This window comes from Streptomyces dysideae, from assembly GCF_001514305.1.
GTDB classification, from domain to species: domain Bacteria; phylum Actinomycetota; class Actinomycetes; order Streptomycetales; family Streptomycetaceae; genus Streptomyces; species Streptomyces dysideae.
The window spans coordinates 1-48,608 of the sequence record NZ_KQ949128.1; the positions used below are offsets into that span (position 1 = coordinate 1).

General features: G+C 69.5%; 41 protein-coding genes and 2 pseudogenes. 26 read left to right on the top strand and 17 right to left on the bottom strand.

Annotation, left to right across the window (positions count from 1 at the left end; genetic code table 11):
* Window positions 1-3: 3 nt before the first annotated feature.
* Entirely contained in the window at window positions 4-2,292 is a 2,289-nt protein-coding gene (gene glgX / locus AQJ91_RS44770; RefSeq protein WP_067034888.1) for a glycogen debranching protein GlgX, read from the bottom strand.
* Between the two features lie 152 nt (window positions 2,293-2,444).
* Here glgX and AQJ91_RS44775 point away from each other — a divergent pair, with 152 nt between their 5' ends.
* The 7 genes and pseudogenes from AQJ91_RS44775 to AQJ91_RS44805 all read left to right on the top strand — a co-directional run bounded on the left by AQJ91_RS44775 (window position 2,445) and on the right by AQJ91_RS44805 (window position 9,419).
* Window positions 2,445-3,656 carry a L,D-transpeptidase gene (locus AQJ91_RS44775; protein ID WP_067034890.1) on the top strand — a complete coding sequence of 404 codons (1,212 nt, stop codon included), beginning with the start codon at window positions 2,445-2,447 and terminating at the stop codon, window positions 3,654-3,656.
* A gap of 165 nt (window positions 3,657-3,821) precedes the next feature.
* A complete protein-coding gene (locus tag AQJ91_RS44780) occupies window positions 3,822-5,084 on the top strand; it encodes a L,D-transpeptidase (RefSeq protein WP_199848195.1) in 1,263 nt (420 codons plus the stop codon).
* Window positions 5,085-5,390: 306 nt separating this feature from the next.
* Window positions 5,391-6,158: an enoyl-CoA hydratase/isomerase family protein gene (locus AQJ91_RS44785; protein WP_067034893.1), complete on the top strand. Its 768-nt coding sequence runs from the start codon at window positions 5,391-5,393 to the stop codon at window positions 6,156-6,158.
* Between the two features lie 284 nt (window positions 6,159-6,442).
* Window positions 6,443-6,946: an ATP-binding protein gene (locus tag AQJ91_RS44790; RefSeq protein WP_067034896.1), complete on the top strand. Its 504-nt coding sequence runs from the start codon at window positions 6,443-6,445 to the stop codon at window positions 6,944-6,946.
* A 126-nt stretch (window positions 6,947-7,072) separates the two neighbouring features.
* Window positions 7,073-7,558: pseudogene (locus AQJ91_RS44795) on the top strand (polysaccharide deacetylase family protein).
* A complete protein-coding gene (locus tag AQJ91_RS44800; RefSeq protein WP_067034899.1) occupies window positions 7,558-8,736 on the top strand; it encodes a YncE family protein in 1,179 nt (392 codons plus the stop codon). The pseudogene AQJ91_RS44795 and the gene AQJ91_RS44800 overlap by 1 nt, the downstream one beginning before the upstream one ends.
* Before the next feature lie 77 nt (window positions 8,737-8,813).
* Window positions 8,814-9,419, top strand: coding sequence for an ADP-ribosyltransferase (locus tag AQJ91_RS44805; RefSeq protein WP_067034902.1), 606 nt, complete (start codon window positions 8,814-8,816; stop codon window positions 9,417-9,419).
* A gap of 9 nt (window positions 9,420-9,428) precedes the next feature.
* On the opposite strand, the pseudogene AQJ91_RS44810 reads toward AQJ91_RS44805, so the two are convergent.
* Window positions 9,429-10,153, bottom strand: a pseudogene (locus tag AQJ91_RS44810) (N-acetyltransferase family protein).
* Here AQJ91_RS44810 and AQJ91_RS44815 point away from each other — a divergent pair.
* The 5 genes from AQJ91_RS44815 to AQJ91_RS44835 all read left to right on the top strand — a co-directional run bounded on the left by AQJ91_RS44815 (window position 10,152) and on the right by AQJ91_RS44835 (window position 14,507).
* Entirely contained in the window at window positions 10,152-11,066 is a 915-nt protein-coding gene (locus tag AQJ91_RS44815; protein ID WP_067034905.1) for a helix-turn-helix domain-containing protein, read from the top strand. The pseudogene AQJ91_RS44810 and the gene AQJ91_RS44815 sit on opposite strands and share 2 nt — an antisense overlap.
* A gap of 47 nt (window positions 11,067-11,113) precedes the next feature.
* Complete coding sequence (locus AQJ91_RS44820; protein WP_067034908.1) at window positions 11,114-11,326, top strand: EF-hand domain-containing protein; 213 nt, start codon at window positions 11,114-11,116, stop codon at window positions 11,324-11,326.
* 49 nt (window positions 11,327-11,375) lie between these two features.
* Window positions 11,376-12,188 carry an NADPH-dependent F420 reductase gene (locus tag AQJ91_RS44825; protein WP_079085681.1) on the top strand — a complete coding sequence of 271 codons (813 nt, stop codon included), beginning with the start codon at window positions 11,376-11,378 and terminating at the stop codon, window positions 12,186-12,188.
* 109 nt (window positions 12,189-12,297) lie between these two features.
* On the top strand, window positions 12,298-13,503 hold the full coding sequence (locus AQJ91_RS44830) for an NAD(P)/FAD-dependent oxidoreductase (RefSeq protein ID WP_067034913.1): 1,206 nt from the start codon (window positions 12,298-12,300) through the stop codon (window positions 13,501-13,503).
* Between the two features lie 89 nt (window positions 13,504-13,592).
* On the top strand, window positions 13,593-14,507 hold the full coding sequence (locus AQJ91_RS44835) for an RNA polymerase sigma-70 factor (RefSeq protein ID WP_067034927.1): 915 nt from the start codon (window positions 13,593-13,595) through the stop codon (window positions 14,505-14,507).
* Window positions 14,508-14,528: 21 nt separating this feature from the next.
* Here the strand turns inward: AQJ91_RS44835 and AQJ91_RS44840 are convergent, their stop codons facing one another.
* Both AQJ91_RS44840 and AQJ91_RS44845 read right to left on the bottom strand, forming a co-directional pair.
* A complete protein-coding gene (locus AQJ91_RS44840; protein ID WP_067034930.1) occupies window positions 14,529-15,086 on the bottom strand; it encodes a GH25 family lysozyme in 558 nt (185 codons plus the stop codon).
* A gap of 221 nt (window positions 15,087-15,307) precedes the next feature.
* A complete protein-coding gene (locus tag AQJ91_RS44845) occupies window positions 15,308-16,270 on the bottom strand; it encodes an acyl-ACP desaturase (protein WP_107122712.1) in 963 nt (320 codons plus the stop codon).
* Window positions 16,271-16,713: 443 nt separating this feature from the next.
* Between AQJ91_RS44845 and AQJ91_RS58620 the strand changes: the two genes are divergently transcribed.
* Both AQJ91_RS58620 and AQJ91_RS44855 read left to right on the top strand, forming a co-directional pair.
* Complete coding sequence (locus tag AQJ91_RS58620) at window positions 16,714-17,031, top strand: hypothetical protein (protein WP_067034935.1); 318 nt, start codon at window positions 16,714-16,716, stop codon at window positions 17,029-17,031.
* A gap of 56 nt (window positions 17,032-17,087) precedes the next feature.
* Window positions 17,088-18,410, top strand: a complete 1,323-nt coding sequence (locus AQJ91_RS44855) for a globin domain-containing protein (protein WP_234383414.1) — start codon at window positions 17,088-17,090, stop codon at window positions 18,408-18,410.
* On the opposite strand, the gene AQJ91_RS51350 is transcribed toward AQJ91_RS44855, so the two are convergent.
* The 6 genes from AQJ91_RS51350 to AQJ91_RS44885 form a co-directional block, all read right to left on the bottom strand.
* Window positions 18,375-18,875 carry a serine hydrolase domain-containing protein gene (locus AQJ91_RS51350; RefSeq protein ID WP_407697050.1) on the bottom strand — a complete coding sequence of 167 codons (501 nt, stop codon included), beginning with the start codon at window positions 18,873-18,875 and terminating at the stop codon, window positions 18,375-18,377. The genes AQJ91_RS44855 and AQJ91_RS51350 overlap by 36 nt on opposite strands.
* Window positions 18,876-19,314: 439 nt before the next feature.
* The gene (locus AQJ91_RS44865; RefSeq protein ID WP_067034940.1) at window positions 19,315-22,671 is read right to left on the bottom strand and encodes an alpha-L-rhamnosidase-related protein; all 3,357 of its coding nucleotides are present in this window, start codon (window positions 22,669-22,671) and stop codon (window positions 19,315-19,317) included.
* Window positions 22,672-23,481: 810 nt separating this feature from the next.
* Window positions 23,482-24,183, bottom strand: a complete 702-nt coding sequence (locus AQJ91_RS44870; protein ID WP_067034942.1) for a FadR/GntR family transcriptional regulator — start codon at window positions 24,181-24,183, stop codon at window positions 23,482-23,484.
* Window positions 24,184-24,268: 85 nt separating this feature from the next.
* Entirely contained in the window at window positions 24,269-25,312 is a 1,044-nt protein-coding gene (locus AQJ91_RS44875) for an ABC transporter permease (protein ID WP_067034945.1), read from the bottom strand.
* A 2-nt stretch (window positions 25,313-25,314) separates the two neighbouring features.
* Window positions 25,315-26,928, bottom strand: coding sequence for a sugar ABC transporter ATP-binding protein (locus AQJ91_RS44880; protein ID WP_067034948.1), 1,614 nt, complete (start codon window positions 26,926-26,928; stop codon window positions 25,315-25,317).
* Between the two features lie 129 nt (window positions 26,929-27,057).
* Window positions 27,058-28,107: a sugar ABC transporter substrate-binding protein gene (locus tag AQJ91_RS44885; protein ID WP_067034951.1), complete on the bottom strand. Its 1,050-nt coding sequence runs from the start codon at window positions 28,105-28,107 to the stop codon at window positions 27,058-27,060.
* Window positions 28,108-28,958: 851 nt separating this feature from the next.
* On the opposite strand from AQJ91_RS44885, the gene AQJ91_RS44890 reads away from it, so the two are divergent.
* From AQJ91_RS44890 to AQJ91_RS44935, 10 genes are all read left to right on the top strand, one after another.
* Window positions 28,959-29,810 carry a fumarylacetoacetate hydrolase family protein gene (locus AQJ91_RS44890; RefSeq protein WP_067034954.1) on the top strand — a complete coding sequence of 284 codons (852 nt, stop codon included), beginning with the start codon at window positions 28,959-28,961 and terminating at the stop codon, window positions 29,808-29,810.
* A 14-nt stretch (window positions 29,811-29,824) separates the two neighbouring features.
* The gene (locus AQJ91_RS44895) at window positions 29,825-31,162 is read left to right on the top strand and encodes an L-fuconate dehydratase (protein WP_067035006.1); all 1,338 of its coding nucleotides are present in this window, start codon (window positions 29,825-29,827) and stop codon (window positions 31,160-31,162) included.
* The gene (locus AQJ91_RS44900) at window positions 31,159-31,917 is read left to right on the top strand and encodes an SDR family NAD(P)-dependent oxidoreductase (protein WP_067034957.1); all 759 of its coding nucleotides are present in this window, start codon (window positions 31,159-31,161) and stop codon (window positions 31,915-31,917) included. Before AQJ91_RS44895 ends, AQJ91_RS44900 begins: the two co-directional genes overlap by 4 nt.
* Window positions 31,914-32,942, top strand: coding sequence for an aldo/keto reductase (locus AQJ91_RS44905; protein ID WP_067034960.1), 1,029 nt, complete (start codon window positions 31,914-31,916; stop codon window positions 32,940-32,942). The genes AQJ91_RS44900 and AQJ91_RS44905 overlap by 4 nt, the downstream gene beginning before the upstream one ends.
* Entirely contained in the window at window positions 32,939-33,250 is a 312-nt protein-coding gene (locus AQJ91_RS44910; RefSeq protein ID WP_067034963.1) for an L-rhamnose mutarotase, read from the top strand. The genes AQJ91_RS44905 and AQJ91_RS44910 overlap by 4 nt, the downstream gene beginning before the upstream one ends.
* The gene (locus tag AQJ91_RS44915) at window positions 33,247-34,155 is read left to right on the top strand and encodes an amidohydrolase family protein (protein WP_067034966.1); all 909 of its coding nucleotides are present in this window, start codon (window positions 33,247-33,249) and stop codon (window positions 34,153-34,155) included. The genes AQJ91_RS44910 and AQJ91_RS44915 overlap by 4 nt, the downstream gene beginning before the upstream one ends.
* On the top strand, window positions 34,146-34,886 hold the full coding sequence (locus tag AQJ91_RS44920; RefSeq protein ID WP_067034968.1) for a (Fe-S)-binding protein: 741 nt from the start codon (window positions 34,146-34,148) through the stop codon (window positions 34,884-34,886). The genes AQJ91_RS44915 and AQJ91_RS44920 overlap by 10 nt, the downstream gene beginning before the upstream one ends.
* The gene (locus tag AQJ91_RS44925) at window positions 34,883-36,382 is read left to right on the top strand and encodes a LutB/LldF family L-lactate oxidation iron-sulfur protein (RefSeq protein ID WP_067034971.1); all 1,500 of its coding nucleotides are present in this window, start codon (window positions 34,883-34,885) and stop codon (window positions 36,380-36,382) included. The genes AQJ91_RS44920 and AQJ91_RS44925 overlap by 4 nt, the downstream gene beginning before the upstream one ends.
* Window positions 36,379-37,014 (top strand): LutC/YkgG family protein, encoded by a 636-nt coding sequence (locus AQJ91_RS44930; RefSeq protein ID WP_067034974.1) that lies wholly within the window; start codon window positions 36,379-36,381, stop codon window positions 37,012-37,014. The genes AQJ91_RS44925 and AQJ91_RS44930 overlap by 4 nt, the downstream gene beginning before the upstream one ends.
* 327 nt (window positions 37,015-37,341) lie before the next feature.
* Window positions 37,342-39,138 carry an alpha-L-fucosidase gene (locus AQJ91_RS44935; RefSeq protein WP_067034975.1) on the top strand — a complete coding sequence of 599 codons (1,797 nt, stop codon included), beginning with the start codon at window positions 37,342-37,344 and terminating at the stop codon, window positions 39,136-39,138.
* Here AQJ91_RS44935 and AQJ91_RS58810 read toward each other — a convergent pair.
* Together AQJ91_RS58810 and AQJ91_RS44945 are read right to left on the bottom strand one after the other, a co-directional pair.
* Window positions 39,077-40,087, bottom strand: coding sequence for an AbfB domain-containing protein (locus AQJ91_RS58810; RefSeq protein WP_067034978.1), 1,011 nt, complete (start codon window positions 40,085-40,087; stop codon window positions 39,077-39,079). The two genes, AQJ91_RS44935 and AQJ91_RS58810, sit on opposite strands and share 62 nt — an antisense overlap.
* A 50-nt stretch (window positions 40,088-40,137) precedes the next feature.
* Complete coding sequence (locus AQJ91_RS44945; RefSeq protein WP_067034982.1) at window positions 40,138-41,577, bottom strand: RICIN domain-containing protein; 1,440 nt, start codon at window positions 41,575-41,577, stop codon at window positions 40,138-40,140.
* Between the two features lie 358 nt (window positions 41,578-41,935).
* Between AQJ91_RS44945 and AQJ91_RS44950 the strand changes: the two genes are divergently transcribed.
* Window positions 41,936-44,278, top strand: coding sequence for an alpha-L-fucosidase (locus tag AQJ91_RS44950; protein WP_199848196.1), 2,343 nt, complete (start codon window positions 41,936-41,938; stop codon window positions 44,276-44,278).
* 160 nt (window positions 44,279-44,438) lie between these two features.
* Window positions 44,439-44,735 carry a hypothetical protein gene (locus AQJ91_RS56960; protein WP_234383415.1) on the top strand — a complete coding sequence of 99 codons (297 nt, stop codon included), beginning with the start codon at window positions 44,439-44,441 and terminating at the stop codon, window positions 44,733-44,735.
* 240 nt (window positions 44,736-44,975) lie between these two features.
* Here the strand turns inward: AQJ91_RS56960 and AQJ91_RS44955 are convergent, their stop codons facing one another.
* From AQJ91_RS44955 to AQJ91_RS44975, 5 genes are all read right to left on the bottom strand, one after another.
* Window positions 44,976-45,368: a type II toxin-antitoxin system VapC family toxin gene (locus AQJ91_RS44955; protein WP_067034984.1), complete on the bottom strand. Its 393-nt coding sequence runs from the start codon at window positions 45,366-45,368 to the stop codon at window positions 44,976-44,978.
* The gene (locus AQJ91_RS44960) at window positions 45,365-45,643 is read right to left on the bottom strand and encodes a hypothetical protein (RefSeq protein WP_067034988.1); all 279 of its coding nucleotides are present in this window, start codon (window positions 45,641-45,643) and stop codon (window positions 45,365-45,367) included. The genes AQJ91_RS44955 and AQJ91_RS44960 overlap by 4 nt, the downstream gene beginning before the upstream one ends.
* 400 nt (window positions 45,644-46,043) lie before the next feature.
* A complete protein-coding gene (locus AQJ91_RS44965) occupies window positions 46,044-46,259 on the bottom strand; it encodes a hypothetical protein (protein WP_067034991.1) in 216 nt (71 codons plus the stop codon).
* Window positions 46,259-46,873 carry a type IV toxin-antitoxin system AbiEi family antitoxin domain-containing protein gene (locus AQJ91_RS44970; RefSeq protein WP_067034994.1) on the bottom strand — a complete coding sequence of 205 codons (615 nt, stop codon included), beginning with the start codon at window positions 46,871-46,873 and terminating at the stop codon, window positions 46,259-46,261. Before AQJ91_RS44970 ends, AQJ91_RS44965 begins: the two co-directional genes overlap by 1 nt.
* Window positions 46,874-47,091: 218 nt before the next feature.
* Window positions 47,092-48,489, bottom strand: a complete 1,398-nt coding sequence (locus AQJ91_RS44975) for an L-serine ammonia-lyase (RefSeq protein WP_067034997.1) — start codon at window positions 48,487-48,489, stop codon at window positions 47,092-47,094.
* Between the last annotated feature and the right edge of the window lie 119 nt (window positions 48,490-48,608).

Genomic DNA, 48,608 nt, shown 5'->3' on the forward strand with positions numbered 1-48,608 from the left:
TCCTCATCGGGGTCGGTCAGATGGCGCCTTCCCGTCGGCACCACTGACCACCCGCAGCAACAGCACACACCGCGCCGCCACAGTCACCACCGCCCCCGCCCGATGCACCACCCCCGGCGCCTCCCCCTGCTCCTCCCGCGACGTGTCGACGACCACCTCGTACCCCTCCGCCCACGGCGGCCCCGGCAGCACAAAGCTCGCCGGCCGGTCCCCGGCATGCAGTACGGCGAGGAAGCTGTCGTCGACGATCGGCGCCCCCCACCCGTCCCGCCCCGGAATGTCCCGCCCGGACAGATACATACCGAGCGTCGCCGCCGGCGCGTACCAGTCCTGCTCCGTCATCTCCGTACCCCGCGCCGTGAACCACGCCAGATCCCGCAGCCCGTCCACCGAGTGCGCCCGCCCGGAGAAGAACGCCCGCCGCCGCAGCACCGGGTGTTGGTGGCGCAGGGCGATCAGGCGGGAGGTCAGGTCGAACAGCGCCTTCCAGCCCGGATCCTCCAGCAGTCCCCAGTCCACCCAGCTGATCTCGTTGTCCTGGCAGTACGCGTTGTTGTTGCCCCGCTGTGTCCGCCCCAGCTCGTCCCCGGCCACGAGCATCGGCACGCCCGTCGACAGCAACAGCGTCGTCAGCAGGTTCCTCAACTGCCGCCGCCGGAGCGCCCGTACCCGCTCCTCGTCGGTCTCCCCTTCGACCCCGCAGTTCCACGACCGGTTGTCGTCGGTGCCGTCCCGGTTGCCCTCGCCGTTCGCCTCGTTGTGCTTGCGCTCGTACGACACGAGGTCCCGCAGCGTGAAACCGTCGTGCGCCGTGACGAAGTTGACGGAGGCGTACGGGCGCCGCCCACCCCACGCATAGAGATCGCTGGACCCGGACAACCGGTACCCCAGATCCCGTACGTCCGGCAGCGCACCCCGCCAGAAGTCCCGTACGGCGTTCCGGTACCGGTCGTTCCACTCCGTCCACAGCGGCGGAAACGCCCCGACCTGATAGCCACCCGACCCGACGTCCCACGGCTCGGCGATCAGCTTCACCCGCCGCAGCACCGGATCCTGCGCGATCACCGCCAGGAACGGGGACAGCATGTCGACGTCGTGCATGGAGCGCGCCAGCGCCGCCGCCAGGTCGAAGCGGAAGCCGTCCACCCCCATCTCCGTCACCCAGTACCGCAAGGAGTCCGTGATCAGCCGCAGCACATGCGGCTGGACGACGTGCAGCGTGTTGCCGCAGCCCGTGTAGTCGGCGTAGCGGCGCGCGTCCGACTGCAACCGGTAGTACCCCCGGTTGTCGATGCCCTTCAGCGACAGCGTCGGGCCCAGCTCGCCCGCCTCCGCCGTGTGGTTGTAGACCACGTCGAGGATGACCTCGATCCCGGCCGCGTGCAGCGCCCGCACCATGCGCCTGAACTCGCCGACCTGCTGCCCCGTCGTACCGGAGGCGGCGTACGCGGCGTGCGGGGCGAAGTAGCCGATGGAGTTGTAGCCCCAGTAGTTGCGCAGGCCCTTGCGGAGGAGATGGTCCTCGTGCGCGAACTGCTGCACCGGCAGCAGCTCCACCGCCGTGACACCCAGCTTCACCAGGTGCTCGACGGCGGCCGGGTGCGCCAGCCCGGCGTAGGTCCCCCGCAGCTCCTCCGGAATCCCGGGGTGCAGCTGCGTGAAGCCGCGCACATGCACCTCGTAGATCACCGAGTCCGCCCACGGCGTCTTCGGGCGGCGGTCGTCCATCCATTCGTCGTCGATGGCGTCATCGTGGACCACGACGCCCTTCGGGACGTACGGAGCCGAGTCCCGGTCGTCGCGCACGGTGTCCGCGACCTGCTGCTGCGGCCAGTCGCGGACATGCCCGTACAACTCGGGTGGCAATCCAAAGGAGGCGTAGTCGCCGTCCACGGCGCGCGCGTACGGGTCGAGGAGCAGCTTCGCCGGGTTCCAGCGGCCGCCGGTCCACGGATCCCAGCGGCCGTGCACCCGGTAGCCGTAGCGCTGGCCCGGCATCACGCCCGGCACGAACCCGTGCCAGATCTCGTGCGTCAGCTCGGACAGCCGGGCCCTCGTCTCTTTCCCCTGTTCGTCGAAGAGGCACAGCTCGACCGCCTCCGCCCCGCCCGCCCACAGCGCGAAGTTGGTGCCCGCGACCCCGTCGGGCCCGACCCGGAACCGGGCACCCAGCGGCATCGGCGCACCCGGCCACACGGGCACGGCCGGTGGCTTGCGCGGTGCGCCGTTCACCGCGGCGGCGGGGCGCTCCTCTGCGGCGGCGACCGCCTCCTGCTCGGCTGCGCTGGACACCCTCAGCCTCCTACGGCTCGGTGACACGACCGCTAGAAGGGCGCACGATGTCCCGATCGCGGCTCCCCATCTCGTCGTCCTCCCCACTGTTCTGCCCAGAGCTTGGGTCGCACTCACGTTTCCCGGGGGCATGCCCGGTCGTTGGGAACCTCGTGAGGCATGCACAAGGGCGCGCACGGCGCGCGGGGGCCGCACTGGCCGCCGTACTGACATGGGCAGGACTGCTGGCCGGCTGTACTTCAGAGCCCGGCGGCGTCGGCGGACTCGGCAAACCCCCGGCGCCCGAGGACGCCATCCGGATCGTTCCCGACGACGGCGACAAGGCCGTACGGCCCGACGACAAGCTGCTGGTACGGGTGCCCAGTGGACGCTTGGAGTCGGTGAAGGTGGTCAAGTCCCAGGATGCGCAGGAGACCCCGGTGCGCGGGCACATCTCCGCCGACGGCCTGCGCTGGGAGCCCGACGACCACCGGCTCGCACTGGCCGCCCGGTACACGGTCGACGCCGTCGCCCTGGACGGGTACGGCAGGCGCTCCGCACGGCACACGACCTTCACCACGTACGTCCCCGAGGAACGGTTCATCGGCTACGTCAGCCCCGAGAACCGCTCCACCGTCGGCACCGGCATGATCGTCTCCCTGGAGTTCAACCGCGAGATCGAGAACCGCGCCGCCGTGGAACGCGCCGTCCACGTCACCGCCAGGCCGGCCGTGGAGATCCGCCCCCACTGGTTCGGCAAGGGCCGCCTCGACTTCCGCCCCGAGCACTACTGGAAGCCCGGCACCGAGGTGACGGTGACGCTGAGACTCCGCGATGTGGAAGGGGCGCCCGGCGTCTACGGCCTCCAGTACAAGACGTTCTCCTTCACCGTCGGCCGCCACCAGGTCTCCCTGGTCGACGCCGCCAGGCACACCATGGAGGTGCGGCGGGACGACCAGCTGCTCGCCACCGTGCCGATCACGGCGGGCGCCCCGAAGACGACGACGTACAACGGGAAGATGGTCGTCACCGAGATGCTGGAGATGACCCGCATGAACAGCCGCACGGTCGGCTTCGGCGGCGAGTACGACATCCCGGACGTCCCGCACGCCATGCGCCTCACCGACTCCGGCACCTTCCTGCACGGCAACTACTGGGCGCCGCACGCCTTCGGGAAGGCCAATGTCAGCCACGGGTGCGTGGGACTGAGGGATGTGAAGGGCGGCAGCTCGGACACCCCGGCGGGCTGGTTCTTCGACCGCAGCCTCATCGGCGACATCGTCGAGGTCGTCCACAGCAATGACAAAAAGATCGCTCCTGACAATGGCCTCGGAGGGTGGAATATGGGCTGGAAGGCATGGAAGACGGGTAGTGCAGTGAAGTAACGGGACAGGCCGGCGGGTTGACTCATCTGTCCGCCGAGGTCAGTCGGTACGGAACGGTGACAATCCGACGGCGCCGACGGCCCTGACCTTGTGGTTAATATGCGCCGGTGCGCGTGGAGACGCGCGGGGGTGCGGGTCCGACGAGGCCCGGCGAGGGGAGAGAACTTGAACGTGCGACCGATATCGGGGGCGTCGGTTGACGCACGCGGGCGGGGCCGCAAGGGACTGCCGGCGCTACTGCTCGGGGTGCTGCTGGTCGTCACCGCCTGTGGCGGAGGCGGCGGTTCGGACCCGGGGTCCGGCAACGCGAAGGGCAAGGAGGCCGGAGAATCCGCCGCCGCGGAGACCAGGCAGTCGCAGGCGGTCGTGACCATAGCCCCGAAGGACGGCGCCAAGTCCGTCGACACCAGCGGTGCCCTCAAGGTCAGTGCCGCGAAGGGCAAGCTGACCACCGTCGAGGTCAAGGACGCCAAGGGCGCGAAGATCGACGGGAAGATATCCGGGGACGGCGCCACCTGGACGCCGTCCACCCATCTGGCCGCGGCCACCAAGTACACGGTGCACGCGGTCGCGAAGGACTCCGAGGGCCGTGAGGCCGCCGAGGACTCCGGCTTCACCACCCTCACACCGCAGAACACCTTCATCGGCACCTTCACGCCCGAGGACGGCTCCAAGGTCGGCGTCGGGATGCCGTTCTCGATCCGCTTCACCCGGGGTATCACCAACCCCGAGGACGTCGAGAAGGCGATCACCATCAAGACCGAGCCGGCCGTCGAGGTCGCGGGCCACTGGTTCGGCAACGACCGCCTCGACTTCCGCCCCGAGAAGTACTGGAAGGCCGGCACCAAGGTGACGGTCGACCTCAACCTCGACGGCGTCGAAGGCCGCGACGGCGTCTACGGCAAGCAGGACAAGACCGTCGCCTTCACCATCGGCCGCAACCAGGTCTCCGTGGTCGACGTCAAGAAGCTCACGATGAAGGTCATGCAGGAGGGCAAGGTCGTCAAGACCATCCCGGTCACCACCGGCAAGCCCGGTATGGAGACCTGGAACGGCCAGATGGTCATCAGCGAGCGGCTCACCGTGACCCGTATGAACGGCGCGACGGTCGGCTACACCGACGCCGACGGCAAGGGCGAGTACGACATCAAGGACGTACCCCACGCCATGCGCCTGACCACCTCCGGCACCTTCATCCACGGCAACTACTGGGGCGGCGGCGCCTTCGGCAACTACAACGCCAGCCACGGCTGCATCGGCCTGCGCGACGTGCGCGGTGGCTACGACAGCGGCGTGCCGGCCGCGTGGTTCTTCAACCACTCGATGATCGGTGACGTGGTGGTCGTGAAGAACTCCAACGACGCGACGGTGGCGCCCGACAACGGGTTCAACGGCTGGAACATGCCGTGGGAGAAGTGGAAGGCGTGAGCGTTCGCCTTTGACGCACGGCACCGGGGCCGTGGTCGTTGATGCCCGTGTTGTGTCTGTCTGGGGGGCAACCCCCAGACCTCCGGCCGAGTGTGATCGACCGCACCCGACCTGTGGCCGTTAGTCCCCGTGTTGTGTCTGTCTGGGGGGCAACCCCCAGACCTCCGGCCGAGTGTGATCGACCGCACCCGACCCGTGGCCGTTAGTCCCCGTGCTGTGTCTGTCTGGGGGCAACCCCCAGACCCCCGGCCGAGTGTGATCGACCGCACCCGACCCGTGGCCGTTAGTCCCCGTTAACCTGCCTGCATGACCGTGAATCTCGAAGTCGCCGAGGGCGTCGGTACGATCCGCCTCGACCGCCCGCCCATGAACGCGCTGGACATCGCCACGCAGGACAGGCTCAAGGAGCTCGCCGAGGAGGCGGGCCGACGGGACGACGTGCGGGCGGTGGTGCTGTACGGCGGGGAGAAGGTGTTCGCGGCCGGCGCGGACATCAAGGAGATGCAGGCCATGGACCACGCCGCGATGGTCCTGCGGGCCCGCGCCCTCCAGGAGTCGTTCACGGCGGTGGCCCGCATCCCCAAGCCGGTGGTGGCGGCGGTGACGGGCTACGCCCTGGGGGGCGGATGCGAGTTGGCGCTGTGCGCGGACTACCGGATCGCCGGGGCCAACGCCAAACTGGGCCAGCCGGAGATCCTGCTCGGCCTGATCCCCGGCGCGGGCGGCACCCAGCGCCTGGCCCGCCTCATCGGCCCGTCGAAGGCGAAGGACCTGATCTTCACGGGCCGGATGGTCAAGGCGGACGAGGCGCAGACGCTCGGCCTGGTGGACCGTGTGGTGGCCCCCGAGGAGGTGTACGCGGAGGCGCACGCCTGGGCCGCGAAGCTGGCGCAGGGCCCGGCGATCGCGCTGCGCGCGGCGAAGGAGTCCGTCGACACCGGCCTGGAGACGGACATCGAGACGGGCCTGGCGGTGGAACGCGGATGGTTCGCGGGCCTGTTCGCGACGGAGGACCGGGAGCGGGGCATGCGAAGCTTCGTGGAGGAGGGCCCGGGCAAGGCGAAGTTCCTCTAAGTCGTCGGTGAAACTCCCCCGAACCACTTGCAATTGACACGGTGTCTGATCCGGGTCCCTCGATGGGGCGCTTTATGGGAGCCTTAAGGCAACCTTAAGCGTGTCTTGTCGAGGGAGCCTGTCGATTGCCCGCAGCTGAGCCTTCGTCGCAGGTTAGATGGGTTGTCGACGACCCTGAAATGCCACTGGCATATGTCAACCGGATTGCGCGGAATGAGAGCTTCAGGGGGGCGTATTCCGCAGGAACGGCCCCGGAGGGCGCCCCGGGCGGCCATGATGGGGGCATGGCGGGGCTGGAGGGTATCGAACAGCCGCGGGGACACAGCCGTGCGACCGCGGCGCGCTGGTCGCCGGCGGTCGAGGACGAACACGCGTTGAAGGCGCTGGAGTTGTTCGGTAACCCGACGGAGTCAGAGGTTCCGCTTCCGTCCCGCCCCGAGTCCGCCGCCACGGCCCGCCGACTGGCCCAGGTGGTCGTCCTCCGCCAGTGGGGCCTGACCCCCAAGATGACGGAAGACGCTGTCTTACTGGTCTCGGAGTTGGTCGGCAACGCCGTCCGCCATACCGGCGCCCGGGTCTTCGGCCTGCGCATGCGCCGCCGCCGCGGCTGGATCCGGGTGGAGGTCCGCGACCCGTCCCGCGGCCTGCCCTGTCTGCTGCCGGTCCAGGCGATGGACGTCAGCGGGAGGGGCCTGTTCCTGGTGGACAAGCTGTCCGACAGGTGGGGCGTCGACCTGCTGCCGCGCGGCAAGACGACATGGTTCGAGATGCGGGTGGCGGACCGCTGAACCCTTTTTCCCGACCGAGTCGGGTGGTGGGTGGACATAGGCCGGGGGTCCAGGGGGCGGATCCCCCTGGGACAGGACAAGCCGCAGATCGGTCCAATCGCCCTTTTTTACCCAACCGCCCCTTAAATGGGGCGCGTGACCCCGACCGACCGACGCAGGGCGCTACGCGCAGGAGCCGCACGTACCGCCGCGGCCACGCTCCCCACCGGCTGCGCCACGAACAGTGCCGTGGCACATCCCGAGGCCGGCCTCCACCCCCGCATCGCCCTCACCTTCCACGGCCAGGGCGACCCGGCCACCGCCCAAGCCCTCCTCACCGAGGCCGAACGCCACGGCGCCCACGTCACCGTCCTGGCCGTAGGCATCTGGCTGGACGCCCACCCGGCCCTGGCACACCGCATCCGCGACGCCGGCCACGACCTCGGCAACCACACCCACCGCCACCTCGACATCAACGCGATGCCCGAGGCGGACCCTCGCCGACGTACGCCACGGATCCATCGTGAGCCTGCACTTCGGCTACGCGGACACCGTCGCCGCCCTCCCCGCCGTACAGGAAGAACCGACCGTCGCGGACTGCGCGCGGTGACCACCACGGAGCTGTTCAGCTGATGCACCGCAACGCCCTCAAGAGCGCCCTCCTCGCCGGCGCCGTCCTCACCGCCCTCGCCGCCTGCGGTACGCAGACCAGGGACGAGGCCGCTGAATCACGCTCCACCCAGGCGCCCGTACCGTCGCCGCCCAGGAAGAAACCGGTCCAGGGCCTGCCCGGGATGCCACCGGTCCTCGACCCCAAGGACGTCTACGCCGCCGACCGCCCCAACCAACTCTCCCCGGTCGTCAAGGACTTCCCCTCCCGGGTCTACGTGCCCAACACCGAGTCCGACACGGTCTCCGTCATCGACCCGAAGACCTACGAGATCATCGAGACGATCGCGGTCGGCCGCCAGCCCCAGCATGTCGTCCCCTCCTGGGACATGAAGACCCTGTGGGTCAACAACAACCGCGGCCACACCCTCACGCCCATCAACCCGAAGACGGGCAAGGCGGGTAAGCCGGTCGAGGTGCATGACCCGTACAACCTCTACTTCACGCCCAACGGCAAGTACGCCGTCGTCATGGCCTCTCTCGACCGCGAACTCGTCTTCCGCGACCCGCACACCATGAAGCAGATCAAGACCGAGCCGGTCACCTGCTACGGCGTCAACCACGCCGACTTCTCCCTGGACGGCAGGTACTTCATCGTCTCCTGCGAGTTCAGCGGCGAGCTGCTCAAGGTCGACACCGAGAAGATGAAGGTCGTCGGGCAGCAGAAGCTCCCGTTCGACGGCGCGATGCCGCAGGACGTGAAGCTCTCCCCGGACGGCAAGAAGTTCTACATCGCGGACATGATGGCCAACGGCATGTGGGTCCTGGACGGTGACAAGTTCACCGAGCCGAAGCTCCTGCCCACCGGCAAGGGCTGCCACGGCCTCTACGTCAGCCGCGACTCCCGCGAGATGTACGTGTCCAACCGCGGCGAAGGCACCGTCTCGGTCTTCGACTTCACCCGGAACAAGCTCACCAAGAAGTGGCACCTCCCCGACGGCGCCAGCCCCGACATGGGCGGCGTCTCCGCGGACGGCAAGGTGCTGTGGCTGTCCGGGCGCTACGACGCCGAGGTGTACGCCATCGACACCCGCACCGGCAACCAGCTCGCCCGCATCCCCGTCGGCAGCGGCCCGCACGGCCTGGCCGTCTACCCGCAGCCGGGCCGCTACTCCCTCGGCCACACCGGCATCTTCCGCTGACGGACGGGAAGTTGGACACGCCGCCGATCGAGTGATGATCCCCAACCCGCCGCCGCGGAACCGGAAGTGTGCTCCCCATGATCACAACTCGTCTGCGGCGGCGGGCCGCTGCCACCGTCCTGTCCCTGGCCGCCGTCCTCACCACCTCGGCCGCCACGGCGCCCGCGAGCCCCGCGCCCGCCAAGGCCGCCGCCGCTCCCGACTGTCCCCGGTTCGACGACCCCGTCGAGGCCGCCGCCGACCCGCGCGTCGACGTCGACCGCATCACCCCCGAGCCGGCCTGGCGCACCACCTGCGGCACGCTCTACCGCAGTGACGGCCGCGGCCCGGAGACCGTCTTCGAACAGGGCTTCCATCCCAGGGACGTGATCAACGGCCAGTACGACATCGAGAAGTACGTCCTGGTCAACCAGCCTTCCCCGTACGTGTCCACGTCGTACGACCACGACCTGTACAAGACGTGGTGGAAGGCCGGCTACAACTACTACGTCGACGCCCCCGGCGGCGTCGACGTCAACAAGACCATCGGCGACACCCACAAGTGGGCCGACCAGGTCGAGGTCGCCTTCCCCGGCGGTATCGCGCGGCAGTACATCATCGGCGTCTGCCCGGTCGACAAGAAGACCAAGGTCGAGATCATGAGCGACTGCGAGAGCAACCCGTACTACGAGCCCTGGCACTGACGCCGGTCCCTACCGGGCCAGGAACAACGCCTCCGACCCCACCGGCGCATATCCGGCCGCCTGGAACGCCCGCAGACTGCGGGCGTTCCCCGCGGAAACCTGGGCCCACACCGCCTCGCCCCCGCCCAACTGCCGGGCCGCCGACGCGAGGGCCCGCCCCAGTCCCCGGTGCCGTACGCCGTCGTCCACCTCGACCGCGACCTCCAGCCGCCCGGCGACACCACGCCCCAGCACCAGCACACCGCCGTCCGCGGCCCACACCCGCACCTCGTCACGCCGCCTGCGGGAACTGACCACCCGGGGATGCCCGGGATCCTCGATCTCCCGCAGCGCCGGCGTCGGCCGGCCCGGCAGCGGGGAACCCACCGTCATCACGTCGATGGTGTCCGTCCCGCGCCCTGTACGGTCCGCGAAGGCCGCCAGGAACCGGGCGTTCATCGTCGCGGCGAGCGCGTCGCAGTCGATGGCGGCGAGCGTGTCGTACACCCTCCCCCAACTCTCGGCTTCGCTCGAGCCGGGGGGACCCCCATCGGATCCTCGTCCGTGAAGACGACCGAGTGCGCGGTGAACGCGAGGACGCCCGAGTCCCGGTGGGAGGGCTGGGGCACGACGGTCGTACGCCCGTCCGCCGGCGGGAAGACACCCTGCGCGGCCGCGTCCAGAATGTCCCGCAAGGTCCCCGTCACCGCGCTCCTTGAGTCTCCACCCACTGGAAGGCCCACACTCGCAGACATGATCGACGACGGCACCGGACTCTTCACCATCGGCGAGCTCGCCCGGGCCACCGGCCTGACCGTACGCACCATCCGCTACTGGTCGGACGAGGGCGTCCTGCACCCCGTGACGCGCTCCTCCGGCGGCTACCGGCTCTACGACGCCGAGTCCGTCGCCCGCCTGGAGCTGATCCGCACCCTGCGCGAACTGGGCCTCGGCCTGGACGACGTACGCAAGGTGCTGGCCGGTGAGGCGACGGTCGCGCAGGTCGCTGCCGCGCACGTGGCGGCGCTGGACGCGCAGATCCGGTCGCTGAAGGTGACCCGCGCGGTGCTGTCGACCGTGGCGCGACGCGGTTCGACCGCAGAGGAGATGACGTTGATGAACAAACTGGCACGGCTGTCGGCGGCCGAGCGGAGGCGGATCGTCGAGGATTTCATGGCGGAGATCTTCGAGGGGCTCGACACTGCGGATCCTGACATCCGCACCCGGCTGAGGTTCGCGGCCGCCAACCTGCCGGACGATCCCACCCCCGAGCAGGTGGACGCGTGGGTCGAACTCGCCGAGCTGATCCAGAACCCGGACTTCCGCGTGCTGATGCGCAGGGCGATCGAGTTCAACGCGGCAGACCGGGGTCCGGACGTCCCGGCGGGTACGTCCCTGTGGTTCATGAGCCGGCTGATCCAGCTTTCCGGCGAGGCGCTGCGGCAGGGCATCGCACCCGAGGCACCGGAGGCCGAGGAGGTGCTGGCCGGGCTGCTCGGCGACGCCGACCGGTCCGCCGTGCTCGAGCGCCTCGAGGCGGGCTCGAACCTGCAACTCGCCCGGTACCGCGAACTGTCGGCCATCCTGAACGGCCTCGAGCCCCAGCCGTCGTACGAGGGGGAGTTCGCCTGGGTGGTCGCCGCACTGCGCGCTCGGCTCGCCGGTTAATCTGACCTGCGTCAACACGACAGTACGTACGACGAAGGGGCGGACCGGTGCCGGACATCGAGGAAGCGCGCAAGCAGTTCGAGCGGATCGACACGGACGGGGACGGCGTCATCACCGCCGCCGAGTTCAAGACCGCCCTGGCCCAGGAGGGCGACTGGAACGTCACCGAGGCGGTCGCCGAGGTCATCATCAAGACCCGCGACCTCAACGGCGACAAGGTGCTGTCGTTCGACGAGTTCTGGACGTACCTGAGCAAGTGACGCGAGCGGAAGGGGTGCCCGGCCGACTGCGGACGGGCACCCCTTCGTCATGCGGGGCGCGCGGTGCGCAGGAAGGCCGCGAGCATGCCGGTCCTTCGAGGCGCACCCGAATGGCGGCGGGGCCGGAATAGCCAGCCGGCCCCCGGGGTTGGTGCTGCCCGGCAGGATCGGCAAAACCGAAGGGCAAGGCGAGTCAGGCATGAAGATCGGAATCATCGGCGCGGGCAACATCGGCGGCAACCTCACCCGGCGGCTCACCGCCCTCGGCCACGACGTCTCCGTCGCCAACTCCCGCGGCCCGCAGACGCTCACGGAACTGGCGGCGGAGACCGGCGCCACCCCCGTCAGGGTCGAGGAGGCCGCGCGCGGCGCCGAGGTCGTCGTGATCACCATCCCCCTGAAGGCGGTCCCGGACCTCCCGTCCGGCATCCTCGACGAGGCGGCGCCCGGCGTCGCGGTCATCGACACCGGCAACTACTACCCGCAGCAGCGGGACGGCAGGATCGCCGGCATCGAGGACGAGGGCCTCACCGAGAGCCGCTGGACGGAACGGCAGCTCGGGCACCCCGTGATCAAGGCCTTCAACGGCACGTACGCCATCGACATCCTGGACCGCCCGCGCCCCGCCGGCGCCCTCGACCGCATGGCCCTCCCGGTGGCCGGCGACGACGAGGCGGCGAAGCGGAAGGTACGGGACCTGATCGACGAGCTCGGCTTCGACACGGTCGACGCGGGTGGCCTCGACGACTCCTGGCGCCAGCAGCCGGACACGCCGGTGTACGGCCTGCGGGCGGGCGTGGCCGACGTGGCGAAGGCACTGGCCGAGGCGTCGCCGGAACGCAAGCCGGAGTTCCGGGGCTAGCGCCGGTCCGTCCCGCCCCACGCCTGTGGAGTGATCCGCGTCACCCGCTGTCACAGCGATCCGTCACGTGGTGTCTTGAGGGCGAACCCCTCGAAACGAAGGAGACACCATGACTGAGCACACCGATGTGGTCGTGATCGGCGGCGGATACTCCGGCGTCATGGCGGCCAACCGCCTGACGCAGCGCGACGACGTGACCGTGACGCTGATCAACCCGCGCCCCACCTTCGTCGAGCGGCTCCGCCTGCACCAGGTGGTGGGCGGGTCCCACGAAGCGGTCGTCGACTACCGGGAGGTCCTGGGCGAGCGCGTCCGGCTGGTGGTCGGCACCGTGACCCGGATCGACGCGGCCGGGCGCGGCGTGACGCTGGCGTCGGGGGGCAGGGTCGGCTACGACTACCTGATCTACGCGGTGGGCAGCGGCAGCACCGACGCGAGTGTGCCCGGAGCGGCCGAGTTCGCCTACCCGATCGCCACCTTCGAGGAGGCACAGCGGCTGCGGCCGGTCCTCGACGCCGCGCCCGCGTCGGCCGCGGTGACGGTGGTCGGAGCCGGTCCGGCCGGCATCGAGACCGCCGCCGAGCTGGCGGAGACGGGCCGCACCGTGACCCTGGTCTGCGGCGGGGTGCTCGGCCCGTACCTGCACCCTCGGGGCCGGCGCTCGGTCGCCGGGCGGCTCGCCGAACTCGGTGTGACCGTGCTCGAAGGCCCCGACACGAAGGTGACGGCGGTGACCCGCGATGCCGTGCGGCTCAGCGGCGGCCGCGAACTGCCGAGCCGGGTGACCATCTGGACCACCGGATTCAGCGTGCCCGACCTGGCCGTCCGCAGCGGGCTGAGCACCGACGCCCTCGGCCGCCTGCTCACCGACGAGACGCTGACCAGCGTGGACGACGTACGCATCGTCGCGGCCGGCGACTCGGCGGCACCCTCGGACCTGCCGTACCGGATGGGCTGCCAGTCCGCGATCCAGCTGGGCCCGCAGGCCGCCGAGACCGTGCTCAGCCGGATCGCGGGCAAGGAGCCAGCGACCGTCAGTGTGGGGTTCGCCGGCCAGTGCATCAGCCTCGGACGGCGCGCCGGCATCTTCCAGTTCGCCCACCGGAACGACACCGCGATACGCCTCTACCTCGGCGGCCGCCCGGGCGCGAAGCTCAAGGAGTTCGTGTGCAAGCACACCGTCAAGCAACTGGCGGACGAGGCGCGCAAGCCCGGTGCGCGCGCCTGGTGGATCAAGGACGACAAGCGCCGGCACCTGCTGGAGGCCAAGCGCGGCGAGGCACCGGCCACCGCCACCGCTGAACGGGCGGCCTAGCCGGCCATTCGTCCCCTGACACCCTGACACCCCGACAGCCCTCGCAGGGACAAGCGACCGAAGCGTTCCCCGGACCGGAGGACCCCGCCATGAACGACGGCAGCCCCGTCAGCGACCACAGCACTGACCAGGCGACCGACACCTTCGTCGCCCACCGCAACCTGCTCTTCACCGTCGCGTACGAGATGCTCGGCTCGGCGGCGGACGCCGAGGACGTCCTTCAGGAAACCTGGCTGCGCTGGATCAAGGTCGACCTGGCGCAGGTGCGCGACCACCGCGCCTACCTCGTCCGGATCACCACCCGGCAGGCGCTCAACCGGCTGCGCACCATGAAACGCCGCAAGGAGGCGTACGTCGGCTCCTGGCTGCCCGAGCCGATGCTCACCGCGCCGGACGTGGCCCAGGACGTCGAGCTCGCCGAGAGCGTGTCGATGGCGCTCATGCTGGTCCTCGAGACGCTGTCGCCGACCGAGCGCGCCGTCTTCGTGCTGCGCGAGGCCTTCGACGTCAGCTACGACGAGATCGCGGCCGCCGTCGACAAGACCCCCGCGGCCGTCCGCCAGATCGCCCACCGCGCCCGTCGGCACGTCGACGCCCGCCGCCCTCGCCAGGCGGTCTCACCGAGCGAGACCCGGGCGGCTCTGGAGTCGTTCCGGCGCGTCATCGAGACCGGGGACCTGCAGGGCCTGATCGACGTGCTCGCCCCCGACGTCGTCCTGGTCGGCGACGGCGGCGGCATCAAGCAGGCCGCACCGCGACCGGTCACCGGCGCCCAGAAGGTGGCCCGCTTCATGATCGGCGGCCTCGCCAAGAACGAACGCCCGCTCACCGTCACGCCCACCGTGGTCAACGGCAGCCCGGCACTCCTCGTACACCTGGACGGCGAACTCGACGGCGTCATGGCGATCAGCGTCGAGAACGCCCGCATCACCGGCCTCTACTACGTCCGCAACCCGGAGAAACTGACACGCGTCGAATCGGAGACCCCGCTGACCCTGCGATGAATACCGGCGGGACAGCGCGATTCACGCGTTCTCGGCCCACGCACGCAGCGCGGCCTTGCTGGGGAAGTCCGCGACGTTCTTGTCCAGCGGGTCGTCGGTGTACTGGTGGAAGCGCCACTTCGCCTTGATGCGGGGCTTGCCCGCGGTGACGTAGTCGGCGATCCAGAGGGCGTCGCCGGCGTACGACGTCGTGTCGATATTGAGCCAGTAATGCCTATTTGAGTAGAGAATGACCGGATTGTTCGGCCGCAGCTCCTTCAGCTTCCGGATGAACAGATCCTTCTGCGCGTTGCTCGCATGCGTCCCGTCACTCGTCGTCTCCCAGTCGACGGCGAGGATGTCACCCGCCTTCTCCGGGGCCTTCCCCACGAAGTACTTGGCCTGGGCGTCGAGGTTGCCCGGCCACAGGAAGTGGTAGAAGCCGACGACCAGACCGGCGTCGCGGGCGCGCTTCGTCTGGGCCGTGAGTCTGGGGTTGACGTACGAGCGGCCCTCCGTCGCCTTGATGAAGACGAAGGAGATGCCTTCCGTGTTGTAGGAGGAGGACTGGTACGCGCTTACGTCTATGCCGCGCAGCATGGGGGGACTCCCTGAAGTGCCGGTGGGGGGGAAGGAGTTGGGATTGGTTTTATACCCCACCTTGGCAGCTGCGATCCGTTCCTGACGTGGAACGACCCTGTCGCGGTCAGGACCCGAGTCGGCCCTGAGGCGGACGGCGGGTTTACTCGCCGGGGCCGGGCTGCTTGCCGACTTTCGGCCTGCAGCGCCGCGCCGCCTGGCCGGTGACGGACGCGACGCGCTCAGCCCTTCGCGGCCTCGCGCCGCGCCAGGATGGCGGTCCGGCGCTCGTCGAACCGGGTCGCCTGCGCGTCCAGTGAGCCGAGGAACTCGCCCAGCTCCTGCTGGGCCTTGAGGCCCTCGGGCCCGAGGCCGGAGATCTCCAGGACCTTGAGATGGCGCAGCACAGGCTGGAGAACGTCGTCGTGGTGGATACGCAGGTTGTAGACGCCGCCGAGGGCGATCTGCACGGCGGCGCGCTCGAAGCCCGGCATGCCGTGGCCGGGCATCCTGAAGCCGCTCAGCACGTCGGCGACGGCGCGCAACGCCTGGTCGGGGGCGAGTTCCAGGGCGGCCTTGAGCAGGTTGCGGTAGAAGACCATGTGCAGGTTCTCGTCGGTGGCGATCCTTGCCAGCAGGCGGTCGCAGACCGGGTCGCCCGAACTACGGCCGGTGTTGCGGTGCGAGATGCGGGTGGCCAGCTCCTGGAAGGCGACGTACGCCACGGTGTGGAGCGGCGAGTGCCGGTTGTCGGACACGAAGCCGGCGGACATGTGGGTCATGCGGACCCGCTCCAGTGCCGCCGGGTCCACCGCCCGGGACGCCACCAAATAGTCCCGCATCACCATGGAGTGCCGGGCCTCCTCCGCAGTCCACCGGTGCACCCAGGTGCCCCACGCACCGTCGCGCCCGAACAGGGTGGCTATCTCGTGGTGGTAACTCGGCAGGTTGTCCTCGGTGAGCAGGTTCACCACCATCGCGACCTTGCCCACCTCGGTCAGCGGAGACTGCTCCGGCGCCCAGGACTCACCGCCCAGGACCCCGTCGAAGTCCCGTCCTCGGCTCCACGGAACGTACTCGTGGGGCATCCACTCCTTGAACACGCCCAGGTGGCGGTTGAGTTCACGCTCGACCACCTCTTCCAGCGCGTGGAGGAGCTGTGTGTCCGTCCAGGTGGTGCGTCGGGCGGAGTGGGACGGGGGAATGGTGGCCACGGAGAAACCGGCCTCTCGCTGCGGGGACTGAACCTACGGTTCCGTAAGTTATGGGACCGTGCGGTGATTCCGCTGGGGCCGTCCGACCCTACTGGCGCGTACCGGATGCTCCGGCCCCGCTCCCGTCCGGGGAGATCGGGAGCCCGCAGAGGGCGGAGGCACCTGGCCGCCGCGCCAGGAAACCACCAGGCAGGACCGAGGCGACAGGGGCGAACGGCCCTGTCGGCCGGGGCCGGACGGCGACGGGGCCGCGGTGCAATACTGACGCGCCTTCCGGCTGCCGCTTCGGCGCTGCCGCTGTCGCGGCGGCCGGTCCGCCCTGCCGTCCGTGCCCGCCGCGCGTCATCGTCGGGCCTGCGCTCGGCCGACGGGGAAGGCATGTTCAGGTCTGTCCGACAGGAGCCGCACCCATGCGTCGACAGGAGCCGCCCCTCATGCCTCGTCCGCCGTATCCGCCTCGCCTTGCCGTGTACGCCGGCTGCGTCTGCGCCCTGGCCGCGGTCGCCGCGGTGGTGTCCTTCATCCGGGGCGGGTGGGTGGGGACCATCTGGGTCCTGCTGGCCGGGCTTGCCTCCAACATGGCCTGGTACTACGCGCGCCGGGGCGGGGGCACGGCCGGGAACGGAACCGGCACCCGGGCCGGGGACGGCCGCCGGAATGCCGGTGTGGGGCGCGGTGCCGCGCCCGTCGGCTGTGAGAGCGGCGGCGCGTGCGGCGTATGCGTGAAGACGACATCTAAGGATCCCCGCTGACGACCGCCGGGGACAGAAGGGCGATGCGGACGATGCGACAGGGGGAGACCCGGTTCTTGAACACCACCGGAAGCGACGCGTACGACGAGTACCACGCGCTCCTCGCGCGGCAGGACGCGATGCGGCTGCGCCGGCAGATGCTCTTCCCGGCGCGGCCGCCGTCCCCGACCGCCGTGCCCGCGCAGGTGGCCGGGTGCTCCTACGACGGGGGCGCCGACCAGCAGACGATCACCCGGTACCTGCCGCTGGTAACCCCCTTCAGCGACCTCATCGCGCACCTCTACGAGGCCATGTTCGAGGGGCATCCGTATCTGCGCGGTCTGTTCCCCGACTCGATGGAGTTTCAGCGGGTTCATCTGGAGCGGGCCTTCTGGTATCTGATCGAGCACCTGGACCGGCCGGACGAGGTGGCCGTCTTCTGCGCCCGGCTGGGCCGCGACCACCGCAAGCTGGGAGTGCGGCCCGTGCACTACGAGGTGTTCGAGGCGGCGCTCGCCGAGGCGCTGCGCCGGAGCGCGGGCGAGCGGTGGACCGAGGCGCTGGAGCAGGCGTGGCTGCGGATGCTGCGGTTCGCCGTCGCGGCCATGGTGGACGGCGCGGACGAAGCCCTGGCCGAGCCCGCGTACTGGAACGGGACGGTGACGGATCATCAGCTGCGCCGTCCGGATCTCGCCGTCCTCCGCGTTCGCACCGCCGAGCCGTATCCCTACCGGGCCGGGCAGTACGCGAGACTCCAGTCCCCGTTGCTGCCGCACACGTGGCGGCCGTACTCCCTCGCCTGCGCGCCCCGCCCGGATGGGGAGCTGGAGTTCCACATCCGCTGCACCGGTTCCGGCGGGGTGAGCGAGGCGCTGGTGGCGCACACCCGCGTCGGCGACCCGCTGCGCCTGGGACCCGCGCAGGGGTCCATGACACTGGACGACGGCCTGACGCGGGACGTGCTGATCGTGGCGGGCGGCACCGGATGGGCCACCGCCAAAGCACTGCTGGAGGAGCTGGCCCTGCGTCGTCCGCCCGGCGGCAGCACGCACCTGTTCCTCGCCGCTCGCACGCTGGACGACCTGTACGACACGGCCGCCCTGGCCGAGTCGGAGAGGGGCCGCCCGTGGCTGCGCGTCGTCCCGGTGATCGGCGAGGGCCCCGGAGCCGCCGAGGACGGCACGGTGGCCGACGCGGTGGCCCGGCACGGCGACTGGTCCCGGCACCACGCCTACGTGAGCGGCCCGCCCGCCATGGTCACCGCCATGGTGCGGCGGCTGACCGCCATGAACCTGCCCGCCGACCGGATCCGCCACGACCCGGTCGACGGCACCGTACTTCCTCCCTCACCCGGGTCTGTACGGTCAACGGTGGATCTTCGAACAGGAAGTAACACCTGATGGCAGACGTGACCGTCGCGGCGGTGCGGCAGGTGGGTCTCGTCCAGTGCGTCGCTGTCGATGACTTGCCGCCCCTCGAACCTGCCGTTGCCGAGCTACGGGCTGGTGCAGGTCCCCGGCGTGGTCGGGCAGCCCGCTGCGGTGCGAGAACAGGTCGGCGAGGGTGACCTGGCGGGTGACCCGGCGGTCCTTGAGGGCGAAGCCGGGACTGTGCTCGACGACAGGGTCGTCCCAGGCGACGGTCTTCTCACCCACGGCCGCGGCGACCACGGTCGATGTGACCGGCCTGGAGACCGAGACGAGCTGGAAGACGGTGTCGGGTCCGACCTGGCCCTCCGCGCCGGCCTTCCGTTCGCCGAAGCCCTTCAGATACAGCACCTCGTCGTCATGGACCACGCCGACGGCGACACCAGGCACACCGGTCCTGCGCATGGCGTCCCGCACGACTCCGTCGAGCCGGTCCACCCGCGGCGTCGGCCTTGGCCCGCGTGAGTCGCGGCGGCGGCTGGGCCGGCGGGACGATGGGCAGCTGCGGCGTCTGGGCGGCCGCCCTGTGGACGGCGGCGGAGGTGTCGGGACCCGTGCAGCCGCCGCCGGCCAGGGCCGCCACCAGGCCCAGGGCCGCAGCGGAGCGGAGACGCTGGGCGGGCGCCTAGTCAAGGCGAGACATGTCTTCCAGTGAAGGCCCTGCCCCGACGCCTGTCGCATTGGCGAGCCATTCGGGGGACCCGCCGCCTCGCGATCACGTGAGAGTGCCGCTCGCTCCCAGCAGGGCCCGAATCACCCCGACGGTCACGCCCGGCCAGGGCACGAGATCTGAGAGAGGCTCCGCCCTGGTAGTCGGGGCGGAGCCTCTATAGGTCATCGCTGTTCGCCAGGGGCGGGCCACTGTGGCTTTGGCGTGCTACTCGATGCCGATCTCGGCCAGCTGCAGGCGGAACTTGGCGGTCTCGTCGGAGGCCGGGGTGCCGAGTTTGGTTGCCGTCAGGCGGAGGTAGCGGCCGGTGGTGGAGGGGAGGGTGTAGGTCTGGGCGTCTCCGTTCGGGTTGGACTGACCGGTGACGGTGCGGGCGGTGGTGTAGGTGGTGGATCCCTCGGGGCGGGTCTGGAAGGTGAAGTCGACGGGGAAGCCCGCGGTGCCGCCCCCTGCTCCGCCGATGTCGGTGCGCGGATGGAGGGTGACGGAGCCGATGGGCCGGTCGGCGCCGAGGTCGATCTCGACCCATACGGGTGTGCCGCTGATGTTGGCGGAGGAGAAGTCGAGGCTGGTGAAGCCCTTGGCTCCGGCCACGCTGGTGAGGGTGCCGTCCAGGACCCGGGTCTTGCCCCAGTCGCCGTTCTCCAGCGCGTTGTTACTGGTGACGGTGGTCCCGGCGGGCGGGACGGTGACTTCGGCGAGCTGGAGGCGGTACTTGGTGGTCTCGTCGGAGGCGGGGGTGCCGAGCTTGGTGGCCTGGAGACGGATGTACCGGGCGGTGGTGGTCTTGAAGCCGTATGTCTGGACCTTGCCGTCGGGGTTGGCCTGCCCGGTGACCGAACGGACGGTGGTGTAGGTGCTCGATCCGTCGGAGCGGGTCTGGATGGTGAAGTCGACGGGGAAGCCCGCGGTGCCGCCCCCGGCGGCTGGTGTGTCGGTGCGGGGGAAGAGGTGTACAGCGTCGAGGGTGGTGTCGGCTCCGAGGTCGATCTCCACCCAGACGGGGTTCGCGCCGATGTCGGCGGAGGTGAACTCGTTACTGGTGTAGCCCTTCGCCCCGCTCACGCTCGTCAGCTTGCCGTCGGTGAGCCGGTCCTTGCCCCAGTTGCTGTTCTCCAGGCTGTTGTTGCTGGTGACACGGTGACCCAGGGCCAGGTTGTCGAGGCGGCCGGTGCCTGTCGCCGTGAACGTCCACGTGCCCGGCTGGACCTTGAAGTAGACGTACGAGGAATCCTTGCCGTCATAGCTCAGACCGCTGACGCTGCCGGTGGAGGAGCCGCCGGTGAAGACCGTGGTGCCGTTGGCCTTGATGACGGGCTGGGAGCCGCCGTAGGTGGGCACGCCCACCCGAGCGGTCGTTCCGCCCGGCGAGGTGAGCGTCAGGGTCACCTGGCTGCCGTCGCGTGTGATGCCGAAGCGGATCTCACCCCTGTTGGTCGGCGTCACCGTGTTGATCTTCGCCAGGCTGCCGGACTGCGGGATGACCTCGTACGTCTCCCAGCCGGGCTTGGTCGGGCGTACACCGGCGGCGTAGGCGGACAGCACGTACAGCGGGCCGCCGTTCCAGGCGTGGTTGTCAGTGCCGGCTGCCTTGTCCCAGAGCTCCCACAGGGTGTAGCAGGCGGGGTCGGCGACCTGGGCGGCGTAGCGGTTGCGCATCCGCTCCTCGGCGACGCCGGCCGCGCCCATCAGATACAGCGCCTCCAGGACGTAGAACTCCATGTAGGGGCTGGCGTTGAGGTGGGTGCGCAGCACCTCGGTGATCGCCGGGTAGTGGTTGGACGTGGCCAGGCCCGCGACCACCGCGAGAGCGTTGCCCCGGTCGTCGGTGTCGCCGTTGTAGCCGGGTGAGCGGTACTCGTTCTTCGTGGAGTTCCACAGCACGGCGTCGAAGTTGACCTTGATGCTGTTGCGCTTGGACTGCCATCCGGCGACGTCGCCGGTGTTGCCGCTGAGGGCCGCCAGTTTGGCGGCGGTGTCCAGGGCCAGGTAGTACCAGCAGTTGTCCAGGACCCGGGCGTCGATGTTGGTGCCCCAGTCCTCCCAGTCCCAGTCGCCCTGGCGGTGGGCCACCAGGCCGTTGCTGTCCAGGGTCCACAGGTCCAGGTACTTCTTCACCGCCGGGTAGGCGCCGGTGACGGCGGCCGCGTCGCCCGTGTAGAGGTAGTACGTCCAGAACGACCACACCGAGGCCAGCATCTGCACGGGCAGTTCGGCGGTCCAGGTGGTCGAGGGGATCGGGGAGTACAGCACCCCTCCGGACTCCTGCCAGGACGTCAGCTGGGCGATGGCCTTCTTGCCGAGTGCGTAGGACTTGGTGTCGAAGGTGTAGAAACCTTCCTTCAGCTGGTTGACCACGTCGCCCCACCACTGGGCGCGCTCGCGGGTGGGGCAGTCCATGTAGTTGTCCCGCATGTTGACGTACATCGTGCGGGCAGCCTTGGTCCACAGGGTGTCGAAGAAGGCGTCGTTGCTGGTGAACGACCCGTCGAAGTCGGTGTCGTAACCGCTCTCCCGGTACTTGAGATCCACGATCGTCACGTCGGCGGGGATGGTGTACCGCACGGCGGTCCCGCTCATCCAGCCCAACGACTCGAACTCCTGGACACCGCCGGTGCAGATGTAGGTGGAGCGGACGTTGTAGCCGCTGGCCGCGCCGACCAGGGCCAGGCCGTCGTCGTGGTGGTCGGTCTGGATACCGATGACGGCGCCGGCGGGGGCGTCCACCTTCAGGTACGGGGTGACCTGGATGTTGGACGGCAGTTTGGCCCAGATCGCCGTGGACCCCTGGCCGGTGGCCGGGAGTGAGGAAGCGTTGGTGTAGGACTTCAGGCCGGAGTACCGGAACTGCGGGATCGGCCGCTCGACGAGGCCGTTCCAGGGGGCGGCGCCGGCGGCGCCAAAGTCGGTGGGCGCGCTCCAGGAGCTGTCGTCGAAGCCGGCGGACTGCCAGTCGGCCACGGCGGTGGCGTCGCGGGCGTCGTAGTAGACGTTCGATTCCGGCAGCCGGAAGTTGGCCTGGGTGCCGCTGGTGTTGTGGGAGTAGCCCGGGTGGACCTTGTGCTTCCATCCGGTGTTGCTGACCACCCGGGTGGTGGTGGAGCCGGTCTCGATGTCCGACTGGAACAGCAGGCCGCCCTTGCCGCTGCTGCTGTGCGAGAAGCCCTCCTTGCCGAAGTACCACACCAGCAGCGCCACCGTGTTGGACCCGCTCTTCAGGTACGGGGCCAGGTCGATCTCGTCGTAGTACGTGTCCGTACGGTTCGGGCCGCGCTTGAGCTGGCCCTCGAAGACCACGAGGGTGCCGTTCACATACAGCCAGTACTTCGAGTCGGCCGCGATCTGCGTCACGGCCTTCGAGGGCGCGGAGTTCAGGGTGAACGATCTGCGGAATGCCACCCACTGGTTCGTCGTGCTGGACGGCGCCCAGATCCACTTCGCGGTCCACGAGACCGCCGCGGACGCCGTCGGCGCCAGCCCGGACAGCGTCAGGGAACCCAGAGTGGGGGTCAGGGCCACGGCTATGGCCGAGCGAAGGGCGGACCGGCGCGTTACATCGTGCATCGCGGGCTCCTAGGAGATGTGCGGGGACGACAGCAACGTCGGCAGCCCGGAGTCGAGAGGGATCGGAATTACAGACTCCGGGATGTTGAAACGTTTCAAGTAGATGTTTGCGGGCGTGATTTTCGTCCTGTTCGCAGAGCCATGTCAATGGTTGCGCAGTCGGCATTCTCCCGAGCGGCCCGAGCACGCAGGCTCCGCTGCCTTCGTCACCCGGCCCGCCACTGCGGGGTCTGCGGTCGCTGTCATGCTCACGCGGAAACCGCGACTCGTCGGCCGCTGACCGGCATGACGCGACGTCGCGCGGGAGCCGGTCCTGCCCCAACGGTACGGAGGCCGGGCCTCACCCCAGACCTCACTTGCACCTGATCATGGCACTCCAGAAAGACAGGAACGCATATGCCCGCGGTTCTTTCCCGGCTGGGTGGCACAGCTTCCAGCCGGGGCCTCGGTCTGTTCCTGGCTTGTGGCCGAATGCCGAATACGCCTGCCGCTACGACCCCTACGCGAACGTCCGGTGAGTCGGGCAGGAGTGCGAGTGGAGCGGGACGTAGGGCGCCGTGACACCACCGTCCAGCACCCGCCCCCGAGCGCTTGGTCCACCCCTCTACCAGAACATGCGCGTATGGAAAGCGAATCGGCGTCAGTCGGTCGGGTGCGGCTCCGTGAGTTCATGGCGCGAGCCCGAACCGGAGAAGGCACCGGTGTGACCGGATGTGAGGTGGCGCCGGTGTGGGGGCATGGCCCGCCGCCACCCGGTCGGTGCGTGGGAGGGGGAGACCGGATGGCGGCGGGGGCGACGGGAGCGCGAGGTCACTCGTCGATCGCTCGTATCGGGTCATCGGACAGACTGGTGGCCAGCCACTGCTCCACGGCCGTGATGTGGACGGTCGCCGCAGCGGCGGCGAGCAGGGCGTCGCGTGACTGAAGCGCGCTGAGGATCTGCTCGTGGTCCTCGTGGGCGCTCTTCAAGGCGTGACTGGTCTGGCTGCCGCGGACGATGCGGACACGCTGGGTGCGGGTGGAGAGCACTTGCAGCAGCATCGACAGCACGGGGTTGCCGACCGCTTCGACGATCCTGAGATGGAAGGCGATGTCGTGGGCGACGAACTCCTCCACGGTGGCGACGGTCCGGGACCGCTCGAGGATGTTGCGCAGTTCCTGGAGGTCCTCCGGCTTGAGCAGCGCGGCGGCCAGCCCCGTCGCCTGCGGCTCAAGCAGTCGTCGTACCTGGAGCAACTGCAGAGCCGTGTGGCCCTGGGAGACGTCGGCGGCGAAGGAGAGGCTCTCCAGTAGCAGATGGGGCTCCAGACTGGAGACGTACGTGCCGTCGCCCTGCCGGGTGATCAGGATGCGCATGGCCGTCAGCGCCCGGACTGCCTCCCGCAGGGAGTTCCGGGACAGGCCGAGCTGTCCGGCGAGGATCTCCTCCTTGGGCAGCCGGGAGCCGGGCGCGAGTTCACCGGCGACGATCATCGCCTTGATCTTGTCGATCGCCTCGTCCGTCAGTGCCACGAGCGTGCCTCTCTGAGTTGGGGATGGGCCGGGCGGTGGCTCCGCCGGGCCCGCTCGGGTCGGCGGAGCCGCTTGCGGTACGCGGTTATTCCTGCTTCTCGCCGGAGGCGAAGCGGGAGATGATCAGGGCGACGATGATGATGGCTCCGTTGAGGAACTGGTTCCACAGCGGAGGTACGCCCGCCAGCGTCATGACGTTCACGACCAGCTGGAGGGTGAGGACACCGGTCAGGGCACCGAACACGGAGCCCTTGCCGCCGTTGAGGCTGACCCCGCCGATGACGGTCGCCGCGAAGACTTGGAAGATCCAGCCGCTGCCCTGGGTGGCGGAGATGGAGCCGTAGTGGCCGCTGTAGAGGATGCCTGCGAACGCGGCGAGGACGCTGCCGAGGATGAGGACGATCCACACGATGCGGTCGACACGGATGCCGGCGGTGCGGGCCGCCTCCGGGTTGCCGCCGATCGCGTACAGCGCCCGGCCGTGCCGAAGCCAGGCCAGTGCACTGCCTCCGATGGCGAAGAGCAGCGCGCACACCCAGATGGCGGCGGGAACGCCCAGCCAGGACGCCTTGCCCAGGTAGGTGAAGGAGGAGGGCAACTCAACGATGGACTGGCCCTCGGAGAGGGCGACTTGCAGGCCGCGCAGCATGGTCAGGGCGCCGAGGGTGACGATGAATCCGTTGAGGCGCAGCTTGAGGATGAGGAAGCCGTTGACGGCGCCGATCAGCGCGCCGACCAGCAGACAGAGGGGGAACGCCATCCACTCGGGAAAGAGGCCGAGCCCGCTGAACCGGGCGCCGCTGGTCGGCAGGACGAGCCACACGGCGATGACGGGAGCCACGCCGATGGTGGACTCGAGCGACAGGTCCATCCGTCCGGCGATCAGGATGAAGGTCGTGGCGAGCACCAGCAGGCTGAGCTCGGTGGACTGCTGGGCCACGCCGATGAGGTTGTCGGCGGTCAGGAAGGCCGGCGAGACGATGAACCCGATCAGGCCGAGGACGAGGATCGCCGGGACCAGGGACAGTTCACGGAAGCGCCCGAGGTCGACCCGGCGACGCGTGGCGTCCGCGGCGGCCGGCTCAGCCGTGCTCACTGTGGGCTCGGTGAGATCTGTGGTGGCGGACATGACTACCTTCCGTGCTCGTCTGCGCCGGTTGAGGCGGGTACGGCGGATGCGGGGGACGCGGTGGCGGGGGCCGTGTCGCCGGTGACGCCCTCGATGGCGGCGACGACGGCTTCGTCCTTCCAGCCGTGGTCGAACTCGGCGACCACGCGCCCGTGGAACATGACGACGACCCGGTCACAGGCCTTCAGATCGTCCAGTTCGTCGGAGACGATCAGCGCGGCCTTGCCGCTGTCCGCGACCTGCCGGATGCGGCCAAGGAGGAACTCCTTGGACTTGACGTCCACCCCGTTGGTGGGGCGGATGGCCACCAGGACGTGGGGGTCGGTGGCCAGGGCGCGGGCGACGACGACCTTCTGCTGGTTGCCGCCGGAGAGGGCGGAGACCGGGGTGGCCGCTCCCGGGGTCTTGATGTCGAGGTCCCGGATCATGCGCCCCGCGAACGCCTTGGTACGGGCGGGCAGCACCGTGCCGAACGGACCGAGCTGGTCGGTCACGGTCAGCGTCGCGTTCTCCGCCACACTGCGGTTGTTCACCAGCCCCTGGAGGTGGCGGTCCTCGGGGACCAGACCGACTCCGACGGTGAGCGCGGACGGCACACTGCCGGTGCGGACGCTCCGGCCGCCGACCGTGATCCGGCCGTCCATGGCCCGGTGCAGACCGGCGACCGCCTCACCCACCTGCACATTGCCGCTGGCAGTGGCGCCGGCGAGCCCGACGACCTCGCCGGTGCGGACCGAGAGGGAGATGTCCTCGCAGACGCCGGGCAGTGTCAGGCCGTCGATCGCCAGCAGTTCCGTGGAAGGGGAACGCGAGGCCGAAGGACTATCGACGGCGGCGGTGACCGTGGAGGCCGACTCGCCGGTCATGGCTTCCACCAGCGCCTGGTGGCCGAGTTCGGCGACGGGCGCGGTCAGGATGTGGGCCGCGTCGCGGTAGACGGTGACGGTGGTGCAGAGGTCGTACACCTCTTGCAGATGGTGGGAGATGAAGAGGAAGGCGACGCCCTGCCGCTGGAGATCGTGAAGCTTGTCGTAGAGCCGGTTGATGCCGCGGGCGTCGAGCTTCGCGGTCGGCTCGTCGAGGATGATGAAGCGCGCGCCGAACGACAGCGCCCGCGCGATCTCTACGAACTGCCGCTGCTCGACGGTGAGGTCCTTGGCCCGCGCGGTCGGGTCGACGGCCACGCCGTACTCGCCGAGCAGTTCCTCGGCCCGTCGGCGCAGTTGCTTCCAGCGGATGGGCTGCACCACCCCGGCGCTCTGCCGGTTCAGAAAGAGGTTCTCGGCGACGGTGAGATCGCCGAGGATGGTGGACCGCTGGTAGACACAGGCGACGCGGGAGCGCCAGGCGTCGATGTCGCCGACGGCGGGTGCCCGTTCGCCGGAGAAGCGCAGGGTTCCGGTATCGGGTTGCTGGAGGCCGGTGAGGATGGACACGAGTGTCGACTTGCCGGCGCCGTTGCGGCCGACCAGGGCGTGCGCCTCGGCCGCGGCGATGGTGATACGGGCGTCGCGCAGCGCGACGGTCGCGCCGAATCGTTTGCTGATGCCGGTGGCCTCGGCCACAGGGGCCGGAGTGCCGGGGCCGGTCGCCGGGGCGGTCGCGGTGTCCGCCATGGTGGATACCGTCCTTCGTGTACGGAGGCTGGAGCCGAGGGGGGGGCGGGCGGGTACCCGCGTCGGCGGGGCGGGTGTCGGGGGACGGAGCCGTCCGTCCCCCGACGCGGCGGGCAGGAACGCCGGTCATCAGCCGATGTTGTTGCCCCACAGGGTCTTGTCGTCCACGTTGTCCTTGGTCACCAGGGGAGCCGGGAGCTGGTCCTCCAGGCCGTTGGGCAGCTTGATGATGGTGGAGTCGTGGTCGGTCGGGCCCGGCTTGAACGTCTTGCCCTCGGCTGCGGCCTGCGCGTAGTACAGCGCGTACTTGGCGTACAGGTCGGCGGGCTGGGAGATCGTGGCGTCGATCTGGCCCTTGCGGATGGCCTCGAACTCCTGCGGGATGCCGTCGTTGGAGACGATCGTGATGTGGCCCTTCTCACCCGCGGGCTTGAGCAGGCCCTTCTGTTCCAGCAGCGCCAGGGTCGGCTGCAGGAAGACACCGCCGGCCTGCATGTAGATGCCGTTCAGGTCGGGGTGCTGGGCGAGCAGGCTCTGCAGCTTGGCGGAGGCGACATCGCCCTTCCAGTCGGTGGGCAGCTCGAAGACCTTGATCTTCGGGAACTTCTCCTTCATGCAGGCGGCGAACGCCTCGGAGCGGTCACGTCCGTTGATGGAGTCCAGCGCTCCCTGGAACTCGGCGACCTTGCCCTTGCCGCCGAGCTGCTCGCCGAGGAACTCGCAGGCCTTGGTGCCGTACGCCCGGTTGTCGGCGCGCACGACCATGTAGACGTCGCCCTTGTCGGGTCGGGTGTCGACGCTGACCACCGGGATCTTCTTCGACGCGAGGGTGTCGAGGGTGGAGGCGATGGCGCCGGTGTCCTGGGGCGCCATGACGACGGACTTGGCCCCCGTGTTCTGGAACACCTGGACGTTGGCGACCAGTTTGGTGACGTCGTTCTGCGAGTTGCTGATCGGCAGAGCGTTGATGCCGTCGGTCTTGATGTCCTTCTCGATGTACTGCGCGTAGGAGTTCCAGAAGTCGGAGTCCGAACGAGGCAGGTCGATCCCGATGGCGGGCTTGTCACCGCCCGAGGCGACCGAGTCGGTGCTTTCGCGGTTGCACGCGGTGGCGAGGGCCAGTACCGCGAGGACGGCGGTGGCGGCTGCGGCGGTGGAGCGGGTGCGAGCGAACTTCATGGCCGTGTTCTCTCCTTAGCAAGGGCACAGGGGCGCAGGGCAACAATGGGAGGGCGTACCTGCCTGCGGGGAGGGGCGAGGTCGCCGGACGGGCAGCTGCCGATCCGGCGCGGAAAATGTGCGGATCGTGCCCTACGGGTCGGACGTGAGGGTCAGCCGGGGACCGAGGATGCGGAGGCGACGCGACCGCACGGATGCGAGCCGAACGGACGCCAATGAATGCTGCAAGCATTCCTCCGATGTATCTCGGACGTGAGGACGTTACGGCGACGTTGCCGACGTTGACAAGAGTTCGTCGCCAGAGATTTGTCGGACATCACGCCGTAGGGCGCCGAGGCGCCGTTCCGACCTCGGCGATCCGCGCTGCCACCCGCGCGACCTGCAGAGTCTCGGCCTTCGTGCACGACGGGTGATGCGCCGCGGCAGCTCACAATTCGGCAACGGGGCCGCCTGGCCCGATGGGGACGGAGACAGAAGCGGGCCCCGAGGGCCGTATCCCCCTCGGGGTGGCCGGTGGATGCCCTGCCGACCTTGCTCTCACCGGGGGAGGTGGTCCTGCAGCTCACATTTGATTCATCGGATGGCGGCTCGCGTGTTGACCTCGAGGCCATGCGTGGCCATGGTGAATCTGCCTCTCTGGGCGCTTGACTGGCAACGCCGACGAAATACATCCGAGGAATCCATTGTCAGGCACGGTCCTCGCATCTAAGGTCACTGTGCCGCCATACATCCGATGACTGCGATGCGCATGAGCAAAGCCCGCTGACAGGTCCGGCCCGGCGCACCGCAGGCGGCCCAGCCCTACGGCCGACCACCTCTCAGACGAAACCCGCATGGCAAGGGAGCCCCCAGTGAAACTGCTACGAGTCGGCGCCCCCGGTGAGGAGCGGCCCGCTGTCCTTACCGACGACGGCCGGCTGCTGGACCTGTCCTCCTTGACCCCGGACATCGACGGCGTCTTCCTCGCCTCCGGGGCAGTGGACCGGGCCCGCGTGGCTGTCACGGCGGGAGACCTGCCCGAGCTCGACCCGGACGGCCTGCGGGTCGGCGCACCCGTCACGCGCCCCGGCAAGGTCATCTGCGTCGGGCTGAACTACCGCGACCACGCCGCCGAGACGGGCGCGGCGATTCCCGCGCGCCCGGTGGTGTTCATGAAGGACCCGGCCACGGTCGTCGGCCCGTACGACGAGGTGCTGATCCCGCGGGGGTCGGTGAAGACCGACTGGGAGGTCGAACTCGCGGTCGTCATCGGACAGCGGGCCCGCTACCTCGACGGACCTCAGGCCGCACAGGCCGTGATCGCGGGCTACGCGATCAGCCATGACGTCTCGGAGCGCGAGTTCCAGCTGGAGTACTCCCCGCAGTGGGACCTGGGCAAGTCCTGCGAGACCTTCAACCCGCTCGGCCCCTGGCTGGTCACCGCCGACGAGGCCGGTGACCCGCATAACCTCGGCCTGCACCTGAGCGTGAACGGAGTGAAGCGGCAGGACGGCCACACCGGCGACATGATCTTCCCGGTCGACCACATCGTGTCGTATTTGAGCCAGTACATGGTCCTGGAACCGGGGGACGTGATCAACACCGGTACACCAGCGGGCGTGGCTCTGGGTCTTCCCGGCACTCCTTTCCTGCGCCCCGGCGACACCGTCGAGCTTTCTGTCGACGGCCTCGGCAGCCAGCGCCAGACCTTCGCCCAAGCGTGAAAGGCAGCACCACCTTGACTACAACCTCCGCCCGGATCACCGCCGTCGACACCTACGACGTCCGCTTCCCCACCTCGCGGGAACTTGACGGCTCCGACGCGATGAACCCGGATCCCGACTACTCCGCCGCCTATGTCGTGCTGCGCACCGACGCCGGCGACGGGCACGAGGGCCACGGCTTCACCTTCACCATCGGCCGCGGCAACGATGTCCAGGTCGCCGCCATCGACGCCCTGCGGCCTCACCTCGTGGGCCGCTCGGTTCAGGAGCTGTGCGCCGACCCCGGCTCGGTCAACCGCGACCTGATCGGGGACAGCCAGCTGCGCTGGCTCGGCCCCGAGAAGGGGGTGATGCACATGGCCATCGGCGCCGTGGTCAACGCCGTGTGGGATCTGGCCGCCAAGCGCGCGGGACAGCCGCTGTGGCGCCTGCTCGCCCACGCCGAACCCGAGTGGCTGGTCTCCCAGGTCGACTTCCGCTACATCGCCGACGCCCTCACCCCCGAGGACGCCCTCCACCTCCTGCGCGAGGGCCGGACGGGTCTCGCCGAGCGCGAGGCGATGCTGCTGGAACGCGGCTACCCCGGCTACACCACCTCACCGGGCTGGCTCGGCTACTCCGACGAGAAGCTCACCCGGCTGGCCAAGCAGGCCGTCGCCGACGGCTTCACCCAGATCAAGCTGAAGGTCGGCGCCGACCTCGCCGACGACCTCCGCCGTATGCGCACCGCCCGCGCCGCCGTAGGCGACGGCGTGCGCATCGCCATCGACGCCAACCAGCGCTGGAACATCGACGAGGCGATCGAGTGGACCCGGGCCCTCGCCGACTTCGACCCGTACTGGATCGAGGAACCCACCAGCCCCGACGACATCCTCGGCCACGCCGCCGTCCGCCGGGGCGTCGCCCCCGTGAAGGTCGCCACCGGCGAGCACGTGCAGAACCGTATCGTCTTCAAACAGCTCCTCCAGGCCGGCGCCATCGACGTCCTCCAGATCGACGCGGCCCGCGTCGGCGGCGTCAACGAGAACCTCGCGATCCTGCTGCTCGCCGCGAAGTTCGGCGTCCCGGTCTGCCCGCACGCCGGCGGCGTGGGCCTGTGCGAGCTGGTGCAGCACCTGTCGATGTTCGACTACCTGGCGCTGTCCGGTACCACCGAGAACCGCGTCATCGAGTTCGTCGACCACCTCCACGAGCACTTCACCGCGCCCGTGGTGATGCGCGACGGCCACTACACCGCGCCGCTGACCCCGGGCTTCTCCGCCACCATGCACCCCGAGTCCCTCACCGAATACCGTTACCCGGACGGCACCTTCTGGGCGGCCGACCTCGCTGGACGGGAGGAGGTGGCATGACCGGTCTGTCAGGGCTCAAGGCCGTCGTCACCGGGGGTGCGTCCGGCATCGGGCTGGCCACGGCCCGCGCACTGGCGGCGCAGGGCGCGGCGGTCGCCGTGCTCGACCTCGATCCGGGCGGCGTCAGCGAACCGCTGCTCGGCCTCCAGGCCGACGTCAGCGACGACGCCTCCGTGCGCGCCGCCGTGGAACAGGCCGCCGAGCGGCTCGGCGGCCTGGACATCCTCGTGAACAACGCGGGCATCGGCGCGGTGGGCACCATCGAGGACAACCCGGACGAGCAGTGGCACCGGGTGATGGACGTCAATGTCCTCGGCATCGTCCGCACTACGCGTGCCGCCCTGCCCCACCTGCGCCGCTCCGCGCACGCGGCGGTCGTCAACACGTGCTCGATCGGCGCCACCGCGGGCCTGCCTCAGCGCGCCGTGTACTGCGCCAGTAAGGGTGCGGTCCTCTCGCTGACTCTCGCCATGGCCGCCGACCACGTCCGCGAGGGCATCCGCGTCAACTGCGTCAACCCCGGGACCGCCGACACACCATGGGTCTCCCGGCTGCTGGACGCGGCCGACGATCCCGAGGCCGAGCGCGCGGCCCTCAAGGCCCGCCAGCCCCTGGGACGCCTGGTGACCGCCGACGAGGTGGCGGCCGCCATCGTCTACCTGGCGAGCCCGGCCGCGGCGTCCGTCACCGGCACCGCGCTCGCGGTGGACGGTGGCATGCAGGGATTGCGGCTGCGCCCGGTGGACCGGTCGTGAGGACCACCATGCTGGGCGGCAGCACGGTACCGGTCTCGGAACTGGCGCTGGGCTGTGCCGCCCTCGGCAACCTCTTCCACGCGGTCAGCGACGAGGCTGCCCACGCCACGGTGGAGGCGGCCTGGGACGCCGGCATCCGCACCTTCGACACCGCGCCCCACTACGGTCTCGGCCTGTCGGAACGGCGGCTCGGCGCCGCGCTGCGCGACCGCCCCCGGGAGACGTACACCCTCTCCACCAAGGTGGGCCGGCTTCTCGTGCCGGACCCGGAGGGCGGCGCCGACGACGACCTCGCCCACGGCTTCGCCGTCCCGGCCACCCACCGCCGCGTCTGGGACTTCAGCGCCGACGGAGTACTGCGCTCCCTGGAGGCCAGCCTGGAGCGTCTCGGCCTCGACCGCATCGACGTGGCCCTGCTGCACGACCCTGACGACCACGCCCACCAGGCGTTGCGCGAGGCGTATCCGGCGCTGGAGCGGCTGCGTGCCGAAGGTGTAATCGGAGCGATCGGCATCGGGATGAACCAGTCCGCCCTGCCCGCCCGGTTCCTGCGTGAGACAGACATCGACGTGGTACTGCTGGCCGGCCGCTACACCCTGCTGGAACAGGACTCGCTCGCCGAACTGCTCCCGGAGGCAGCCGCTCGTGGCCGGAGTGTCGTCATCGGCGGGGTGTTCAACTCCGGGCTGCTGACCGCCCCCCGGCCCGGCGCCACGTACGACTACGCACCCGCTCCGCAGCCGGTCCTCGACCGGGCGCTACGGCTCCTCGCGGTCTGCGAACGCCATGGTGTGCCGCTTCGTGCCGCCGCGCTGCGCTTCCCGTTCGGCCATTCCGCGGTCGCGAGCGTCCTGACCGGCGCGCGCTCCCCCCAGGAGGTGCGCGACACGGTGGAGCAGCTGCGGCGCCCGATTCCGGACACCCTGTGGGACGAGCTGCGCGCCGAGGGCCTGCTGGACCCGGACACCCCCGTCCCCGCAGCCACGCCGATCGGGGGAGCCATGCCGTCGAAGGAGCCGTCATGAAGGTCGCCCTGCACACCAAGGTCCGCGCCGACCGTATCAAGGAGTACGAGGCCGCGCACCGGGAGGTGCCCGAGGAACTCACCGCAGCCATCCGCGCCGCGGGCGTGAGCGAGTGGACGATCTGGCGCAGTGGTACGGACCTGTTCCATGTGCTGGAGGTCGAGGACTACCAGGCGATGATCGCCGAACTCGACAAGCTGCCCGTCAACATCGCCTGGCAGGCCCGGATGGCCGACCTGCTCGCCGTCGTCCACGACTACTCCGCGCAGGGCGCGGACGCCTCGCTGCCGGTGGTGTGGGAACTGTGACCGCAGCGGAGACCGAGCCCGGCATCGTGGACGCCCACCACCATGTGTGGGACCTGTCCGTCCGCGACCAGGACTGGATCAGCGGAGCCGAGCTCGCCCCGCTGCGACGCGACTTCACCCTCGCCGACCTGGCGCCGGAGGCCCGCGCGGCCGGTGTCACCGCCACCGTGCTGGTGCAGACGATCACCGTGCCGGACGAGACCCCGGAGTTCCTGGCCCTGGCCGCCGACAGCGACCTGGTCGCCGGGGTCGTCGGCTGGACCGACCTGACCGCCCCCGATGTCGCCGAGACCCTCGCGGAACTGCGCGCGGGCCCCGGCGGGGAGCACCTGGTGGGCATCCGTCACCAGGTGCAGGGCGAGCCGGACCCGCGCTGGCTCGTACGCCCCGAGGTGCTGCGCGGCCTTTCCGCGGTCGCCGAGGCGGGACTCGTCTACGACCTCGTGGTGAAGCCCCACCAACTCGCGGCGGCCGTCGAGGCCGCGGAGCGCCTGCCCGGCCTCACCTTCGTCCTCGACCACCTCGGCAAGCCGCCCATCGCGTCCGGCGAACTCGACCCCTGGGCCCAGCAGATCCGGCGCCTCGCCGCCCTCCGCAACACCGTCTGCAAACTTTCCGGCATGGTCACCGAAGCCGACTGGGGCTCCTGGACCGTCGCGGCCCTCGCGCCGTACGCCGACACCGTGCTCGACGCCTTCGGACCCGAACGGCTGATGTTCGGCTCCGACTGGCCCGTCTGCCGGCTCGCCGCCACGTACGCCGAAGTGATCGCCACCGAACGCGAGTTGACGGCCGGGCTCGGGCCGGCCGAGCGCCATGACGTCTTCACCGGCACGGCCGCGCGGACCTACGACCTGTCCGTCCCCGCACGGCCGGCCCCGCCTCAGGAAACCCCATGCGCATAGCCCTCTTCATCACCTGCTTCAACGACACGATGTTCCCCCGCACTGGTCGCGCGGTGACCGAACTGCTGGAGCGCCTCGGCCACACCGTGGAGTTCCCGCAGGCCCAGACCTGCTGCGGCCAGATGCACTTCAACACCGGGTACCGCCCCGAGACCCTGCCCATGGTCCGCCGCTTCGCCGAGGTCTTCGCAGGCTACGACGCCGTCGTCGCCCCCTCCGGGTCCTGCGCGGGCATGGTGCGCGACCACCACCGCGTGGTGGCAGCCCAGTACGGCGACGCCGCCCTCGCCGAGGCGGTCGAGCAGGTGGTGCCGACGGTGTACGAGCTGTCGGAGCTCCTGGTCGACGTCCTAGGCGTCACCGACGTCGGCGCCTATTTCCCCCACCGTGTCACCTACCACCCGACCTGCCACTCGCTGCGCATGCTGCGTGTCGGCGACCGGCCGCTCAGGCTGCTGCGCGCCGTGAAGGGCATCGACCTCGTCGAACTGCCCGACGCCGAGTCCTGCTGCGGCTTCGGCGGAACCTTCGCCCTGAAGAACGCAGAGGTCTCCAACGCGATGCTGGCCGACAAGATGCGCCATGTGCAGGACACCGGCGCCGAGATCCTGTGCGCGGGTGACAACTCATGCCTCACCCACATCGGCGGCGGCCTGTCCCGACTGCGTACCGGCGTCGGCACGATGCACCTGGCCGAGATCCTGGCCTCCACGGAAGGGGACGTGCGGTGAGCGGTGCCGACAACGTCGTATGGCTGGGCACCCCGGCCTTCCCCGAGGCTGCGAAGACCGCGCTCGCCGACACCCGGCTGCGGGCGAACCTGCGCCGCGCGACCGGCACCATCCGCGACAAGCGGCTGGCGGTCGCCGCCGAACTGGAGGACTGGGAAGAACTGCGGGAGGCAGCCGCGACGATCAAGCGTCGCACCCTCCGCCATCTCGACCACCATCTCCTGCGCCTGGAGAAGGCTGTGACCGCCGCGGGGGGAGTGGTCCACTGGGCGTCGGACGCCGCCGACGCCAACCGCATCGTGACTGCCCTGGTGAAGGCGACCGGCGAGGACGAGGTCGTCAAGGTCAAGTCGATGGCGACCCAGGAGATCGGCCTCAACGAGGCGCTCGCGGACGCGGGCATCCGTGCCTACGAGACCGATCTCGCGGAACTCATCGTGCAGTTGGGCGGCGACCGTCCCTCGCACATCCTCGTGCCCGCCATCCACCGGGGCCGCTCCGAGATCCGGGAGATCTTCCGCCGGGAGATGGGGGAGTGGGGCAGACCCGCCCCCGAGGACCTCACCGACGAGCCCCGCGACCTCGCCGAGGCGGCCCGGCTCCACCTGCGGGAGAAGTTCCTGCGGGCCAAGGTCGCCGTCTCCGGCGCCAACTTCGCTGCCGCCGACACCGGAACGGTGGCGGTGGTGGAGTCGGAGGGCAACGGGCGGATGTGCCTGACCCTGCCGGAGACCGTGATCACCGTCATGGGCATCGAGAAGGTCCTGCCGTCCTTCGCCGACCTGGACGTGTTCCTCCAGCTCCTGCCCCGCTCGTCGACCGGCGAGCGGATGAACCCCTACACCTCGCTGTGGACCGGCGTCACCGAGGGCGACGGCCCCCGGAACTTCCACCTGGTGCTGCTCGACAACGGCCGGACCGCGACCCTGGCCGACGAGGTGGGCCGCCAGGCCCTCGCCTGCATCCGCTGCTCGGCGTGCCTCAACGTCTGCCCGGTGTACGAGCGCACGGGGGGCCATGCCTACGGTTCGGTCTACCCCGGGCCGATCGGCGCCGTCCTGACTCCGCAGCTCGTCGGCATCGGGAACGCGGCCTCGCTGCCCTTCGCCTCGACCCTGTGCGGCGCCTGTTACGACGCCTGCCCCGTGAAGATCAACATCCCCGAGGTGCTGGTCCATCTGCGGGCCGAGGCCGTGGAGGCCAAACGCCGGGACCGACTGCTCCCCACAACCGAGGCACTCGCCATGAAGGCCGCGGGCGCCGTCCTGGGCTCACCGCGGCGACTGGCCGCCGTACAGCGGCTGTCCGCCGGGGGAGCCCGGCTGGTGGCCCGTGACGGCCGCATCGGTGCCCTGCCCGGTCCGTTCGCCCGCTGGTCCGGCACCCGGGACACCCCGGCGCCGGCCCGCGAGTCCCTGCGCGCCTGGTGGCGCCGTACGCGACCACCCACGAGCGAAGACAGCCGTACGACGGCGCAGGGGAAGGAACGACGATGAACGGCCGCGAGAGCGTCCTGAGCGCGATTCGGGGAGCGCTGTCCGGCGTTCCCGGTTTCGAGAGCCCCGACGACGTACCCCACTCGCACGGTCGCCGCGCCGACCATGCCGGACCGGACGTCGTCGGGCTGTTCGCCGAGCGGGCCGCCGAGTACCGCGCCACGGTGGTCCGTGTTCCGCCGGCCGATGCCGCGGCGGCGGTCGGTCACGCGCTGGCCCGCACCGGAGCACGGTCCCTGGTGGTCCCGCCCGGGCTTCCCGAGGACCTGGTCCCGGCGGGACCCTGGTCCCTGCTGACAGACGTCCCGCCGCTGACCGTCGGACAACTAGACGCGGCGGACGCCGTAGTCACCACCGTCGCCACCGCCATCGCCGTCACCGGCACCGTGACCCTCGACCACGGTCCGGGCCAGGGACGGCGGGTCCTGACCCTGCTCCCGGACCAGCACATCTGCGTGGTCCGGGCGGACCAGATCGCTCCCGACGTACCCGAGGCACTGCGCCTGCTCGATCCCTACCGCCCGCTGACGCTGATCTCCGGCCCCTCGGCCACCAGCGACATCGAACTGGACCGTGTCGAAGGCGTGCACGGGCCCAGGACTCTCGACATCGTCGTGGTGGGGGACGCGTAGCCGACGGCGCCCGGGACCGTACGGCTTCGCAGCGCGGCAGGGTGGCCGCGCCGCGAAGCGGTGCCCGTTTTCGACCCCCGGCCAAACCTCGATATACCTCCGATGTATTCGTTCCTTGGGTTTGGTAGCGGGGTGATGAACAGGACTTTCTTGATTCTCCGTCTCCGCTCTGGACAAGGGGCGGGGCGGTGCCTGTTAATACATCCGATGTCTATGGGAGCTGTCGGAGCCCCGCCGGACATGAGTCGCCGTACTCCGCCGTCTGTGCGGTGCTGCGGACGAGCAGTCACCGACACCCTGTGTCCTTCACCCTCCAGGAGCCGCACGATGTCTTCCGTACCCCTCAGCAGACGCTCCCTCATCAAGGCCGCGGCCCTCGCCGGCGGTACCGTGGCGTTCGGTCTGCCGCAGGCCCTGTGGCCCGCCACGGCCGAGGCCTACACCGTCGCCTCGAAGATGGACTGGTGGTACCAGGCCCGGTTCGGGATGTTCATCCACTTCGGGTCCTACTCCTATCTCGGCCGCGGCGAGTGGGCGTTCAGCGTCGAGAACTGGACCAAGGCCAACTACCAGGCCCAGGTGACCACCCCGTTCAACCCGTCCGCCTTCAACGCGAACACCATCGCCCAGCTGGCCCAGGACGCCGGCATGAAGTACCTCGTGTTCACCGCCAAGCACCACGAGGGCTACGCGATGTGGGACTCCGACGTCCCGGGCTTCACCGACGTCACCGGCACCAAGCTGTACAACCTGCGCGACTACAACAACTTCCAGCCCGACCTGCTCCTCCAGCTGAAGACCGCGTGCGAGAGCCGGGGCATCAAGTTCGGGCTCTACTACTCGATCCTCGACTGGACCCACTCCTCCCAGACCTGTGACAGCGGCAGGGGTTTCTCCGACATGTCGTCGCTGTCGGCCCGCACCGGCTACATCAACGACATGAAGGCCCAGCTGCAGGAACTGCTGAACCGCTACGACCCGGCCATCCTGTGGTTCGACGGCGACTGGTGCGCCGACCCCTCTTCCCCCACGCTCGAAGACTGGTGGGTCAAGGCCGACGGCGAGGACCTGTACAGCTGGCTGATGGCCCGCAAGCCCGGCCTCATCGTCAACGAACGCGTCAAGCGTGACGTCGGTCTCGGCGACTACGCAGTCGCGGAGTTCGGTATCCCCGACGCGCCGATGGACCGGCCGTGGGAGGCCTGCGCCACCATGAACCACGCCTGGGGCTACCACCAGGACAGGGAGAACGCCTACCGCTCGGTCCAGACCATCATCCAGGAGATGGTCACCGTCGTCTCCCGGGACGGCAACTACCTGCTCAACATCGGCCCCAAGGCCGATGGCACCGTGACCGCTGGATCCGTGACCGTCCTGAACGGCATGGCCTCCTGGATGGCCACCCACGGCGACAGCATCCACGGCACCAGCGGCAGCCCCTTCGCCACCGAGCCGTCCTGGGGCAGGATCACGAAGAAGGACGGCAAGCTCTTCGCCCACGTCTTCAACTGGCCCACGGGCGGCACCCTGCAGATCCCGGCGGTCCACAACACCATCAACCGCGTCTACCTGATGAACAACCCCGGCACCAACCTCAACTACTGGGTCAGCGGCGGGCAGATCAACGTCCAGGTGCCGACCACCGCGCCCAACGCGAACGACTCCGTGGTCTGCGTGGAGGTCAACGGCATGCCGGCCGTCCTGGCAGGCGGCGTCTACCGGCTGGTCTGCGCCCAGAGCGGCAAGGCTCTCGACAACGCCAACGTCGGCAGCGACGGCACCCCGATCATCCAGTGGACCGTCAACGGTGGCACGCCGCAGCAGTGGACGGTCACCGACCAGGGCCACGGCTACTACAAGCTGGTCTGCGTCCGCAGCGGCAAGGCCCTCGACGACAACAACAGCACCTCCAACAGCGCAGTGATGGTGCAGAAGACCGACAACGGCAGCCACCAGCAGCAGTGGGCCATCACCGCGCTGGGCGGCGGCGCGTACAGGCTCATCAACCGGCACAGCGGAAAGGCGCTGGACAACTCCAACAACGCCGCGGACAACACCCAGGTCATCCAGTGGACCCCCAACGGCGGCCCCCCGCAGCAGTGGAACATGACCAAGGTCGGCTGAGCGGCCCGGGGGTGGCGCGCCCTGGGCACGCCACCCCGGCTCCCACGGCACCAACGCGATTGTCGTCCCACCCGTCCCAGCCGACCCCGCGGGTGATCGCCACCCCGCAGAAGCGGTGACCTGCGCCCGAAGCAGGCCGTGTCCTCGTCGTCGACCGCCCGGGATGGATCCGGGCGAACGTCGCCGGGTTCCGGGAGATCCTCAAGCCGCTGCTCGACAAGATGCAGGAGCGGCGCGGCAGCACCCCCGGCGGAGCGGTCCTCGGCGCCGTCGGCGGCAAGGTCACCGGCGTGGAACTCGGCATGCTGCTGTCGTTCCTGGCCTCCCGGGTCCTCGGCCAGTACGAGACGTTCGCCCCGGCCACCTGCCGGACGAAGTCCATGACGTCGAAGGTCCAGCTGCTGATCGCCGACGGAGCGACGAACGACAGCACGTCGTTCATGCCGTTGCTGCCGGACCACACCTGCCACTCGCGCCCGCCCACGCCGGCGTTGCCGGCCGGAGAGCCGATGGGCTGGATCGATCCGACCTTCAGTTGGTACGCGTAGTGGCGGATGTAGTGGGTGGGGTAGTTGTACGACTGGAAGGAGGACCATGCCGGGTCGGCGAGTCCGGCGACCTGTCGGAAGGTGGCGTCCTGGGCGAACTGGGTGGTGCCGTCGTTGTAGGCCAGCTGGAAGCCGAAGTCGGCGTGCCTCAGGAAGTAGCCGGGGAAGTTCACCGACTCGAAGGAGACGGTGCCGGAGCCGACCAGGCCGGGGCGCGGCCGGAACTGGGCGTCCGGGCCGGTGATGTTCTGGTCGATGCGCACGTCGAAGTTGGCGTGCCGCACGTAGCGGTCCTGGAAGTTGAAGGACTGCAGCCGCTTGCCCGGGACGTTGGCCCAGCGCGCCTGGATCCGGGCGTCCTCGGCGGCCGTCAGGTTCAGGATCGAGCATGCCGCGATCACGCGCTGGTTCCCGTCCGGGTGCGGACATTGCCGTCCGCACCCGGACATCGTCACGCGGCGCGCCGCTGGAACTGCTGGTTGGTGCCGGTCCCGCAGGGCCACTGGATGAGGCGGGCGCCGTTGGTGGTGGACGCGTCCTTCACGTCGAGGCACTTGCCACTGTGCCGGGCTACGAGCCGGTAGTAGCCGCCTCCCTGGTCCTGGAACTGCCACTGCTGGTTGGTGCCGGTGGTGCAGCGGTACTGGTTGACGAAGGCGCCGTCGGTGGTGGAGTTGCCCGCGACGTCGAGGCACTTGCCGCTGTGCTGGGCGAGGATCTGGACGTACCCGTTGCCGGTGTCCTTGAGCCGCCACTGCTGGTTGATGCCGCTGGTGCAGGTGTACTGGAGGGCGACCGCGCCGTCGGCGGCGGAGTTGTCGGAGATGTCGAGGCACTTGCCGCTGTGCCGGGCCGCCAGGTTGTAGTAGGGGCCGCCGCCCGCGCCGGTGACCGTGCCGGACTCGGTGTCGATGGAGATCTGCGGGTACCACGGCAGGTTCATGGTGGTCCGGGTGGGGAAGGTCAGCGGGAGCCAGACGTACTGCGAGTCGTTGACCGCGCCGCCCATGGAGTTGCCCCAGCGGTCGCCCATGTAGAGGTACGAGGTGCCCGTGGTGCCCTGGACGGGCAGCACGAACGTGGTCTGGGATCCGTAGCCGGTGTCGTCACCGATCTCGGTCATGGCCGTCCAGGGGCCGGCGATGCTGGTGGCGGTGGCGTACTTCTGCTGGTTGGGCTTCCAGCCGCTGTTGCCGGAGGTGAGCATGAAGTAGACGCCGTTGCGCTTGAACAGTGCCGGAGCCTCACGGAAGGCTCCGGCCCACGGGTTCGCGGTCAGGCTCGCGTAGGCCGTGTAGTCGGCGGTGAGTCTCCAGATCTGCAGGTCGGCGTTGCCGGCGGCGGAGGTGATCTGGTAGGCGGTGCCGTCGTCGTCCTTGAACAGGGCCATGTCGCGGGACGTGGTGCCGGTCGGGGGCCGGAAGCTGCCCTTCCAGGTGTAGTCGCCGTCGATGGTGTCGGAGACGGCGACGGCGGCGCGGGCCTGGTTGTAGTCGGTGCCGTTCTCCTTGTGCATCCACATCACGAACTTGCCGGTGGTGGAGTTGAGGACGACCTTGGGCCGCTCGATGTTGGCGACCGCCAGCTCGGGGTCGCTGGCCTGGGTCAGGACGTTGTTCCTGAACTCCCAGGTCTTCAGGTCGGTCGAGCGGTAGGCGGAGACGGCCTTGAAGGTGTTGTCGGCGTTGCGGTTCTCGCCGAACCAGTAGTAATACGAGCCGACCTTGATCACCCCGCCACCGTGGGCGTGGACGACGGCGCCGGCGGAGTCGGTGAACTGCGTGGCGTTGGTGATGAGGACCGTGGCCGCCTGGGCGGGGGGGCCGGTGACAAGGAAGGCGGTCACGCCCAGGAGGGCGGCCGACACATAGGTGAGGGCGCGTCGGAGCATCTGGATTCACCTCAATGAGGCTTGTGATTTGTTTGGTTGTGTGCGACTCCGTTTGAGGACGGTAGGGGGGAAATGAGGCTTCGTCAACGCCCTGAACCAGTACACATCCGATGTCTTCAGAGGTCTCGCCCCTTCTCTCCGATCCGAAGCCCTCCGATTTGCACGAGCTTCGACGAACCTCTAGACACAACACGGTCTGTTGCTGATTAATACATCCGATGTCACCTGGGTGAAACACACGCCTCCGTGCGACTCCCCTGTGTCTCGCCGTCTCCGAGGTGACCCATCCGATCTGTTCGGCCCCGACGCTGAGCCGCAGCACCTGCGTGCTGTCTTGTGGACAGTCAGGAGAACGACCTTGTCACAGCCGATCACTCGACGAAGAGTGCTGGCCGGTATGGCGGCCATGACGGTCGCCGCGGCTATCACCCCGACACTGGCGGTACCCGCCCATGCCGCTGCCGCCGGTGAGCCGTTGCCGCTCCCCCCGCTGCGGATCCCCAAGATCGACATGGGCGTGGAGCAACAGTCCAACGAGAAGATCCAGTGGTTGCGGGATGCCAAGCTCGGCATGTTCATCCACTGGGGTGTCTACTCCGGCCCGGCCAAGGGCGAGTGGTACATGGAGAACGCCGCCATCACCCCGGAGAACTACAAGAAGTACGTCACCGACGCCACCAGCGAGCAGTTCACCGCCAGCGCCTACAACCCGGCCGACTGGGCCCAACTGGCCAAGGACATGGGCGCGAAGTACACGGTGCTCACGGCCCGCCACCACGACGGCTTCGCGCTGTGGCCGTCCACCCACCCGAACGCCTGGCACGCCGGGCAGGCCCCGCTCCAGAAGGACTTCATCGGCCAGTACGTCACCGCGGTGCGCGACGCCGGGCTGAAGGTGGGCCTGTACATCTCGCCGCTGAGCTGGCGCTACCCGGGCTACTACGACGTCCGCGGCACCAACTGCCTGCCCAACAAGTGGGGTTACACCACGGATCCCGCGCACAAGGAGAACGCGCGGATCATGAAGAACGAGCTGTACCAACAGGTCAGGGAGATGGTCACCCAGTACGGCAAGATCGACGACCTGTGGTGGGACGGCGGCTGGCTCGGCCAGCAGGGCTCGGATGCGTCCGCCGCCTTCTTCTGGGAGCCCGGCAAGTTCCGCGACCCGGCGAACGAATGGCCGGTGGACTCCGCCTACAGCGAGACCGACCCCGACACCGGCAAACCGCTGGGCCTGACCGGGCTGGTGCGCAAGCACCAGCCGGACATCGTCACCACCCTGCGTTCGGGCTGGATCGGCGACTACACCAGTGAGGAGGGCCCCTCCGTGCCCTCCGGCGCGATCCGCACCGGACGGGTCGCGGAGAAGTGCTTCACCATCGGCGGTGCCTGGGGCTACCGGGCCGGCACGAGTGTGATGGGCTTCGGCACGGCCATGAACATCCTGGTCAATGCCTGGGTGCGGAACATGACCTGCCTGGTCAACGTCGGCCCCGACCGCACCGGTGTGGTCCCCACAGCCCAGGCCGACCTGGTGCGCCGGATCGGTTCCTTCATGACCACCTGCGGCGAGGCCGTCTACGGCACCACCGGCGGCCCCTGGCAGCCTCTCGACGGCAAGTACGGCTACACCTACAAGGGCAGCACCTTCTACCTCCACCTGCTGCCCGGCTACAGCGGCACCTCCTTCACCACCCCCGCGATCGGAGACGCTCAGGTCACTCGGGTCTACGACGTGGCCTCGGGCACCGACCTGCCGTACTCGGTCAGCGCGGAGGGCAAGGTGACGGTCACCGGGATCAACCGGACCCGCATCCCCGAGGACAGCGTGGTCGGCGTGACCCTGGACCGGACCGTGCAGCCGGCCGACATCGCCGCGGGCAGGACCGCCACCGCCAGCAGCCAGGAGACGTCCAAGGGCAACACCGCGGCCATGGCCGTCGACGGCTCCACCGCCACCCGCTGGTGCGCCAACAACGCCAACACCGGCAACTGGCTCAAAGTCGACCTGGGAGCGGCCAAGTCGCTCACCGGCGCCCGTATCGCCTGGGAAATGGACGCCACCAACTACCGCTACCGCATCGAGGGTTCCACCGACAACGCCACCTGGACCACGCTCGCCGACCGCACCGACACCACCAGCACGAGCCAGGTGCAGACCGTCGCGCTCAGTGCCCAGGCCCGTTACGTACGGGTCACGGTCACCGGACTGCCCTCCGGGGTCTGGGCGTCCATCCGCAACCTGGAGATCTACGATCGGCCCTTCACCGCGGACCTGGGCACCTTCCGGCTGGTGAACCGCAAGAGCGGCAAGGTCATGGACGTCAGCGACGCCTCCAGCGCCGACGGAGCCTCCATCATCCAGTGGCCTTCGACAGGCGGCACCAACCAGCAGTGGAAACTGCTGCCGAACGCCGACGGCTCCTACCGGCTGGTCAACGTCCGCAGCGGCAAACTCCTGGAGAGCCCGGACAACTCCCTCAAGGGCGCGCCCCTGGACCAGTCGACCGACGACGGCGGCGACAACCAGTGGTGGAAACTGGTCCCCTCCCAGACCAGCGGCTACTACCGGCTCGTCAACGTCCGCAACGGATGGTGCGCCGACGTCAAGGACGCCGCCATCACGGACGGTGTCCAGGTCATCCAATGGCCCATCACCGACGGATCGAACCAGGACTGGCAGCTCATCGCCCTGTGACGGCGTGCCGGCCAGGGGGCCGTGCCACTACGGCGCAGCCCCCTGGCCCTCGGCCGCTCTCCCCACCCCAGTGCGTTCTCGCCTCGACACGGGTCGACCGGGCCGTCCGTCCACAGCGGCCCGTCCGCGGTGTGTGGGGGGCTTCCCAGGCTGTTTGTTCGTGCCCGGGCTGGTAGAGGGTGCGGTGCTTGGGCATCGCGTGCAGGACGTCGACGCGGCGGCGGGCTCGGCCGGAAGGGCGGCGCTGTGGCGTGACGGCGCGGCCGCGGCAGTCCGTCCCGGTGGACGTGACCGCGGCCGGAGCGGTCGCGGCCTTCGGCCGGTGACCGCCGGCGCCCGGACGACGGCGGTCACCGCGAAGCCGGCCGCCACCAGCATGCCCGCGGTGGCCACGGCGGCGAGTGTGGCCCTCGGCCAGGCCCCGACGGTGGTCGTCTCCCGGGGGGGTAAGCGGTGACCGCGTTCGCTCGGCTTCCTGGTCGCGGGCATAGCGACCCTGCTGACCACCGCGGCGGCTGCGCTGTTCCTGCCACGACAGTAACCACAGCCCACGCCCGCTGCGCCGCCGACGCCCGAGCACGCGTTCGGGCAGCGCTCCACCACGTTGAGCCGGGAGCCCCCAAGCTGCCCCGGTCAGGATTCCCCCGCGTGGGCAGGGTCTGTTCTTGCCCGCGGCGTCGTCCCGCTTCGCACCGTGTCAGATCTTGATGACGTGGACGCCGGGGCCGCACAGCATGTGGAGGTCCTCGGGGTCTGACGTCAGGACGGTCACGGGGGCGGGTGAGGAGAGTGCGGTGGCAGCCACGATGGCGTCGAGGGCGTATGTGTGGCCGTGCAGGCCGGCTGCGGCAAGGAGCTTGCTTGCGTGGCGGGCGATGGCTTCGGTGGGCGGGACGATGTTCACGCGGGAGACGGCGTAGTCGAAGCGGGCCTGGTTGGTCTTGGGGTCGCGGGCTTCGACGAGGGTGACAGAGCTGGTGACGACGCGGATGTCCTCCGCCTCGGCCGCAGCCAGCCACTCGGTGAGCTCGGGTGTACGTCGTACGAGCTTGGACAGGCCCTCGCAGTCCAGGACAAGGGTGCCACTCACGCGGCGTCCGCCGAGTCGGCAGCGTCGCCGCGCAGGAGCGCCCGCTTGGCCTCGACCGCTGCCTGGTCCACCGGCCCGTGCTCGGTCTCCGCGTCTTCAATGAGTTCGCGCAACCGGTCACGTTCGAGTTGGCGCTGGATGAGGGCTTCGACGTAGGCGGACATACCGCGCTTGCCGGTACGTGCCTTGAGGGCGGCGATGGTGCCTTCGTGGAGGGAGACGGAGACCGGGCGGACGGGACCTTCGCCCGGAGCGGGGTCGGGAGTGGTAGCCATGGAGCCATATTAACAAAACTCTTGTTATTTGGTGGGGCGATCCTGCCGCGTGCGGCTTGCCCGGAGGCTGATGGTGGATTGCCTCGTGGGGTACAGATCCTTTGTGATCACCAAGCGCGACGATGCGTCCCGCGGGCTGACACGCGAGGAACTGCTTGCGCTGTCTACGGCCGTGGATCTGGAGACGGCGAACCGTGCTCTGTCCCTGAGTCGGACCACTGGCTACGACCTAGGGGGTGTTTCGAAAGTCCCGCACAGCACCCACGGCGCCCGGCACGCTCCCCCACTGCCTTAAGGGCGTGGGAGGTGCCCCCACTCGCCGCACCGACCAAAAGCCCAAGTACGTCCAGTACGAGGGCTTTCGTCCGGCACGCCGAGAGCACGCACCGGACGCCGCTCCTTAACGGGCGAACGTTGCCTGCCGGGGCACCAGCAGCAGGCCGCCCTTGAGGACGAAGTGGTCGCGGCCAAGGGGTGATGCGGCCATGCGGTAGAGGAACCGTTCGAGGACGTACTCGACCATGACCTCGTCCGTGGACCGGCTGTTGCGGCAGGCCAGGGTGCGAAGGTCGTTGTAGACGCGGCCGGCGGTGGTGTCGCGTGTGGGGTTGGCCATCAGGCGAGCATCGCCTCTACGGCGGGGCGGATGACCGAGAGAGCGCCCAACTCGCGTGCGATGTCCTGGAGTTCGCTGACCCCGTCACGGCCGCTCCGGCGCAGATAGCGGCCGAGCGCGGACAGGGCGAGGGTCTCGCCGATGCGGCTGCGGTGGCGCATCGCGTCGACGACGCTGCGGGCTGCGTTGTACACGGGGACGGTCTCTCCTGGAGCTGCTTCGAACCGTTCGATGCCGAGGACGAAGGTCTTCGAGGCGTACTGCGCCACCACGGTCGGCGGGTAGGAAATCGTGGGGCGGCGAGTGCCGCGCGGCACGGCGATGTGCACTGCTGCGGGGATGTCGTCGATCAGTTCATGCAGGGCCAGGGCGGACTCGCCGCACACGACGGCGCGTGGAGCCCGCGTGCACACGGCCAGCAGATCTGCGTGCGCGGTCTCCGGTGCGTCTGCCCGTCGGTGCACCCCACGGGACAGTTCGACTATGTCCCCCTCCGCGACCAAGGACGCCAGATCACGGGGGGAGAGCAGGGCCTGACGTGCCTGCGCCGTCGTGAACGTGAGGGAGAGGCCGGTCAGCCGCTGCTCCAGGCGCGAGTTTTCCGCAGCACTCATGTATCCAATGGTACCCCTCAAGTGAGCTTAGGGGATCGATTTGATACATCCTGGCCGTGGTCGGCGGTCAGGGCGGATCAGAACAGTGGTCGAGGGTGCCACGAACCCCCAGGTCAGGTGCCCATCCCGTGGGATTTCCCGGGGACTTTCCGCCGGGTAGGCAGAGAAGGCCCCGACAGCGCTGAAAGAAACGGACGCGCTGGTCAGGGCCCATCCCCTCAGCACTCGATGATGTTGACCGCCAGCCCGCCGCGCGCGGTTTCCTTGTACTTCACGCTCATGTCCGCCCCGGTGTCCTTCATCGTCTTGATGACCTTGTCCAGGGACACCTTGTGCGAGCCGTCCCCCCGCATCGCCATCTTCGCCGCGGTCACCGCCTTCACCGCGGCCATGCCGTTGCGTTCGATGCACGGGATCTGGACCAGGCCGCCGACCGGGTCGCAGGTGAGGCCGAGGTTGTGTTCCATGCCGATCTCGGCGGCGTTCTCGACCTGTTCCGGGGAGCCGCCGAGGACCTCGGCGAGCGCGCCCGCGGCCATCGAGCAGGCGGAGCCGACCTCGCCCTGGCAGCCGACCTCGGCGCCGGAGATGGAGGCGTTCTCCTTGAAGAGCATGCCGATGGCGCCGGCGGCCAGCAGGAAGCGGACCACCCCGTCCTCCTTCTCTCCTTCGGAGGCCGCGCCCGCCCCGAAGTTGATGTAGTAGTGCAGGACCGAAGGGATGATGCCGGCCGCGCCGTTCGTCGGGGCCGTCACTACTCGGCCCCCGGCCGCGTTCTCCTCGTTGACCGCCATCGCGTAGAGCGTGATCCACTCCATCGCGTGCGCCAACGGGTCGCCCTCCGCCCGGAGTTGGCGTGCCGACATGGCGGCCCGGCGGCGTACCTTCAGCCCGCCCGGCAGGATGCCCTCGCGGGACATGCCGCGTGACACGCACGCCTGCATCACCCGCCAGATCTCCAGCAGACCGGTCCGGATCTCCGCCTCGGTGCGCCAGGCCCGCTCGTTCTCCAGCATCAGCGACGAGATCGACAGGCCCGTCTCCTTCGTCAGGCGCAGCAGCTCGTCGCCCGTGCGGAAGGGGTACTTCAGGACCGTGTCGTCGAGCTTGATGCGGTTCGCGCCGACCAGGTCTTGATCAAGCACAGCCTCGTCGACGACGAAGCCGCCGCCCACCGAGTAGTACGTCTTCGACAGGAGTTCGGCGCCCGAGGCGTCGTACGCCCACAGCGTCATGCCGTTCGCGTGGTACGGGAGTGCCTTGCGGCGGTGCAGCACCAGATCGTCGTCGAAGGAGAACGGGATCTCGTGTTCGCCGAGGAGCCGGATCCGCCCGGCCGACCTGATCGACGCCACCCGCTCGTCCGCCGTCTCGACGTCCACCGTCCGCGGCGACTCGCCCTCCAGGCCCAGCAGCACCGCCTTGGGGGTGCCGTGGCCGTGGCCGGTCGCGCCCAGGGAGCCGTAGAGCTCGGACCGTACGGACGCGACGGAGGGCAGCAGGTCCTCGTTGCGTAGCCGGCGCGCGAACATGCGGGCCGCGCGCATCGGGCCGACCGTGTGGGAGCTGGACGGGCCGATGCCGATCGAGAACAGGTCGAAGACCGAGATGGCCACGGGGACTCCTCAATACGGGTGGTGCCAGGGGTTTCGTGGGAGGTCCCGCACACCTGTGAGTGTGCGGGACCTCCCACGAAAAGGAACTACAACGGACTACAAGGAACTACTTGTTCAGA

Excerpts from the sequence above, each read along its gene's own strand:
- AQJ91_RS44785 (WP_067034893.1), top strand. The coding sequence starts at position 5,391 with ATGACCGTGAATCTCGAAGTCGCCGAGGGCGTCGGTACGATCCGCCTC.
- AQJ91_RS44790 (WP_067034896.1), top strand. The coding sequence starts at position 6,443 with ATGGCGGGGCTGGAGGGTATCGAACAGCCGCGGGGACACAGCCGTGCG.
- AQJ91_RS44800 (WP_067034899.1), top strand. The coding sequence starts at position 7,558 with ATGCACCGCAACGCCCTCAAGAGCGCCCTCCTCGCCGGCGCCGTCCTC.
- AQJ91_RS44805 (WP_067034902.1), top strand. The coding sequence starts at position 8,814 with ATGATCACAACTCGTCTGCGGCGGCGGGCCGCTGCCACCGTCCTGTCC.
- AQJ91_RS44815 (WP_067034905.1), top strand. The coding sequence starts at position 10,152 with ATGATCGACGACGGCACCGGACTCTTCACCATCGGCGAGCTCGCCCGG.
- AQJ91_RS44825 (WP_079085681.1), top strand. The coding sequence starts at position 11,376 with ATGCGGGGCGCGCGGTGCGCAGGAAGGCCGCGAGCATGCCGGTCCTTC.
- AQJ91_RS44830 (WP_067034913.1), top strand. The coding sequence starts at position 12,298 with ATGACTGAGCACACCGATGTGGTCGTGATCGGCGGCGGATACTCCGGC.
- AQJ91_RS44835 (WP_067034927.1), top strand. The coding sequence starts at position 13,593 with ATGAACGACGGCAGCCCCGTCAGCGACCACAGCACTGACCAGGCGACC.
- AQJ91_RS44840 (WP_067034930.1), bottom strand. The coding sequence starts at position 15,086 with ATGCTGCGCGGCATAGACGTAAGCGCGTACCAGTCCTCCTCCTACAAC.
- AQJ91_RS58620 (WP_067034935.1), top strand. The coding sequence starts at position 16,714 with ATGCCTCGTCCGCCGTATCCGCCTCGCCTTGCCGTGTACGCCGGCTGC.
- AQJ91_RS44865 (WP_067034940.1), bottom strand. The coding sequence starts at position 22,671 with ATGCACGATGTAACGCGCCGGTCCGCCCTTCGCTCGGCCATAGCCGTG.
- AQJ91_RS44875 (WP_067034945.1), bottom strand. The coding sequence starts at position 25,312 with ATGTCCGCCACCACAGATCTCACCGAGCCCACAGTGAGCACGGCTGAG.
- AQJ91_RS44880 (WP_067034948.1), bottom strand. The coding sequence starts at position 26,928 with ATGGCGGACACCGCGACCGCCCCGGCGACCGGCCCCGGCACTCCGGCC.
- AQJ91_RS44885 (WP_067034951.1), bottom strand. The coding sequence starts at position 28,107 with ATGAAGTTCGCTCGCACCCGCTCCACCGCCGCAGCCGCCACCGCCGTC.
- AQJ91_RS44900 (WP_067034957.1), top strand. The coding sequence starts at position 31,159 with ATGACCGGTCTGTCAGGGCTCAAGGCCGTCGTCACCGGGGGTGCGTCC.
- AQJ91_RS44910 (WP_067034963.1), top strand. The coding sequence starts at position 32,939 with ATGAAGGTCGCCCTGCACACCAAGGTCCGCGCCGACCGTATCAAGGAG.
- AQJ91_RS44920 (WP_067034968.1), top strand. The coding sequence starts at position 34,146 with ATGCGCATAGCCCTCTTCATCACCTGCTTCAACGACACGATGTTCCCC.
- AQJ91_RS44930 (WP_067034974.1), top strand. The coding sequence starts at position 36,379 with ATGAACGGCCGCGAGAGCGTCCTGAGCGCGATTCGGGGAGCGCTGTCC.
- AQJ91_RS44935 (WP_067034975.1), top strand. The coding sequence starts at position 37,342 with ATGTCTTCCGTACCCCTCAGCAGACGCTCCCTCATCAAGGCCGCGGCC.
- AQJ91_RS44945 (WP_067034982.1), bottom strand. The coding sequence starts at position 41,577 with ATGCTCCGACGCGCCCTCACCTATGTGTCGGCCGCCCTCCTGGGCGTG.
- AQJ91_RS44960 (WP_067034988.1), bottom strand. The coding sequence starts at position 45,643 with ATGGCTACCACTCCCGACCCCGCTCCGGGCGAAGGTCCCGTCCGCCCG.
- AQJ91_RS44965 (WP_067034991.1), bottom strand. The coding sequence starts at position 46,259 with ATGGCCAACCCCACACGCGACACCACCGCCGGCCGCGTCTACAACGAC.
- AQJ91_RS44970 (WP_067034994.1), bottom strand. The coding sequence starts at position 46,873 with ATGAGTGCTGCGGAAAACTCGCGCCTGGAGCAGCGGCTGACCGGCCTC.